48 protein-coding genes and 2 pseudogenes (1 of these 50 cut by a window edge) are annotated in these 57,671 nt (G+C 64.3%); 34 read left to right on the forward strand and 16 right to left on the reverse strand.

Going from position 1 to position 57,671, the window contains the following annotated elements; all coding sequences use genetic code 11:
- Positions 1–153, reverse strand: partial view of a DUF417 family protein gene (locus ACVWY5_RS11905; protein ID WP_028331445.1) — the start only. The gene continues 354 nt to the left of window position 1, outside the view; 153 of the gene's 507 nt are visible here — the first part of the coding sequence; its start codon is at positions 151–153; the stop codon falls past the left edge of the window.
- A 36-nt stretch (positions 154–189) separates the two neighbouring features.
- The gene (locus ACVWY5_RS11910; protein WP_028331444.1) at positions 190–726 is read right to left on the reverse strand and encodes a carboxymuconolactone decarboxylase family protein; all 537 of its coding nucleotides are present in this window, start codon (positions 724–726) and stop codon (positions 190–192) included.
- Positions 727–857: 131 nt separating this feature from the next.
- Here ACVWY5_RS11910 and ACVWY5_RS11915 point away from each other — a divergent pair, with 131 nt between their 5' ends.
- A complete protein-coding gene (locus ACVWY5_RS11915) occupies positions 858–1,853 on the forward strand; it encodes an AraC family transcriptional regulator (protein ID WP_028331443.1) in 996 nt (331 codons plus the stop codon).
- A 54-nt stretch (positions 1,854–1,907) separates the two neighbouring features.
- On the opposite strand, the gene ACVWY5_RS11920 is transcribed toward ACVWY5_RS11915, so the two are convergent.
- The 4 genes from ACVWY5_RS11920 to ACVWY5_RS11935 all read right to left on the reverse strand — a co-directional run bounded on the left by ACVWY5_RS11920 (position 1,908) and on the right by ACVWY5_RS11935 (position 8,005).
- Positions 1,908–2,579 (reverse strand): peroxiredoxin-like family protein, encoded by a 672-nt coding sequence (locus tag ACVWY5_RS11920; protein ID WP_028331442.1) that lies wholly within the window; start codon positions 2,577–2,579, stop codon positions 1,908–1,910.
- A gap of 164 nt (positions 2,580–2,743) precedes the next feature.
- Positions 2,744–3,622 (reverse strand): LysR family transcriptional regulator, encoded by an 879-nt coding sequence (locus ACVWY5_RS11925; protein ID WP_028331441.1) that lies wholly within the window; start codon positions 3,620–3,622, stop codon positions 2,744–2,746.
- Positions 3,623–3,720: 98 nt separating this feature from the next.
- A complete protein-coding gene (locus tag ACVWY5_RS11930) occupies positions 3,721–4,647 on the reverse strand; it encodes a response regulator transcription factor (protein ID WP_028331440.1) in 927 nt (308 codons plus the stop codon).
- On the reverse strand, positions 4,637–8,005 hold the full coding sequence (locus tag ACVWY5_RS11935) for a hybrid sensor histidine kinase/response regulator (protein ID WP_028331439.1): 3,369 nt from the start codon (positions 8,003–8,005) through the stop codon (positions 4,637–4,639). Before ACVWY5_RS11935 ends, ACVWY5_RS11930 begins: the two co-directional genes overlap by 11 nt.
- 168 nt (positions 8,006–8,173) lie before the next feature.
- Between ACVWY5_RS11935 and urtA the strand changes: the two genes are divergently transcribed.
- From urtA to ACVWY5_RS11970, 7 genes are all read left to right on the forward strand, one after another.
- Positions 8,174–9,436 (forward strand): urea ABC transporter substrate-binding protein, encoded by a 1,263-nt coding sequence (urtA, locus tag ACVWY5_RS11940; RefSeq protein WP_028331438.1) that lies wholly within the window; start codon positions 8,174–8,176, stop codon positions 9,434–9,436.
- Positions 9,437–9,607: 171 nt separating this feature from the next.
- Positions 9,608–10,534 (forward strand): urea ABC transporter permease subunit UrtB, encoded by a 927-nt coding sequence (urtB, locus tag ACVWY5_RS11945; protein WP_028331437.1) that lies wholly within the window; start codon positions 9,608–9,610, stop codon positions 10,532–10,534.
- Between the two features lie 17 nt (positions 10,535–10,551).
- Complete coding sequence (gene urtC / locus ACVWY5_RS11950; RefSeq protein ID WP_028331436.1) at positions 10,552–11,688, forward strand: urea ABC transporter permease subunit UrtC; 1,137 nt, start codon at positions 10,552–10,554, stop codon at positions 11,686–11,688.
- Between the two features lie 12 nt (positions 11,689–11,700).
- On the forward strand, positions 11,701–12,456 hold the full coding sequence (urtD, locus tag ACVWY5_RS11955; protein ID WP_028331435.1) for an urea ABC transporter ATP-binding protein UrtD: 756 nt from the start codon (positions 11,701–11,703) through the stop codon (positions 12,454–12,456).
- 12 nt (positions 12,457–12,468) lie between these two features.
- Positions 12,469–13,158, forward strand: coding sequence for an urea ABC transporter ATP-binding subunit UrtE (gene urtE / locus ACVWY5_RS11960; RefSeq protein ID WP_028331434.1), 690 nt, complete (start codon positions 12,469–12,471; stop codon positions 13,156–13,158).
- A 28-nt stretch (positions 13,159–13,186) separates the two neighbouring features.
- Complete coding sequence (fmdA, locus tag ACVWY5_RS11965; protein ID WP_028331433.1) at positions 13,187–14,416, forward strand: formamidase; 1,230 nt, start codon at positions 13,187–13,189, stop codon at positions 14,414–14,416.
- A gap of 101 nt (positions 14,417–14,517) precedes the next feature.
- On the forward strand, positions 14,518–14,865 hold the full coding sequence (locus ACVWY5_RS11970; RefSeq protein ID WP_028331432.1) for an FmdB family zinc ribbon protein: 348 nt from the start codon (positions 14,518–14,520) through the stop codon (positions 14,863–14,865).
- A 182-nt stretch (positions 14,866–15,047) separates the two neighbouring features.
- Here ACVWY5_RS11970 and ACVWY5_RS11975 read toward each other — a convergent pair whose 3' ends face one another.
- The 5 genes from ACVWY5_RS11975 to ACVWY5_RS11995 all read right to left on the reverse strand — a co-directional run bounded on the left by ACVWY5_RS11975 (position 15,048) and on the right by ACVWY5_RS11995 (position 19,858).
- The gene (locus ACVWY5_RS11975; protein ID WP_028331431.1) at positions 15,048–15,833 is read right to left on the reverse strand and encodes an ABC transporter ATP-binding protein; all 786 of its coding nucleotides are present in this window, start codon (positions 15,831–15,833) and stop codon (positions 15,048–15,050) included.
- Positions 15,830–16,603 carry an ABC transporter permease gene (locus tag ACVWY5_RS11980; RefSeq protein WP_018270830.1) on the reverse strand — a complete coding sequence of 258 codons (774 nt, stop codon included), beginning with the start codon at positions 16,601–16,603 and terminating at the stop codon, positions 15,830–15,832. The genes ACVWY5_RS11975 and ACVWY5_RS11980 overlap by 4 nt, the downstream gene beginning before the upstream one ends.
- Before the next feature lie 79 nt (positions 16,604–16,682).
- The gene (locus ACVWY5_RS11985) at positions 16,683–17,627 is read right to left on the reverse strand and encodes an ABC transporter substrate-binding protein (RefSeq protein WP_028331430.1); all 945 of its coding nucleotides are present in this window, start codon (positions 17,625–17,627) and stop codon (positions 16,683–16,685) included.
- Between the two features lie 132 nt (positions 17,628–17,759).
- Positions 17,760–18,503: a histidine utilization repressor gene (gene hutC, locus ACVWY5_RS11990; RefSeq protein WP_028331429.1), complete on the reverse strand. Its 744-nt coding sequence runs from the start codon at positions 18,501–18,503 to the stop codon at positions 17,760–17,762.
- Positions 18,500–19,858 carry a formimidoylglutamate deiminase gene (locus ACVWY5_RS11995; RefSeq protein ID WP_028331428.1) on the reverse strand — a complete coding sequence of 453 codons (1,359 nt, stop codon included), beginning with the start codon at positions 19,856–19,858 and terminating at the stop codon, positions 18,500–18,502. The genes hutC and ACVWY5_RS11995 overlap by 4 nt, the downstream gene beginning before the upstream one ends.
- 85 nt (positions 19,859–19,943) lie before the next feature.
- Between ACVWY5_RS11995 and hutI the strand changes: the two genes are divergently transcribed.
- From hutI to ACVWY5_RS12070, 15 genes and pseudogenes are all read left to right on the forward strand, one after another.
- Complete coding sequence (gene hutI, locus ACVWY5_RS12000) at positions 19,944–21,158, forward strand: imidazolonepropionase (RefSeq protein WP_028331427.1); 1,215 nt, start codon at positions 19,944–19,946, stop codon at positions 21,156–21,158.
- The gene (gene hutH / locus ACVWY5_RS12005; RefSeq protein ID WP_028331426.1) at positions 21,155–22,714 is read left to right on the forward strand and encodes a histidine ammonia-lyase; all 1,560 of its coding nucleotides are present in this window, start codon (positions 21,155–21,157) and stop codon (positions 22,712–22,714) included. Before hutI ends, hutH begins: the two co-directional genes overlap by 4 nt.
- An 18-nt stretch (positions 22,715–22,732) precedes the next feature.
- Positions 22,733–24,401: pseudogene (hutU, locus tag ACVWY5_RS12010) on the forward strand (urocanate hydratase).
- 375 nt (positions 24,402–24,776) lie between these two features.
- On the forward strand, positions 24,777–25,931 hold the full coding sequence (locus tag ACVWY5_RS12015) for a transporter substrate-binding domain-containing protein (protein ID WP_028331424.1): 1,155 nt from the start codon (positions 24,777–24,779) through the stop codon (positions 25,929–25,931).
- Positions 25,928–26,569, forward strand: coding sequence for an ANTAR domain-containing response regulator (locus tag ACVWY5_RS12020; protein ID WP_016845707.1), 642 nt, complete (start codon positions 25,928–25,930; stop codon positions 26,567–26,569). Before ACVWY5_RS12015 ends, ACVWY5_RS12020 begins: the two co-directional genes overlap by 4 nt.
- A 127-nt stretch (positions 26,570–26,696) precedes the next feature.
- Entirely contained in the window at positions 26,697–27,947 is a 1,251-nt protein-coding gene (locus tag ACVWY5_RS12025; RefSeq protein WP_038377077.1) for a transporter substrate-binding domain-containing protein, read from the forward strand.
- A gap of 129 nt (positions 27,948–28,076) precedes the next feature.
- Complete coding sequence (gene urtB / locus ACVWY5_RS12030) at positions 28,077–28,946, forward strand: urea ABC transporter permease subunit UrtB (protein WP_028331422.1); 870 nt, start codon at positions 28,077–28,079, stop codon at positions 28,944–28,946.
- A gap of 16 nt (positions 28,947–28,962) precedes the next feature.
- Positions 28,963–30,102 (forward strand): urea ABC transporter permease subunit UrtC, encoded by a 1,140-nt coding sequence (gene urtC, locus ACVWY5_RS12035; RefSeq protein ID WP_028331421.1) that lies wholly within the window; start codon positions 28,963–28,965, stop codon positions 30,100–30,102.
- The gene (gene urtD / locus ACVWY5_RS12040; protein ID WP_028331420.1) at positions 30,099–30,851 is read left to right on the forward strand and encodes an urea ABC transporter ATP-binding protein UrtD; all 753 of its coding nucleotides are present in this window, start codon (positions 30,099–30,101) and stop codon (positions 30,849–30,851) included. The genes urtC (ACVWY5_RS12035) and urtD (ACVWY5_RS12040) overlap by 4 nt, the downstream gene beginning before the upstream one ends.
- Positions 30,844–31,536 carry an urea ABC transporter ATP-binding subunit UrtE gene (gene urtE, locus ACVWY5_RS12045; RefSeq protein ID WP_028331419.1) on the forward strand — a complete coding sequence of 231 codons (693 nt, stop codon included), beginning with the start codon at positions 30,844–30,846 and terminating at the stop codon, positions 31,534–31,536. The genes urtD (ACVWY5_RS12040) and urtE (ACVWY5_RS12045) overlap by 8 nt, the downstream gene beginning before the upstream one ends.
- A 33-nt stretch (positions 31,537–31,569) precedes the next feature.
- Positions 31,570–32,607 (forward strand): aliphatic amidase, encoded by a 1,038-nt coding sequence (locus tag ACVWY5_RS12050; RefSeq protein ID WP_028331418.1) that lies wholly within the window; start codon positions 31,570–31,572, stop codon positions 32,605–32,607.
- 94 nt (positions 32,608–32,701) lie between these two features.
- A complete protein-coding gene (locus ACVWY5_RS12055) occupies positions 32,702–34,036 on the forward strand; it encodes a cytosine permease (RefSeq protein ID WP_028331417.1) in 1,335 nt (444 codons plus the stop codon).
- A 34-nt stretch (positions 34,037–34,070) separates the two neighbouring features.
- The gene (locus ACVWY5_RS12060; protein ID WP_028331416.1) at positions 34,071–35,090 is read left to right on the forward strand and encodes an alpha/beta fold hydrolase; all 1,020 of its coding nucleotides are present in this window, start codon (positions 34,071–34,073) and stop codon (positions 35,088–35,090) included.
- A 34-nt stretch (positions 35,091–35,124) separates the two neighbouring features.
- A complete protein-coding gene (locus ACVWY5_RS12065) occupies positions 35,125–35,952 on the forward strand; it encodes a CbbQ/NirQ/NorQ/GpvN family protein (RefSeq protein ID WP_051002629.1) in 828 nt (275 codons plus the stop codon).
- Positions 35,953–35,966: 14 nt separating this feature from the next.
- Entirely contained in the window at positions 35,967–38,255 is a 2,289-nt protein-coding gene (locus ACVWY5_RS12070) for a VWA domain-containing protein (protein ID WP_051375968.1), read from the forward strand.
- 9 nt (positions 38,256–38,264) lie between these two features.
- Here the strand turns inward: ACVWY5_RS12070 and ACVWY5_RS12075 are convergent, their stop codons facing one another.
- Together ACVWY5_RS12075 and ACVWY5_RS12080 are read right to left on the reverse strand one after the other, a co-directional pair.
- Positions 38,265–38,852 (reverse strand): ANTAR domain-containing response regulator, encoded by a 588-nt coding sequence (locus tag ACVWY5_RS12075; RefSeq protein ID WP_028331414.1) that lies wholly within the window; start codon positions 38,850–38,852, stop codon positions 38,265–38,267.
- Positions 38,849–40,012, reverse strand: coding sequence for a transporter substrate-binding domain-containing protein (locus ACVWY5_RS12080; RefSeq protein ID WP_028331413.1), 1,164 nt, complete (start codon positions 40,010–40,012; stop codon positions 38,849–38,851). Before ACVWY5_RS12080 ends, ACVWY5_RS12075 begins: the two co-directional genes overlap by 4 nt.
- 423 nt (positions 40,013–40,435) lie before the next feature.
- Here ACVWY5_RS12080 and ACVWY5_RS12085 point away from each other — a divergent pair, with 423 nt between their 5' ends.
- The 9 genes and pseudogenes from ACVWY5_RS12085 to ACVWY5_RS12125 all read left to right on the forward strand — a co-directional run bounded on the left by ACVWY5_RS12085 (position 40,436) and on the right by ACVWY5_RS12125 (position 49,908).
- Entirely contained in the window at positions 40,436–41,836 is a 1,401-nt protein-coding gene (locus tag ACVWY5_RS12085; protein WP_028331412.1) for an amidase, read from the forward strand.
- A 17-nt stretch (positions 41,837–41,853) separates the two neighbouring features.
- Positions 41,854–42,850: pseudogene (locus ACVWY5_RS12090) on the forward strand (acetamidase/formamidase family protein).
- A gap of 58 nt (positions 42,851–42,908) precedes the next feature.
- Positions 42,909–44,123 (forward strand): urea ABC transporter substrate-binding protein, encoded by a 1,215-nt coding sequence (locus ACVWY5_RS12095; RefSeq protein ID WP_141339913.1) that lies wholly within the window; start codon positions 42,909–42,911, stop codon positions 44,121–44,123.
- Between the two features lie 93 nt (positions 44,124–44,216).
- A complete protein-coding gene (locus ACVWY5_RS12100) occupies positions 44,217–45,083 on the forward strand; it encodes an ABC transporter permease subunit (protein WP_016845722.1) in 867 nt (288 codons plus the stop codon).
- A 13-nt stretch (positions 45,084–45,096) separates the two neighbouring features.
- Positions 45,097–46,170 carry a branched-chain amino acid ABC transporter permease gene (locus ACVWY5_RS12105; protein ID WP_028331409.1) on the forward strand — a complete coding sequence of 358 codons (1,074 nt, stop codon included), beginning with the start codon at positions 45,097–45,099 and terminating at the stop codon, positions 46,168–46,170.
- A gap of 3 nt (positions 46,171–46,173) precedes the next feature.
- Positions 46,174–46,893, forward strand: coding sequence for an ATP-binding cassette domain-containing protein (locus ACVWY5_RS12110; RefSeq protein ID WP_028331408.1), 720 nt, complete (start codon positions 46,174–46,176; stop codon positions 46,891–46,893).
- The gene (locus tag ACVWY5_RS12115; protein ID WP_050386935.1) at positions 46,883–47,593 is read left to right on the forward strand and encodes an ABC transporter ATP-binding protein; all 711 of its coding nucleotides are present in this window, start codon (positions 46,883–46,885) and stop codon (positions 47,591–47,593) included. Before ACVWY5_RS12110 ends, ACVWY5_RS12115 begins: the two co-directional genes overlap by 11 nt.
- 63 nt (positions 47,594–47,656) lie before the next feature.
- A complete protein-coding gene (locus tag ACVWY5_RS12120) occupies positions 47,657–48,418 on the forward strand; it encodes an SDR family oxidoreductase (protein ID WP_028331406.1) in 762 nt (253 codons plus the stop codon).
- 86 nt (positions 48,419–48,504) lie between these two features.
- Positions 48,505–49,908: an amidase gene (locus tag ACVWY5_RS12125; protein WP_028331405.1), complete on the forward strand. Its 1,404-nt coding sequence runs from the start codon at positions 48,505–48,507 to the stop codon at positions 49,906–49,908.
- Positions 49,909–49,914: 6 nt separating this feature from the next.
- Here ACVWY5_RS12125 and ACVWY5_RS12130 read toward each other — a convergent pair whose 3' ends face one another.
- Together ACVWY5_RS12130 and ACVWY5_RS12135 are read right to left on the reverse strand one after the other, a co-directional pair.
- On the reverse strand, positions 49,915–51,504 hold the full coding sequence (locus tag ACVWY5_RS12130) for an ABC transporter substrate-binding protein (RefSeq protein WP_028331404.1): 1,590 nt from the start codon (positions 51,502–51,504) through the stop codon (positions 49,915–49,917).
- Positions 51,505–51,526: 22 nt separating this feature from the next.
- A complete protein-coding gene (locus tag ACVWY5_RS12135) occupies positions 51,527–52,729 on the reverse strand; it encodes a serine hydrolase domain-containing protein (protein ID WP_028331403.1) in 1,203 nt (400 codons plus the stop codon).
- Positions 52,730–52,963: 234 nt separating this feature from the next.
- Between ACVWY5_RS12135 and ACVWY5_RS12140 the strand changes: the two genes are divergently transcribed.
- Complete coding sequence (locus ACVWY5_RS12140; RefSeq protein WP_028331402.1) at positions 52,964–53,638, forward strand: helix-turn-helix transcriptional regulator; 675 nt, start codon at positions 52,964–52,966, stop codon at positions 53,636–53,638.
- Positions 53,639–54,340: 702 nt separating this feature from the next.
- Here the strand turns inward: ACVWY5_RS12140 and ACVWY5_RS12145 are convergent.
- Entirely contained in the window at positions 54,341–55,267 is a 927-nt protein-coding gene (locus tag ACVWY5_RS12145) for a D-alanyl-D-alanine carboxypeptidase family protein (protein ID WP_321176771.1), read from the reverse strand.
- Positions 55,268–55,771: 504 nt separating this feature from the next.
- Between ACVWY5_RS12145 and ACVWY5_RS12150 the strand changes: the two genes are divergently transcribed.
- A complete protein-coding gene (locus tag ACVWY5_RS12150) occupies positions 55,772–57,349 on the forward strand; it encodes a gamma-glutamyltransferase family protein (RefSeq protein ID WP_028331401.1) in 1,578 nt (525 codons plus the stop codon).
- Positions 57,350–57,671: the final 322 nt, after the last annotated feature.

Below are 57,671 nucleotides of genomic sequence, written 5' to 3' on the forward strand. Positions count from 1 at the left end.
TTCGTACGGAAACCACTTCTGGTAACCGAAGAACAGGAACATGATCACCATCGCGGCCCGGACGACGTGATAGTCGAGATCCTCCGCCAGCAGGCCGGACCTGTCGAGCGCGCGGACAAGCGGATTTTGTGTGGTGTTGGCAAGCGTGGTCATGGTCGTGATCCTTTTGCGTGACATCGCCCGGTCGCTTCAGGCGACCGCCGGGAAATCGATGTCGGTGTCGTTGATGCGGTTGAAGACGTTGGTGAAGATCGTGGTCGCAAACGCCAGGCTGATCTCGACCAGCTGCGCGTCGCTGTATCCGGCGGACTTGATCGCGGCGAAATCCTCGTCGCTGACGGTGCCGCTCGACTGCGCGAGGTTGCGCACGAAATGCACGAGCGCATCGCGCCTGGCGTCACTGGTCGGCGCGCCGTCGCGGATCTGCTTGAGCACATCGGCATTCACGCCGGCGAGCCTGGCGAGATGCGAGTGCGCGGCGACACAATAATCGCAGCCGCCGGCAGCGCTGATCACGAGCTTGACGACCTCCAGGTCGCGCCGGGGCAGGCTGCCGCCAGTCAGCACGGCATCGGCCGCGAGGATCGACTTGAGCGCGGCCGGACCGTGGGCGGCAATCGCCGCGTAGGTGTTCGGGACGCCGCCGATCGCCTTCTTGATCTGGGCATAGATCTGGCCGGACGGGCCGGTATCGGTTTCGAGATTGGGGGTTGAGAGACGCGACATGGTGGCACTCCTTGTTGCGGGTGGTGAACGATTGCGGAGTGACAATAGGATCGAGCTTTGAGACATTGAATGTTCATATTGCTCGTTTATATGCTCAATCGTCTCACATGCTGCTTCAGGGGGATTTGGCTATGGATTGGCTGAGCCGGTTGTTCGAGATGATGCCGGTGCGCGGGCGGCTCGATCTTCGCTGCAGCTACAGCGTCCCCTGGCGTATCGAGCAGGGCCCGGGTTTAACCAACGAGATCCCCTATCATGCGGTGCTTGCTGGCTCGGCGATCCTGGACGCCGCCGCGGGCGGACGGCCGTTGCTGCTGAAGGCCGGCGACATCCTTCTGCTTCCCGGCAACCCGCGACACGTGATGCACGACGGAAGCGGGGCGACACCGCTGCCGGCGCGCAACCGGGCGGCGGAGAATTTCACGATCAGCGAAAACCTCGGATCGGACGAACGGCTTGACCTGTTGTGCGGGCACTTCGCGATTACACCGCCCCACGACCGTCTGTTGCGCGGCTATCTTCCGCCGCGTCTTGTCGTGCATGCCGGCGCGCGTGCGGGAAAGGGGACGGCTGCGCAGCTCGCCGGGCTCGTGTCGCTGATGCGCAGCGAAACGGCCGACGATCATCTGGGCGGCCGCGCCATGCTGAATGCATTGTCCACGGCAATGTTCGCGCTTGTGCTGCGGCTTGCGAGCGAGACCGATGCAACGTCACGGGGACTTCTCGCCCTGGTCGGTGATCCCAGGCTCGCGCCGGCCGTGGCCGCCATGTTCAAGGAGCCCGCGCGAGCGTGGTCGCTGCCGGAGCTCGCACGGCTTTGCAACATGTCGCGCGCCACGCTGGCGCGGCAGTTCCAGGACAAGCTCGGGCGATCGGCCAGCGATCTGCTCACCGATATCAGGATGACGCTTGCGGCGAACGAGTTGAAGGGATCGCCGCTTTCGACCGGCGCGGTGGCGGAGATGGTCGGGTATCAATCGGAAGCCGCCTTTCAGCGCGCCTTCAAGAGCCACATGGGCGTGACGCCGGCGCAGTGGCGAAAGACGCAGCACTTCGGGGAGGATGTGTTGGCCGGCGCCGGCGCGCCGGCCGATCCGGAGGGGAGTACGCCGGCCGCACATACCTAGCCTGCGAGAGGAAAGCGCCCGATGGTCACTCGCCACCGGCCAGTCTGCGCGCTGTCATGCTTTCACGATCGCCTGCTGGAGGACAGCGATCATGTCCTCGGGCTCGGGTCGGCGGGTATAGTCGGGGTTGACTTCGGAGTAGAGGATCACGCCGTCTCGTCCGATGACGTAGCGGGCCGGCATCGGCAGCGTCCAGCTCGGATCGTCGTTGAACGTCGGCAGATCGTTCTTCAGCTGCTTGTAGAGCTCGACCAGATAGTCGGGCAGGTGGAAGCGCAGTCCGAAGGCCTCGCCGACCTGACCGTTCACGTCGGACAGGATCGGGAAGGAGAGCTTGTTCTGGCGCACCGACTTGCGGCTGTTCGGCGCGGTCTGCGGCGAGATCGCCACCAGCGCGGCGCCGTATCTGTCGAATTCCGGCTTGGCCGCCTCGAGCGCCTGCAACTCCATGTTGCAATACGGGCACCAGACGCCGCGGTAGAAGCTGAGCACCAGCGGGCCGCGCTTCAACAGATCGGTCGAGTTGACGATGTTGCCCTCGGGATCGCGGAGCGAGAAGGCGGGGGCGACATCGCCCGCCTTCCTGGCGCGCTGGGCGGCACCGGATGCGATCAGCTCCGCGGTGGCGCGGTGCATGATATCGATGACTGGTCGCGGAACGTTGTAGGGCGGCTTTCCGGCTTCGAAATCGGCCTTGAAAGCGTTGAGCCTGGCTTGCAGCGACATGACGGTTCTCCTCGGTCTCTGCGTGGTGGACGGCGGCGCCGTCCGGTTTGTTGAACTCACACGCTGCAAGCTAAAGGAGGTGGCCACGCCGGGTAGCGCTGCCGTCGGACTAGCGCTTATTCCTGTCGGGAATAAGCATCGACCGTTTCAAGCGGCCGATGACGTCATGCATTGAAGCTGCGCTCGAAGAAGCTCACGAATGCGCGTGCCTTGGCGGTCGCTGCACGTCCGGTCGGAAGCACGGTCCAGAGATCGAGGGCTGGGAGGTTCCATTCCGGCAGGACCGCGCGCACGGCGCCCGATTTGAGCTCCGGGGTGAACATCCATTCCGATGCGATCGTGAGCCCGGCATCGGCGAGCACCGCAGCACGGACGCCTTCGGCTGCGGTCACCCGCAACCGGCTCCGCACGGTGACGGCCAGTTCGGTACTGTCACGTTGAAACGACCACACGCTGCCCTCGCGAAGATAGACGACGGCTTGGTGCCGGCTCAATTCGCTCGGTGTCGACGGCGTGCCGGCGCGGTCGAAATAGGCAGGCGTGCCCAGCACGAAGCGCTGGCATCGCGCGATACGGCGCACGGTCAGCGTCGAATCCGTCATCTTACCCATCCGCAGCGCGACATCGATGCCCTCCTGGACGAGGTCGATCTGACGGTCATCGAGCACGACCTCGAGCTCCAGCTCGGGATGCTGCGCGAGAAACCTCGGCAGCATCGGAATGAGATGGATGCGTGCGAAGGTGACGGCCGCACAGACCCGCAATCGGCCCTTGAGGCCGGCCCCGGCGCCACGCGCCGCCAGTTCGGCTTCCGCAGCCTCTTCCAGCGCGCGCCGGGCACGCTCGAGATAGCCAAGCCCCGCTTCCGTCGGCGTGAGGCCATGGGTCGAGCGAATCAGCAGCTTGACCCCGAGAAATTCCTCGAGCTGCGCGACCGATTTCGAGACCGCCGGCTGGCCCACGCGAAGCTGCCGCGCTGCGCCGGAGAACGAGCCGGTCTCGACCACCCGCACGAATGTCTCCATCGCCGCCAGACGATCCATGCCTATTCTCCGCCGGAATGAACGTGTCAGCCCATCCTGTCACGGTCTGGGGCGATTGGCCATGTCAGGACGCGTCCCCGGGGAGTGGAGGCAGCAGGTTAGGACTTGCGGTGCCTGGCGTTGACCGCGATCGCGGCGGCGGCGGTGCGGTTCTCGACGCCGAGCTTGGCGTAGATCTGCTCAAGGTGCTTGTCGACGGTGCGCGGGCTGAGGCCGAGGATCTGCGCGATGTCGCGGTTGGTCTTGCCCTTGGAGAGCCAGGACAGCACTTCGCCTTCACGCGTGGTCAGGCCGAGCTCGCTGGAGAACTCGGCCGGCATATCGCCGCTGGTGTCCTTGGCGAGACGCAGCAGGAATTCGTTCGGGCCGAGCTTGCCCGTATATTGCAGCCGCAGCTGCTCGTTGCCGGGGAAAGGTGCCACGGTCGCAGTCTTCTTTCCCGCAGCGCCTTTCTGCGCCTGCTCGAGCCATTGCGGCATCGGATCCGGCAGCGCGAAATTGTCGGCGGCGTCGGCGAGCGTGTCCGACAGCAGTCGCTGTGCCTGCGGCGTCGCCCACAGCAGCGCGCCGGCGCTGTTCACCGCGAGCAGATAGCGGCCGGAGACGTCGAGCGCGGCGCGGGCGCTTTGCGTCATCCGCGCATTGGCGAGATGGACCCGGATGCGCGCCAGCATCTCCTCGACCACGATCGGCTTCGTCACATAGTCGACGCCGCCGGCCTCCAGCCCGCGCACGATATGCTCGGTTTCGGCAAGACCCGTCATGAAGATGATCGGCACGCCGTCGAGCCCGGCATCGCGCTTCAGTCGCCGGCAGGTCTCGAAACCGTCCATGCCGGGCATCACGGCATCCAGCAGCACGATATCGGGCGTGATCTGGTCGACGATGCGCATCGCCGAGGCGCCGTCGAGCGCCACCATCACGGTCATGCCGGCGCCGTCGAGTGCATCGGTCAGCAGGCGCAACGTCTCGGGCGAGTCGTCGACGACGAGCGCAACGTCGCGCTTCTTTTGTTCAATGGTCATAACTGTGCAATATCTTCAACGTCGCCATATATTGATCGAGATCGAACCGGTCGATCAGCGTGCGCATCTGGCCGACGAAGTCGGCATGTTCGGGACACTCATTGCCGATCTCGTCGAGCTTGAGCTGGATCGCCCTGACATAGCCGAGCTGGCCGAGGCTGATCAGCTCTTCGACATATTTCACCGGCGGCCGCGAACCACTCTCGGGCTTCCACTGTGGAGGCGGGGCCGGCTCGGCCTCATACTGCCACTCGATCTTGAGCAACTGGCGGATGGTCTCGAGCAGCCGCGGGATGTCGATCGGCTTCATCAGGTAGCCGTCATGGAATGGTTGCGCCAGCGGCGCGCCATGGGCCTCCAGCGCGCTGGCCGAGATCATCAGGATCCGCGCCTGGTGATGGCCTTCGGAGCGCAGGGTTTCGGCGACGGTCCAGCCGTCCATGCCTGCCATCGAGATGTCGAGCAGGAACAGGTCCGGCCGGCAATGCTGCGCGAGGGCAAGACAGCCCGGCCCATCCGGCGCGCTGAGCAGGATGAAGCCGAGCGGCGTCAGGATCTCGCGCAACAGGTCGCGGTGGGTCGGGTCGTCGTCGGTGATCAGGATCGTCTTGCGCGGACCGTGATAGCCGTACACGGGAGCATCGACCGGCGCATCGCGCCGCGGATTGGTGACCTCCGACAGCAGCAGCTTGACGCGGAACGTGCTGCCGGTGCCGACCGTGCTCAACACCTTGATGTCGCCGCCCATCACACCCGCGAGCAGGCGGCTGATGGTGAGCCCGAGCCCGGTGCCGGTCTGTGGCTGGGTGACGCCAAGCGCGCCGCGCTCGAACGGGGCGAAGATCCGCTCGAGATCGTCGGGCTGGATGCCGGGCCCGGTATCGATCACCTCGAACTCTGCGACCGGGCTGCGGTAATGCACCACGAACTGCACCTGGCCGGATTGCGTGAACTTGATCGCATTCGACAGCAGGTTGATCAGGATCTGCCGCAGCCGCTTCTCGTCGGCATAGACCACGACGGGCAGCACGGCCGGCCGTTTGAACACGAAGTCGATGCCTTTTGCTGCGGCTTGCAGGCGGAACATGCCGACCAGCTGCTCGAGGAAGTCATTCAAACGCACTTCATCGCGCGACAGGTAGAGCCGGCCGGCCTCGATCTTGGAGATATCGAGGATGCCGTCGATCAGCCCCGACAGATGATCGGCGCTGCGGCGGACCACGCGCACTTGCTCGCGCGGCCGCACCTGCAGGCTGTCGTCCTGCTCCAGCAATTGCGCGTAGCCGGAGATCGCATTCAGCGGCGAGCGAAGCTCGTGGCTGAGGCCCACGACGTACCGGCTCTTGGCGAGATTGGCTGACTCGGCAACTTCTTTGGCGCGCTGCAGTTCGGCGTCGGTCCGCTTGTGGGCGTCGATCTCCTGGATCAGCAGCGTGGTCTGCCGGCGTGTTTCCGCTTCCGCGGCGCGCCGGCTCTGTTGTGCCAGCACGAACAGCCAAGCGACGACGCCGATGATGAGGGTCAGCGCAAAGAACACCTTCCAGAGCACGTCGGCCAGCAATTCGTTGGCATGCACGGCCGCGGTGGTCTGCAGGTAGATCAGGCCGAGCACCAGCGCCACGAGGCCGGCCGAGACGGCGAACACGCCGAGATAATGCCCAAGCTGCGAGTTGATGCGGGCGTAGATCGGCTGCGGCATCACCTTGCCCAGCGCGTCCGAGACCTGTGCGCCGATCCGGCCATGCGGCTTGCAGAGGTCATGGCAGCGTGCGTCGAGCGAGCAGCACAGCGAGCAGATCGGGCCGGCATAGGCGGGGCAGGAAGCCATGTCCTCGGGCTCGAATGCATGCTCGCAGATGCAGCACTGGATCGATTCAATGTTCTGCCAGCTCCGCTTCGGCTTGCGGGCGATGTAGTACTTGCCATCGGTGGCCCAGGCGATCAGGGGAGCCGTGACGAACGCGACCGCAAGCGCGACGAAGGCCGACAGCGCCTTCGCGGTCGGGCCGAACAGGCCGTAGAACGCGCTGATCGAGACCACGGTGGCGATCGTCATCGCGCCGACGCCGACCGGATTGATATCGCAGAGATGGGCGCGCTTGAACTCGATGTGCTGCGGCCGCAGGCCGAGCGGCTTGTTGACGACGAGATCGGCTACCAGCGCGCCGACCCAGGCGATCGCGACGTTCGAGTAGAGCGCGAGCGTCTGCTCCAGCGCCTTGTAGACGCCGATCTCCATCAGCAGCAGCGCGACGACGACATTGAACACCAGCCACACCACGCGGCCGGGATGCGAGTGGGTGAGGCGGGAGAAGAAATTCGACCAGGCGATCGAGCCGGCATAGGCATTGGTGACGTTGATCTTGACCTGCGACAGGATCACGAATGTCCCCGTCAGCGCCATTGCCAGATCCGGCTGCGACAGCACGTAACGGAACGCCTCGAGATACATGTTGGCCGGCTCGGCCGCGTGCTCGGCCGAGACGCCGTGGCTCAGCGCGAAGAAGGCCAGGAACGAGCCGGCCAGCAGCTTGAGCGCGCCGAGCACGATCCAGCCGGGACCGGCGCTCAGCAGCGCGATCCACCAGGCCTTGCGCGAGGTGCGGCGGTCACGCGGCAGAAAGCGCAGGAAGTCGACCTGCTCGCCGATCTGCGCCACCAGCGCAAACACGACGGAGGCCGCGGTGCCGAACAGCAGCAGGTCGAGATTCCCTGCGGGATCGCCATGATCGCCGGCGAATTTGCGCCACTCGGTGAAGGAATGCGGATTGGCCCAGGCGATCGCCGCGAACGGCATGATGTGGAGGACGATCCACAGCGGCTGGGTCCAGAGCTGGAAGCGGCTGATCAGCGTGATGCCGTAGATCACCAGCGGAATGATCACGACTGCGCTGATCAAATAGCCGATCGGCCGCGGGATGCCGAAGCACATGTCGAGCGCGCTGGCCAGGATCACCGCCTCGATCGCGAAGAAGATGAAGGTGAAGGAGGCGTAGATCAGCGAGGTGATGGTCGAGCCGATATAGCCGAAGCCGGCGCCGCGGGTCAGCAGGTCGATGTCGATGCCGCTCTTCGCGGCATGGTAGGCGATCGGCAGCCCGCAGAGGAAGATGATGACGCTGACGACCAGGATCGCGGCGGAGGCATTCATCGCACCGTAGTTCAGCGTGATAGTGCCGCCGATCGCCTCCAGCGCGAGGAAGGAGATCGCGCCGAGCGCGGTGTTGGCGACGCGGGCGGCGGACCAGCGCCGCGCGCTCTTGGCGGTGAAGCGCAGCGCGTAGTCTTCCAGCGTCTGGTTGGCGACCCATTGATTGTACTGGCGCCTGACGCGGTCTATCCGCTGCCGCCCTGCCACTCGTTTGAACTCCTGGTCCACGATGCGCTGATCGCGGGCAAATCCCGTACCAAAACCTACGTCGCTATTTTGCGGTGCAGTATACGCGATCTCGCGTATCAGTGCGCTGCACAAAAGTGAGCAATCCTCGCCTGATCAATAAGCGTTCTCGAACCAGATGGGGTGCTCATGTCAGACGAAACAAAACCAGGCCTGAAGTCTCCGCTCCGGCGCAAGCTCTTGATGGGAATGGCCGCTTTGCCGGCCGTCTCGATGCTGGGCCGTCCGGCATTTGCCGACGTCCCTGCAACCTCTGCGGTCAACACCACGGGGCTTGCAGTCACCGATAGCGAAGTCACGGTCGGCATCCTGCATTCTGTCACCGGCACGATGGCGATCTCCGAGACCGGGTCGGTCGAAGCCGAGAAGCTCGCGATCGAGCAGATCAATGCCGCCGGCGGCGTGCTCGGCCGCAAGATCAAGTTCATCCAGGAAGACGGCGCCAGCGACTGGCCGACCTTCGCCGAAAAGGCCAAGAAGCTGCTGGTCAACGACAAATGCGCGGCCGTGATGGGCTGCTGGACCTCGGCCTCCCGCAAGGCGGTGCTGCCGGTGTTCGAGCAGTACAACGGCATGCTGTACTACCCGACCTTCTATGAAGGCCTCGAGCAGTCCAAGAACGTGATCTACACCGGGCAGGAGGCGACCCAGCAGATCATCGCCGGCCTCGACTGGGTCAACAAGACCAAGGGCGCCAAGAGCTTCTACCTGCTTGGCTCGGACTACATCTGGCCGCGCACCTCGAACAAGATCGCGCGCAAGCACATCGAGAACCATCTGCAGGGCTGCAAGGTGGTCGGCGAGGAATACTTCCCGCTCGGCTCGACCCAGTTCAACTCGGTCATCAACAAGATCAAGCTGACCAAGCCCGACGTGATCTACGCGATCATCGTAGGCGGCTCGAACGTCGCATTCTACAAGCAGCTCAAGGCGGCCGGAATCGACCTGTCCAAGCAGACGCTGCTCACGATCTCAGTCACCGAGGACGAGATCGACGGCATCGGCGGCGAGAACATCGCCGGCGCCTATGCTTGCATGAAGTACTTCCAGTCGCTCGACAATCCGAACAACAAGGCCTTCGTGCCCGCCTTCAAGAAGATGTGGGGCGAGAAGACGGTGATCGGCGACGTCACCCAGGCTGCCTATCTCGGTCCGTGGCTGTGGAAGTTGACGGTGGAGAAGGCGCAGAGCTTCGACATCGACAAAATCGCGGCGGCTTCCCCTGGCGTCGAGTTCAAGGGCGCGCCGGAAGGTTACGTCCGGATCCACGAGAACCATCATCTCTGGTCGAAGACCCGCGTCGGACGCGCCAAGGCCGATGGCCAGTATGAGCTGATCTACGAGACCGCCGATCTCGTCGAGCCGGATCCGTTCCCCAAGGGCTACCAGTGAGCCAGTAGCCCGCATGAGCGGAGCGATATGCGGGACCGTCCCGGGTATCGCGACCGCCCGCTCGGGCTACGAAGCTCCACAACGCATCGTGGCCTGGACGTCAGCGCCCACGCCACGGAACGAGCGTCGCTTGACCGGCGGCGCGTGCCCCTTGGAATGACGGAGGACCAGATGTTCGGCGACTATTCGATCAGCGATCTCGGCGCCATCCTTGCGATGCAGGGATTTGCCGGGCTCATCCTGTTCTCCGTCTATGTGCTGATGGCGCTGGGACTTGCCATCATCTTCGGCCAGATGGGCGTCATCAACATGGCCCATGGCGAGTTCATGATCCTAGGGGCGTACGTCACCTGGATGACGTCGAACGCCGTGCAGCACGTCGCGCCCTGGCTGTTCCCCGGTTACTTCTTCATCGCAATGATCCTCGCGTTCATTGCTTCGGGCGCGCTCGGCATGCTGGTCGAGTGGGCGCTGATACACCATCTCTACAAACGCCCGCTCGACACGCTGCTGGCGACCTGGGGCCTTAGCCTGATCCTGCAGCAGGCCTATCGTTCGATCTTCGGCGCGCGCGAGGTCGGCGTCGAACTGCCGGAATGGATGATGGGCTCCTGGCAGGCGACCGACTCGATCCAGATCCCGATCAACGGCATGTTCGTGATGGCGCTGACCATCCTGATCACGATCGCGGTCGCCTATGTGCTGTTCTGGTCAAGCTGGGGCAAGCAGGTACGCGCTGTGGTGCAGAACCGCGTGATGGCGGGCGCCGTCGGCATCAATACCGAGAAGGTCGATCGTTACACCTTCGGCCTCGGCTGCGGCATCGCCGGCATCGCCGGCTCGGCCTTCACCATGATCGGCTCGACCGGGCCGACCGCCGGCCAGCTTTACATCGTCGACACCTTCCTGGTGGTCGTGTTCGGCGGCGCCGCCTCGCTGTTCGGCACCATCGCCTCCGCCTTCTCGATCTCGCAGACCCAATCGACGCTGGAATTCTTCCTGTCGGGATCGATGGCCAAGGTGATCACGCTGCTGACGATCGTCGCGATCCTGATGGTGCGTCCGCAGGGGCTCTTCGCGCTCAAGGTCCGCAAATAAGAACAAGCAGGCTGGTCATGATCATCAACTCGCGCTTTTTCAATCGCTCCGAACTGCTCGGCTTCCTTGCGCTCGCGGTGCTGTTGTTTCTCGTCCTGCCGCTGTCGCTGGATATCTTCCGCCTCAACCTCGTTGCCAAATATCTGACCTACGCCTTCGTCGGGATCGGCCTCGTGCTGTGCTGGGGCTATGGCGGCATCCTGAGCCTGGGGCAGGGCGTGTTCTTCGGTCTCGGCGGCTACTGCATGGCGATGTACCTGAAGCTCGAGGCGTCCTCGGTCGCGAACACCAAGATCCAGTCGACGCCGGGCATTCCCGATTTCATGGATTGGAACCAGCTCACCTCGCTGCCTTTCCTCTGGAAGCCGTTCCACAGCTTCCCGGTCACGCTGCTGGCGATTTTGCTGGTTCCCGCGGTCTTCGCGCTGATCATCGGTGCCGCGATGTTCAAGCGTCGGGTCGGCGGCGTGTACTTTGCCATCATCACGCAAGCGATCGCCGCGATCCTCACTATTCTGATTGTCGGGCAGCAAGGCTACACCGGCGGCATCAACGGCATTACCGACTTACGCACGCTGCACGGCTGGGACATCCGCACCGATCACGCCAAGTACATCCTGTATTTCGTGGAGGTGGCATTGTTGTTCGGCTGCATCTGCGCCGCGCAGTTCATCCGCCTGACAAAACTCGGGCGCATCCTGGTGGCAATGCGGGAGCAGGAGGATCGCGTGCGCTTCTCCGGTTACAGCGTCGCCAACTTCAAGATCTTCGCGTTCTGCGCCGCGGCGGTGTTCGCTGCGATCGGCGGCGCCATGTTCACGCTCGAGGTCGGCTTCATGTCGCCGTCCTTTGTCGGCATCGTGCCGTCGATCGAGATGGTGATCTACACAGCGGTCGGCGGCCGGATGTCGATCTTCGGCGCAGTCTGGGGCGCACTGCTGGTCAATTTCGCCAAGACCAGCCTCTCGGAGTCCTTCCCGCAGCTCTGGCTGTTCGGCCTCGGCGCGCTGTTCATCGCCGTCGTGCTCGCCTTCCCGAACGGGCTCTCCGGCATCTGGGCGGACCACGTCCAGCCGCGCATTGATGGCCTGCTGGCATCACGCAAATCGAAATCGGCGGCCGGCCTGATCGCCGACGGCGCACCGGCCGAGTGAGGAGGGATCATCATGCTTGTCGGCCATCAGCCCAAGGACTTCCTGCTTGCGGTCTCCGGTCTCACTGTGTCCTTCGACGGCTTCAAGGCGGTGAACGATCTCTCCTTCTATGTCGAGGAGAACGAGATCCGCGTCATCATCGGCCCAAACGGTGCCGGCAAGACCACGGTGCTCGACTTGATCTGCGGCAAGACCAGGGCCACGTCCGGCTCGATCCAGTTCCGCGGCCAGGAGCTGACGAGGTTGCGCGAGAACGAGATCGTGCAGGCCGGGGTGGGGCGCAAGTTCCAGACGCCGTCGGTGTTCGAGGATCTCACCGTGTTCGAGAACCTTGAGATTTCCTTCCCGCGCGGCCGCACCGTGTTCGGCTCGCTGACCTTCCAGCGCGACGACACCGTCAGGCAGCGGGTCGAGGAGGTCGCCGAGATGATCTTCCTGAAGGACAAGCTCAACACCTATGCCGACCAGCTCAGCCACGGCCAGAAGCAGTGGCTCGAGATCGGCATGCTGCTGATCCAGGACCCGGACCTCCTGATGCTCGACGAGCCGGTCGCCGGCATGAGCGTGTCCGAGCGCGCCAAGACGGCCGAGCTGCTCAACCGCATCATCAAGGACCGTTCGGTCCTGGTGATCGAGCACGACATGAAGTTCGTGGAGGACATCGCGCACAAGGTCACGGTGCTGCACCAGGGACAGATCCTGTCCGAGGGGACGATGGAGCACATCAAGAACGATCCGAAAGTCATCGAAGTGTATTTGGGCCACTGAGGAACCGGGACGATGCTGGCAATCAATGATCTTCACGTCGCCTATGGCCAGAGCGAGGTGCTGCACCGCCTCAACGTCTCGGTCGCGCCCAACGAGATCGTCGCGATCATGGGCCGCAACGGCATGGGCAAGACCACCCTGATGAAATCGCTGATGGGCGTCCTGCCGGCCAAGAGCGGCAAGGTGACCATGGACGGCACCGAGCTCGGCGCGTTGAAGAGCTACGAGCGGGTGGCGAAGGGGCTCGCCTACGTGCCGCAGGGCCGCATGATCTTCTCCACCATGACCGTCAAGGAGAACATCGAGACCGGGCTCGTAGTGTCAGGCGGCTCCGAGGTGCCGGGCGATATCTACGAACTGTTTCCGGTGCTGCTCGAGATGAAGGGGCGCCGCGGCGGCAATCTCTCGGGCGGTCAACAGCAGCAGCTCGCGATCGCCCGCGCGCTGGCGACCAAGCCCAAGGTGCTGCTGCTCGACGAGCCGACCGAAGGCATCCAGCCGTCGATCATCAAGGACATGGCGCGCACCCTGAAGCGGATCCGCGATGAGCGGGGACTGTCGATCGTCGTCTCCGAGCAGGTCCTGAGCTTCGCGCTCGACATCGCCGACCGCGTGCTCGTCATCGAGAACGGCGAGATCGTTCGCGACGATCCACGCGCCAGCGTCGATGCCGCGCAGATTTCTAAGTACCTGTCCGTCTAACTATCAGTAACCCAAGGGGAGCATCGCGATGCCAGATACACTGATCAAGGTCGATCTCAGCAAGTCGGCCTATGAAAACGACAAGATCCATAACCGCTGGCATCCGGAGGTTCCGATCGTCGAGTGGGTCAGCCCCGGCGACGACTTCATCATCGAGACCGTCGACTGGACCGGCGGCTTCATCAAGAACAACGATTCCGCCGACGACGTGCGCGACATCGACCTCTCGATCGTGCACTTCCTGTCCGGCCCGATCGGCGTCAAGGGCGCCGAGCCCGGCGATCTCCTCGTCGTCGACCTGCTCGACGTTGGTCCGTTGAAGGAGAGCCTGTGGGGCTTCAACGGTTTCTTCTCCAAGCAGAACGGCGGCGGCTTTCTCACCGACCATTTCCCGCTGGCGCAGAAGTCGATCTGGGACATCAAGGGCCTCTACACCTCGTCGCGTCACGTGCCCGGCGTCAACTTCGCCGGCCTGATCCATCCCGGCCTCATCGGCTGTCTGCCCGATGCCAAGATGCTGGCGGCCTGGAACAAGCGCGAGGCCGAGCTGATCGCGACCAACCCGACCCGGGTGCCGGGCCTCGCCAACCCGCCGTTCGCGCCGACCGCGCATGCCGGCCAGGCCAGGGGTGACGTCAAGGCCAAGATCGGCCTCGAGGGCGCCCGTACCGTGCCGCCGCGCGAGCATGGCGGCAATTGCGACATCAAGGATCTGTCGCGCGGCTCGAAGATCTACTTCCCGGTCTATGTGCCGGGCGGCGGCCTCTCGATGGGCGATCTGCATTTCAGCCAGGGTGACGGCGAGATCACCTTCTGCGGCGCCATCGAGATGGCCGGCTGGCTGCACATCAAGGTCGACGTCATCAAGGACGGCGTATCTAAGTACGGCATCAAGAACCCCGTGTTCAAGCCGTCGCCGATCACGCCGAACTACAAGGACTATCTGATCTTCGAGGGCATCTCGGTCGACGAGGCCGGCAAGCAGCACTATCTCGACGTCCACATCGCCTATCGCCAGGCCTGCCTGAACGCGATCGAGTATCTGAAGAAGTTCGGCTACTCCGGCGCCCAGGCCTATTCGATCCTCGGCACCGCGCCGTGCCAGGGTCACATCTCCGGCGTCGTCGACGTGCCGAATGCCTGCGCCACGCTGTGGCTGCCGACGGAGATCTTCGACTTCGACGTCATGCCGTCGTCGGCGGGACCGATCAAGCACATCAAGGGCGACGTGCAGATGCCGATCTCGCCGAACAAGTGATCCTTTAGGTGATCCCTGCGCGAAGGGTGCGGGACGGCTGCGTTCCGGCCGCCCCGCATCCATCGCCGGATGTCACGCACGACTGCGCAAGGATTAAGGAAATGCCGATCTACGAATATCTCTGCAACGACTGCGGTTCCTTCACCGACATGCGGCCGATGGCGGAATGCGACCTGCCGCAGGATTGCCCGCAATGCGAGGCGACGTCGCCGCGTGTGATCCTGACTGCGCCGGCGTTCTTCTGCATGCCCTCGGACAAGCGCAAGGCGCACGCTACCAACGAGCAGAGCCGGCACGCGCCGAAGACGCTCGATCAGTACAAGGCCGCGCATGGGCCAGGCTGCGGCTGCTGCTCCACCGGAAAGAAGAAGCCGGCGCGACTGATGACCAAGACCAAGAGCGGCGCCAAGGGCTTTCCGACCGCGCGGCCCTGGATGATCAGCCACTGACGGCGTGGTTGACCGTCTGCTCTCCTCAAACTGGCGCTGCTTCGTCATGGCCGGGCTTGTCCCGGCCATCCACGTCTTTCTTGCCCGATCGGAGCAAAGACGTGGATGCCCGGCACAAGGCCGGGCATGACGGAGCTAGTTAAGAAATCTCGATGTCATTGATCGCATTTCGAAACAGGCTCTCAGGCCTGCTCGGCGACTTTCAGCGCCTCGGTGCGGATTTCCTCGACCAGCCGCTCCTTCAGGGCAACGAATTCGGGTGTGGTCTTGATCTTGTAGGACCGGGGATGCGGCAGGTCGACCGCGATCTCGGCCTTGATGCGGCCGGGGCGCGCGCTCATGACGATGACGCGGCTGCCGAGGAAGATCGCCTCCTCGATGTCGTGGGTGACGAACAGCACCGTCTTCTGGTCGCGCTCCCAGATCCCCAGCAGCATCTCCTGCATCAGCGCGCGCGTCTGGTTGTCCAGCGCGCCGAACGGCTCGTCGAGCAGCAGGATCTTCGGATCGTTGGCCAGCGCGCGAGCGATCGCGGTGCGCTGCTGCATGCCGCCCGACAGCTGCTTGGGCCAGTGATTTTCGAAACCCGACAGCCCGACCCGGCGAATGAAGGCGTCGGCGATGTCATGGCGCTCGGCTTGCGCAACGCCGCGCTCGCCCAGGCCGAAGGCGATATTCTCCCGCACCGTCAGCCACGGAAACAATGTGTAGGACTGAAACACCATGCCGCGATCGGCGCCGGGGCCGGTGACCTCGCGCCCGTCGAGCGTGACCCGTCCGCTGGTCGGCCGGTCAAGCCCGGCGATGATCCGGAGCAAAGTGGACTTTCCACATCCGGAGGGGCCGAGGATGGTGACGAAGTCATTGTCGCCGACGTCGAGCGTGGTCGGCTCGAGCGCTCTCGTCGGCGCGTTGCCGGCGCGGGCGGGGAAGGTTCGCGAGACCTGATCGATCCTGAGCGCGGTCATGCGAGCTTCCACGGGAACAGCCAGGCATTGAAGGCCTTGAACAGGAAATCGGAGATCAGGCCGATCAGCCCGATCACGATGATGCCGAAGATGATCTGGCCAGTGTTGAGCAGCGCCTGGCTGTCGGTGATCATGTGCCCGATGCCCGAGGATGAGCCGATCAATTCGGCGACGATGACGTAGGTCCAGGCCCAGCCCAGCACCAGCCTGAGGATTTCAGCGATCTCGGGCGCGGCGGAGGGCAGCAGCACGCGGCGGATGATGCCGCGATCGCGGGCGCCGAGCGTGTAGGCGGCCTCCACCAGGTCGCGCCTTGTGGCGCCGACGGTGACGGCGACCATCAGGATGATCTGAAACACCGCGCCGATGAAGATCACCAGCAGCTTCTGCAACTCGCCGATGCCCGCCCACAGGATCAGCAGCGGGATGAAGGCGGATGCCGGCAGATAGCGCGCAAAGGACACAAACGGCTCGAGAAAGGCCTCGATCGGCTTGTAGGCTCCCATCAAAACGCCGAGCGGCACCGCGATGACCGCAGCAAGCACAAACCCGCCGATCACGCGCCAGATCGTCATCCCGATGTCGAACAGAAAGCCCTGCTTGGCGAGCAGCTCATAGCCCTCCTGTACCATGGTCAGCGGGTTGGCGAGGAAGGTCTTGGACACGTGGCCGCCGAACGTCGCCCAGGACCAGAGGGCGACGAACAGCACGAAGAAGGCGAGGCCATAGGCCACGCGCTGCTTCGATGTCGTGGGCTCGAGAGGACGCATCAAAATGATCCGGGCGTATCTTATGCGGCGGTCCCGCCCGCTGTGTAGCGAGGCGGGACCGGCCGAAATGGTTGCTGCGTTACTTGATGAAGCTGGCGTCGTAGATGTCCTCGACCTTCGGTGCGGCCTTGATGATGCCGACCTCGAGCAGCAGCTCGGCAGCGTCCTTGTTGAAGGTGAGGAAGTCGCCGGCGAAGAATTTCTGGTTGGCGGCCTTGTCCTGCCAGCGCAGATACTTTGCCGAGTTGCCGAACTGCTCGCCGCTCTGCTTCACGTCAGCGCCCATGATCTCGTAGGACTTGGCCTGGTCCTTCGCGATCATGTCGAGCGCTTCGAAATAGCTGTTGGCAAGCGCCTGTGCCGCTTTCGGATTGTCGGTCAGGAATTTCGGCGTGCAGCCGAAGGTATCCATCACGATCGGGTAGTCGAGCGTGGTCGCGATGATCTTGCCCTTGTCGGGAGCGGCGCGCACCGTCGACAGATAAGGCTCGTACGTCATCGCGGCATCGTTCTGGCCGGAGACGAAGGCCTGCGCCGCGGCGGCGGGCTCCAGATTCACCACGGTGACGTCCTTCACCGTGAGGCCGTTCTTCTTCAGCATCCAGGCCAGCGCGAAATAGGGCGAGGTACCCGGCGCCGATGCCGCGACGGTCTTGCCCTTCAGGTCCTTGATCGCGGCGATGTCGTTGCGCACGGCCATGCCGTCGGCGCCGTAGCTCTTGTCGAGCTGGAAGATCTGCTTGGTCGCGACGCCATTGGCGTTCCAGGAGATCCAGGTCTCGACCGTCGTCGCCGCACACTGGATGTCGCCCGACGCAATCGCGAGATGCCGGTCCTTCTGCGGGATCTTCTTCAGGGTCACGTCGAGGCCGTTCTTCTTGAAGATGCCGGCCTCCTTGGCGAGCGTCAGCGGCGCGAATCCGGTCCATCCGGAGATGCCGACGCCGATCTTGACGTCATCCGCGAACGCGCCCGTGGACGCGAGCAACACTGCGATTGCGGGCAATAGCTTGAAGGAACGCATGATTGTCGACCCCTTGAACGATGGATTGAACCCAGTTGATGTCTTCACGTCAGTCGCGGCGGTGCCGCATGAAGCATGTCGGCGGACGATGGCCCATGATGCATTGCATGAAATATGCCGCGCAAGGCGTCCTCAGCCTCCCTTGAAGCGAGCCACCAGGCGGTGCGTCTCGCCTGGATAATGCAGCCGCACCGCCGTCACCGTGCGCGCGCTGCGCCAGGTGTAGCGGTCGATCACGAGGCAGGGCGCGCCGACCGCGATGTCGAGCGCCTTTGCCGTGCGGTCGTCGGCGACGACGGCGCTGATGGTATGCTCGGCTTCGGTCCACGGCACGTGATGCAGCAGCCATGATCCCGGCGGTTCGCGGGCGAAGTCCGCGTCGGCAGCCTCGGGGACCGTGGAGAGATCGATCAGCCTGTCCTCGACGGCGAACGGCACGTTGTCGGCGCTGTGCCGGCAGGCGATCGCGACCACCTTGCCGGCCGTGCTGACGCCGAGCCGGGCGCGATCGGCCGATGTCGCGGTACGGCGCCGGCATTCGATCAGCTGATAGCCGTAGCTGCGGCCGAGCGCGGTGATCTCGGCGCGGATGTCGGCGATCTTGAGCACCGCCGACAGATGCTGCGGACGGCGCACGAAGGTGCCGGCACGGCGCCGCCGCTCGATCAAATCGGCCTGCGCCAATTCCGACAGCGCCTTGTTCACCGTCATGCGCGAGCAGCGATAGCGCGCCATCAGCTGGTGCTCGAACGGGATGCGATGCCCGGGGGGCCATTCGCCGGTCAGGATCCGCGTCTCGATGTCGAGCCGGATCCGCTTGTAGAGCGTCGGCTTGCCGGCTGCATTCGATTTGGGCTGGTCGGAGGCGAGACTCATGCGACGAGCCTCCGCACGCTGGCATTGAACTGCTCGCGCGCCTTGTCGCTCAGCCGGTGCCGGCCGCCTGCGACCACCTTGTCGCCGCCGGCCCAGACGCAGTCGATCGCGTCGCTGCCGGTTGCAAACAGCCAGCCATCGAGAACCGCATCGCCCGACCGTCCCGCGAGGGACGGATGCGCGGTGTCGAGGCTGACGATGTCGGCGCGCGCGCCGGGCGCGAGCCCGGCCTTGGTCTGTGCCAGAGCTTGCGCGCCGCCAGCCAGCGCCTGGTCGAACAGGGCACGGCCGGTGGATCTGCCCGGACGCCCCGAGAGCACATTGCGCTCGCGGTGTTTCAGCCGCTGACCGTATTCGAGCTGGCGCAGCTCGTCGGCGACGCCGACCAGCACATTGGAATCGGTTCCGATGCCGAACCGGCCGCCCGCGGCGAGGAATTCGCGCGCCGAAAAGATGCCATCGCCGAGGCTTGCTTCGGTGACGGGGCAAAGGCCGGCAACCGCGCCGCTGCGGGCGAGCGCTGTGACTTCCTGCTCCGTCATGTGAGTCGCGTGAATCAGGCACCAGCGCTGATCGACGGGCGCATGGTCGAGCAGCCATTGCACCGGCCGCCGCCCCGACCAGGCGGAGCAATCCTCGACCTCGCGCACCTGTTCGGCGGCGTGGATGTGGATCGGATCCGCCCCGGCCAGCGGGATGATCGCCGCCAGCTCATCCGGCGCCACGGCGCGCAGGCTATGCGGAGCGATGCCGATGTTGGCGCCGGGTAGATCTCGGATTGCCTCGCGCGAGGCGGCCATCAGCGCGGCGAACTGATCGACCGGGCAGATGAAGCGGCGCTGCCCGGCATGTGGTGCGGCGCCGCCGAACGTGCTGTGGGCATAGAAGCTCGGCAGCAGCGTGAGCCCGATGCCGGAGGCGCTGGCGGCCTCAGCAATGCGCACGGCCATCTCGGCGAGATTGGCGTAAGGCGCGCCGTCCCGATCGTGATGCAGATAGTGAAACTCGCCGACACGGGTAAAACCCCTCTCGAGCATCTCGACATAGAGCAGGGTGGCGACGGCGGCGACGTCGTCCGGCGTCATGGTCAGCGCGAAGCGATACATCGTCTCGCGCCAGGTCCAGAACGTATCGGTCGTGTCGCCGCGCAGTTCGGCAAGACCGGCCATGCCGCGCTGAAATGCGTGGCTGTGCAGGCTCGCCAATCCTGGAACCGCCATTTGGTGACGTTCGTCGCCGGCGCTAGGCGCAACGCCCGCCGTCACCGAAGCGATCGCGCCATCGACAACGACGACCTGCACGTCATTGGCCCAGCCCGAAGGCAGCAGCGCGAATGCGAAATGCAGTCGTGTCATTTTTCCACGCCGGCTGGACAGAACCCGGACACGATTATATGTCTAGACATATAAGTCAAGCATCCCACATCGAGGGGACGATCGCATGGCAGAGCGCTTCGACCGTATCTGGCACAACGCCCGGCTCGCCACGATGCGCAGCGACCGCACTGATCTCGGCGAGATCGAGCGGGGCCTGATCGCGGCGCGCGACGGCCGCATCGTCTATGCCGGCGTGCAGTCGGATTTTCCCGCGGATGCGGACGCTGTTGAACGGACCGATTGCGGCGGCCGCTGGATCACGCCCGGACTGGTCGATTGCCACACCCATCTCGTCTTCGGCGGCAATCGCGCGCACGAGTTCGAGCTGCGCCTGAAAGGCGCTAGCTATGAGGAGATCGCGCGCGCCGGCGGCGGCATCGTCTCGACCGTCGCGGCGACGCGCAAGGCGACCGAGGCGGAGCTCGTCGCCGGTGCGCTGCCGCGGCTCGATGCGCTGATCGGCGAGGGTGCAACCACCGTCGAGATCAAGTCCGGCTATGGCCTCAATGCCGAGACCGAGATGCGGCAGCTGGCGGCGGCACGCAGCCTCACCCGCCTGCGGCAGGTTGCGATCCGCACGTCGTTTCTCGGTGCGCACGCGCTACCGCCAGAGGCCAATGGCGACAAGGACGGTTACATCGATCTGGTCTGCAACGAGATGCTGCCGGCCGTGGCCAAGGCCGGCCTTGCCGACGCCGTCGACGGCTTCATGGAGGGGATCGCGTTTTCCGGAGAGCAGACGGCGCGAGTGTTCGAGGCGGCGCGTGCGCTCGGACTGCCCGTCAAGCTGCATGCGGATCAGCTGTCCAATCTCGGCGGCGCAGCGCTGGCAGCAAAATTCTCGGCGCTCTCAGCCGATCATCTCGAGCACACCGACGAAGCTGGCGCCGTGGCGATGGCGAAGGCCGGCACCGTGGCGGTCCTGCTGCCCGGCGCGTTCTATTTCATTCGTGAGACGCACAAGCCGTCGGTCGAGCTGTTTCGTAGCCACGGTGTGAACATGGCGCTTGCGACCGATTGCAATCCGGGCAGCTCGCCGCTCACCTCGCTGCTGCTGGCGATGAACATGGGTGCAACGTTGTTCCGGATGACGGTCGCCGAATGCCTCACAGGGGTGACTCGGGAAGGGGCGCGCGCGCTCGGCATGCTTGCCGAGACCGGTACGTTAGAGGTCGGCAAGTGGTGCGATCTGGCGATCTGGGACATCGAGCGTCCGGCCGAGCTGGTTTACCGCATCGGCTTCAACCCGCTGCACAGCCGGGTGTGGAGGGGACAATGAGCGATCGGGATGCGCCTGTCGTCGTGACGCCCGGAACCGTCGGCCTCGACGTCCTGGCGCGCGTGCTTGACGGTGCGTCCATCGTGCTCGATCCGTCGTGCTGGCCGCGCGTCGAGGCTGCCGCGCAAATCGTGGCGAAGGCGGCGCAGATCGACGTTCCCGTCTACGGCATCAATACTGGTTTCGGGAAGCTGGCATCGACGCGCATCGCGCCTGATCAAACCGCGCTGCTTCAGCGCAACCTCATCCTATCGCATTGCTGCGGAGTCGGTCCGAACACGCTCGAGCCGATCGTGCGTTTGATGATGGCGTTGAAAGTGATTTCGCTCGGTCGCGGCGCGTCCGGCGTGCGCCGCGAGGTGATCGAGCAGTTGCAGGGTATGCTGGCGCGCGGTGTCTATCCGCTGGTGCCGCAGCAGGGCTCGGTCGGTGCCTCCGGCGACCTGGCGCCGCTCGCCCACATGACCGCGGTCATGATCGGGGAGGGGCAGGCAATCCTTGATGGCAGGCTTGTGCCGGGGCGCGAAGCGCTTGCCGCTGCCGGCCTCGCGCCGCTGACGCTCGGCCCCAAGGAGGGGCTCGCGCTGATCAACGGCACGCAGTTTTCCACCGCCTACGCCATCTCCGGCCTGCTGCGTGCGCATCGCCTGGCGTGCGCCGCGCTGGTGACCGGTGCGCTGTCGGTCGATGCGGCGATGGCCTCAACGGTGCCGTTTCGTCCCGAGATCCAATCCTTGCGCGGCTATGATGGGCAGATCGCTGCGGCCGCGGCCCTGACCGCGCTGCTCGACGGCAGCGACATCAGACAATCGCATCTCGAAGGTGACGAGCGCGTGCAGGATCCTTATTGCTTGCGCTGCCAGCCGCAGGTCGCGGGCGCCGTGCTCGACCTGCTCGCGCAAGCCGCGCGCGGACTGACCGTCGAGGCCAATGCCGTGACCGACAATCCGCTGGTCCTGGTCGAGACCGGCGAGATCGTCTCGGGCGGCAATTTCCACGCCGAGCCGGTGGCGTTCGCTGCCGATCAGATCGCACTGGCGCTCTCGGAGATCGGTGCGACCAGCGAGCGCCGGATCGCGACCCTTGTCGACCCGGCGCTGAACTTCGGGTTGCCGCCGTTCCTGACGCCGGAGCCCGGCATCAATTCCGGCTTCATGATCGCCGAGGTGACGGCCGCGGCGCTCTATGCCGAGAACAAGCAGCGCGCGATGCCGTGCTCGATCGATTCCACGCCGACCAGCGCCAATCAGGAAGACCACGTCTCGATGGCCGCGCATGCCGCGCGCAGGTTGTCGGACATGGCCGACAATCTCGCGGCCATCCTCGGCATCGAGCTTTTGGTCGCGGCGCAGGGCATCACGCTGCGCGCACCGCATGCGACCAGCGCGCCGCTCGCCGCGGTCATCGCCGCGCTGCGCGCGCATGTTCCGGCACTCGCCGCCGACCGCTACATGGCCGACGATCTTGCGCGGGCCGCATCGCTGGTCGAAGCCGACGCGCTGCCTGCCGCAGCGATCGCGGTTCTCTCATCCGACCCGTTTCCAAAACTTGCTTAGCCGACAGGGGCATCCGTCATGAACCGCCGACTGGATAATGAACGCATCATCCGTGCTCCCCGCGGCACCGACATCAGTGCCAAGAGCTGGCTGACCGAAGCACCGCTGCGCATGCTGATGAACAATCTGGACCCTGATGTCGCCGAGCGCCCGAGCGAGCTCGTGGTCTATGGCGGCATCGGCCGTGCGGCGCGCGACTGGGAGAGCTTTGACCGGATTGCCGCGTCCTTGCGCAAGCTCGAGGGTGACCAGACGCTGCTGGTGCAGTCCGGCAAGCCGGTCGGCATTTTCCGCACCCATGCCGACGCGCCGCGCGTGCTGATCGCGAACTCCAACCTGGTGCCGCATTGGGCAACGCTCGATCATTTCAACGAGCTCGACCGGCAGGGCCTGATGATGTTCGGCCAGATGACGGCAGGCTCCTGGATCTATATCGGCAGCCAGGGCATCGTGCAGGGGACTTATGAGACGTTCGTCGAGGTCGGCCGCCGGCATTATGGCGGCAGTCTCGGCGGCAAATGGATCCTGACGGCGGGTCTCGGCGGCATGGGCGGTGCGCAGCCGCTGGCCGCGACGATGGCCGGCGCCTCGATGCTCGCGGTCGAATGTCAGCCGAGCCGCATCGAGATGCGGCTGCGCACGGGCTATCTTGACCGCCAGGCGACGACGCTCGATGACGCGCTGGCGATCATTGCTGAAGCGGTCAAAAGCCAGAAGCCGGTGTCGGTCGGCCTGCTCGGCAACGCGGCCGAGATCTTTCCGGAGCTGGTGCGCCGCGGCGTGCGCCCGGACATCGTCACCGACCAGACCAGCGCACATGATCCGATCAACGGCTATTTGCCGAAGGGATGGACACTCGCCGATTGGGAAGCCAAACGCGCGGCCGACCCGAAGGCTGTTGAGACGGCGGCCAAGACCTCGATGGTCGATCACGTCCAGGCCATGCTGGATTTCCACGCGCAGGGAATCCCGACGCTCGATTACGGCAACAACATCCGTCAGATGGCCAAGGACATGGGCCTGAAGCAGGCGTTCGATTTTCCGGGATTCGTTCCGGCCTATATCCGCCCGCTGTTCTGCCGCGGCGTCGGACCGTTCCGCTGGGCCGCGCTGTCGGGCGATCCCGAGGACATCTTCAAGACCGATGCCAAGGTCAAGGAGCTGATGCCCAACGACAGCCACCTGCACAACTGGCTCGACATGGCCAAGGCGCGCATCAAGTTTCAGGGACTGCCGGCACGGATTTGCTGGGTCGGGCTCGGCGACCGCCATCGGCTTGGCCTGGCCTTCAACGAGATGGTGGCGCGCGGCGAGCTCAAGGCCGCCGATCGTGATCGGCCGCGATCATCTCGACAGCGGCTCGGTGGCGAGTCCGAACCGCGAGACCGAGGCGATGCGCGACGGCTCCGACGCGGTGTCCGACTGGCCGCTACTCAATGCACTGCTCAACTGCGCGAGCGGCGCCACCTGGGTGTCGCTGCATCACGGCGGCGGCGTCGGCATCGGCTATTCGCAGCACGCCGGCATGGTGATCGTCGCTGACGGCACGCCGGAGGCGGCGCGCCGGCTCGAGCGTGTGCTATGGAACGACCCGGCGACAGGCGTCATGCGCCACGCCGACGCCGGCTATGACACGGCGATCGAATGCGCAAGCGCCAACGGGCTCGATCTGCCCAGCCTGCGCTGATGGGATCCCCCTGATCGGGAGTTGTTCGTGGTTCAGCGGCATCTCCCGATCGGGATGCAGGTTAACGAGCAATCTCGTCGCAGCTCTCTCAACCTTCCGGTTGATGGACGCGCGGTGACCGGCCGGACATGCCTTGATACGGGAAATCGGCGGTGCAGCTACCGGAGATAGGTGGTCCGTGGAGCGCTGCGCCTGTGATCCGTCGCGGGTGACACAAGTCTGCCTGCTTTCGCGTCAGCTTCGCTGACAGGATGAGCGGCCAGGGTCCTTGTCTCGCGGCAGATGGCATGCAATCTTCCGCAGCCGGCAATGCTGTTCGAGAGCAACAAGAACAATAATCCCTCTCGTCCCTCCAATTCTGTCGAGGGCCTGATCATGTCGAACCTTACCCAAACGACATCCGCTCCGTGGCGGATAGGAGTGCTGTTCTCGCGAACCGGCTTCATGTCGGTCATCGAGGAGACCCAGTATCAGGGCACGCAACTCGCGATCGAAGAGGTGAATGAAGCGGGCGGCGTGTGCGGCCGCGAGCTGGTTCCCGTTGCCTATGACCCCGGATCGGACTCGGCCGCCTATGGCCATTACGCCAAGCGGCTGATGATCGAGGATCAGGTCAGCACGATCTTCGGCTGCTACACCTCGTCGAGCCGCAAGGCGGTGCTGCCGGTGGTCGAGCGGCTGAACGGTCTGCTCTGGTATCCGACGCTTTACGAAGGGTTCGAGGCGTCGCCCAACGTCATCTACACCGGCGCCTCGCCGAACCAGAACAGCCTCGCGCTGTGCCGCTATTTGATGGATACGTTCGGAACGCGGTTCTATTTCGTGGGGTCGGACTACATCTATCCGCGCGAGTCCAACCGGGTGATGCGGGAGCTGCTCAAGAGCAATGGCGGCTCGGTCGTTGGCGAGCGCTATGTCAATGTCTATGCGCGCTGGCAGGATTTTGTGCCGATCATCCAGGATATCAAGCGTGTCAGGCCCGACGTGATCTTCTCGACCGTCGTCGGGGAGGGCACGGTGTTCCTCTATCAGGCTTATGCCAATGTCGGGCTCGATCCAAAGCAGGTGCCGATCGCCAGCTTGACCACGACGGAAGCGGAAATCGCCGCCATGGGCTTCGACGTCGGCGAGGGACACGTCACGGCGGCATCGTACTTCCAGGGCGTCGAGGGCAGCGCCAACAATGCGTTTGTGCAGCGCTTCAAGAAGCGGTTCGGCGCCGATATCTCGACCAATATGTGCGCCGAGGCGTCGTACTTCCAGCTGCATCTGTTCGCCAAGGCGCTCGAGCAGGTCAATTCACTCGACACCGAAGTGCTCCGCTCGATGGTGTTCGGCACCAGCTTTGATGCACCGCAAGGTGCAGTCACCGTCAACCCGATGTCGGGTCATACCGACCTCTGGACCCGCATCGGGCGCGCCAACCGCCAGGGACAGTTCGATGTCGTCAGCCAGTCGAAGGAGCCGGTGCATGCGGATCCGTTCCTGATCGGATATGGTCGTGCAACGCAAACAGGAAGCGTCCAATGAACGAAATGTCGCGTAAGCCGTCGCTGAGCCGAGACGTCGGCGGACGCAAGACCATGGTTCAGGAACTTGCCGATTTGTCGGCGGTGGTGGTCGCGCCGGTCGACGATCAGGTCGGCATGTTGCTGCGCGAGTTGCAGCGGTTCCGGATGCGGGTGCGGCAGGTCTGGCCGATGCCCGAGAGCGTGCCGGCCGATGCCGACGTGGTGTACTGCGAATATTCTCCTGACCTGGCGCGGCGCCTGCCGTGGATTCCCGGCGACGCGCGCTCGGCGCTGGTTGTGATCCTGCCGGCGACGGAAACCGTTCACGCCGATGCGCTATGTCATGCGACGCCGAACGCCGTGCTGCCGCGGCCGTTCACGCAAAATGCCGTGTTGTCGAGCCTCGTGCTGGCGCGTAGTCAATTTGGTTATGAACGGCGGCTTCGCAGCAAGATCGAGAAGCTCGATGACAATCTGCGCTCGATGCGCACGGTGGAGCGCGCCAAGGCGATCCTGATGGCGACGCGGCAGATGCCGGAAACCGAAGCCTATGGCTTCATCAGACGACAGGCGATGGATCGTCGCGTGTCGGCAAGTGCAGTCGCCGCGGCGATTGTTGACTCGTTCGAACTGCTTGGCTACGATCATCAACAGTAAGCCCCAATAGCGGGGCCGGCGGCGACAGCGCCGCCTTCGACACAACCGGCAACAAAGCCCTCCCAATGCTCGCGTAAGCGCGCATCGGGAGGGCTTTTTGTTTTTTCAGTCCTGAAGGGAGCGAGGGATGAGCATTTCACGGCGGACTTTGCTGAGGAATACCGCGGCGCTTGGCGCGTTTGCCGGCGCCGGACTGCCGCACATCTGGATCAAGAACGCCGACCTCGCTTTTGCCGCCGGCGGCGAGATCAAGGTCGGCGTGCTGTTCTCGCTGACGGGAACGACCGCAATCATCGAGGAATCGCTCAACAAGGCGACTCTGCTCGCCATCGAGGAGATCAACGCCGCAGGCGGCATCAAGGGCAGCAAGATCGTGCCGATCGTCGAGGACCCCGCGTCCGATCCGGCGACCTTCTCGGAGAAGGCTCGCAAGCTCGTCGTCGGCGACAAATGCGTCAGCGTGTTCGGCTCCTACACCTCGGCGAGCCGCAAGGCGGTGCTGCCGGTGTTCGAGCGGCAGAACAATCTCTATTGGTATCCGACGCTCTATGAAGGCCGCGAGTGCTCGAAGAACGTCATCTACACTGGCGCGGTGCCGAACCAGCAGCAGGACGAGTTCGTGCCCTGGCTGGTCAAGAAGTTCGGCAAGAAGTTCTATCTGATCGGCTCCAACTACATCTATCCGAAGGAAGAGAACAACTACTGCAAGAAGCTGCTTGAGAAACTCGGCGGCGAGGTCGTGGCGGAAGAATATGTGCCGCTCGGCCATTCCGAATTCTCTTCCGTCATCAACAAGATCCGCTCGACGCAGCCGAACGTGATCTTTTCCACCGTGGTCGGCGATTCCGTGGTCGCGCTGCATCGTCAGTACAAGGCGGCCGGCCTCGATCCCGAGAAGATGCCGATGGCGAGTCTTACGACCTCCGAGAACGAAGTCGCTGCGATGGGCGGCGAGGCGGCCGCCGGTCATTTCACCTCGGCGCCTTACTTCATGGTGCACAAGTCGCCGGAGAACGAGAAGTTCGTCGAGGCCTACAAGAAGCGTTGGGGCGCCGACAAGGTGACGCATTTCGTGTCGGAGGCCTGCTACTTCCAGACCTACCTGTTCAAGCAGGCGGTTGAGAAGCTCGCGACCAGCGATCTCACGCCCCCGAACATACGCGACGCGGTCAAGGGCCAGGAAGTGATTGCACCGCAGGGCAAGGTCCGGATCGAGCCGGAGAACCTGCACACCTGGTTGTGGCCCAAGATCGCGCAGGCGAAGTCGAACGGACAGTTCGAGATTCTGGTCGAGGCCAAGGAGTGGCTGAAGCCGGTGCCTTACGCGGCCTATCCCGGACAGTCATGCACCGAGAAGGGCCTGGTCGAGAAGAGCTGACGACGGGGGCTGACGAAGGCCGTCGGCGTGCGGCGCCGGCGGCCAGCGTCCCGAAACGAATGCTGTCTCTCGCACGAACGGGCGCGAGGGGCAGGGCGCACAACGCGAACATCGAAAGCGGATCCCGACGTGGACCAATTCATCGAACAAATCGTCACCGGCCTCAGCATCGGATCGATCCTGCTGCTGGTCGCGCTAGGCCTGTCGATCATCTACGGCTCGATGGGCATCATCAATCTCGCCCATGGCGAGTTCGTGATGCTGGGCGCTTACGCGGCCTGGGTGTTCCATACCTATCTCGGGCTCGGCCTGCTCGCGAGCCTGGTGCCGATCTTCTTCGTGGTCGCCGTGTTCGGCTGGGTCATCGAGCGCTATGTCCTGAGCCTGCTCAACAACCGGCCGCTGGATACGATCCTTGCGACCTGGGGCGTCGGCATCATGCTGCAGCAGGCGGTGCGGCTGATGGTTGGCAGCGAACTGCGCTACGTGCAACTGCCGCCGGCGCTGTCCGACAGCATGGACGTGTTTGGCATCTCGGTATCGTCCTATCGGGTGTTCCTGTTCGTGGTGTCGATCGCACTGTTCGTGGCGACCTGGTTGCTGATGAATCGCACCACGGTCGGAATGAAGCTACGCGCGATCATCCAGGACCGTTCCGTCGCTGCCTCGTTCGGCATCAACGCCAAACGGGTCTATGCGCTGACTTTCGCCTATGGCGCCGGACTGGCGGGCCTGGCCGGCGCGCTGGTGTCGCCGCTGAAGAGCGTGTCGCCCGATATGGGCACCGGCTATGTGGTCGATGCCTTCATGGTGGTGGTGCTCGGCGGCGTGCAGAGCCTCGCCGGCACCGTGGCGAGCGCCTTCATCCTCGGCGAGCTCTCCGGCGGCATTGCCTTCCTGCAGAACGACACGGTGGCCAAGGCGATCGTGCTGCTCGCCATCGTCGTGCTCATCCGTTTCCGCCCCGAGGGGCTTTTCACCGCACGCGTGCGGGCCTGAGACAGATCGCTCATCTATGCCGTCGCATGTTCCCAACTCCAGCGGATTGCAGCGCCTGATCGCACAGCTTGCGCCTCTGCTGATCGTCTGCGCCGTGGTGTTCGCGCTGCCGGTGCTGCTCAACAACGACTTCCTGCTCAACAAGGTCGCGCGTTATCTGGTGCTGGGGATTCTCACGGTGTCGCTCGGGCTGTCCTGGGGATTCGGCGGCATCCTGAACCTCGGCCAGGCGATGAGCTTCGGGCTCGGCTCCTACGCCATGGCGATGGCGCTCAAGCTCAAGACCGTGCCGGTGCATACGGGAGCGAGTGGACTGCCGGACTTCATGGTCTGGAACAATGTCCAGCATTTGCCGTGGTTCTGGGAGCCCTTCCGGTCGCTGACCTTCGCGATCGCCGCGGGCCTGATCGTGCCGGCGCTGGTTGCGGCGGCGCTCGGCTGGTTCATGTTCCGGGGGCGCGTCACCGGCGTCTATGTCTCGATCATCACGCTCGCCACCATGGTGGTGATCAATCTCGTGATCATCGACCAGCAGAGCTACACCGGCGGCTTCAACGGCATCACCGATCTCGCCCAGCTCGAGATCTTCGGCGTCGCGTTCGATGCTTATGGCCGCGCAACCTACTATCTCGTGGCCAGTTGTGTCCTGCTCAGCCTGCTTGTCGCCTTTGCCTTCACAAGAACCAAGGCCGGCCTGATCGTGCAGGCGATCCGCGACCATGAGAGCCGGGTGCGCTACTTCGGCTACGACGTCGCGCTTTACCAGATCTTCGTGTTCGCGCTGTCGGCGGCGATCGCGGGCCTTGCCGGCATGCTCTACACGGTGGTGATGGAGTTTGCCTCGCCGACTTTCCTCGGCGTGCAGCTCTCGCTTTCGGTGGTGGTGTGGTGCGCGGTCGGCGGCCGGCAGAGCCTGGTCGGTGCGCTCCTTGGCGCGGTGCTGGTGGCGGGCATGCAGGGCGCGCTGTCGGAGTCCGCAGCATTCCTGGAGACCTGGACGCTGGTGATGGGCGCGCTGTTCGTGCTCGTGGTGCTGTTCCTGCCGAAGGGGCTCGCCGGCCTTGCGCAGGTCGTGCTGCGCTGGATCGCGCTGCGGCGGCACGCTGCCGCGGGCGGCGTGGCGCAAGGCGTCGGCCAGACGGAGGGCAGCACATGAGCTCCCATCTCGATCTACGCGACGTCTCGGTCAGCTTCAACGGCTTCAAGGCGCTCAACAGTCTCAATATGAGCGTGCGCAAGGGCGAGCTGCGCTGCTTGATCGGGCCGAACGGGGCCGGCAAGACCACGGCGCTGGACATCATCTGCGGCAAGGTCAAGCCGAGCGCCGGCACGGTGAGCTTCGATGGCACCGCGCTGCAGGATCTTGAGGAATACGAAATCGCCCGCGCCGGCGTCGGCCGCAAATTCCAGGTGCCGAGCGTGTTCCGCGAGCTCACGGTCAGCGAGAACCTTGAAGTGGCGCGAGCGCGTCGCACCTCCGTGCTTGGCAATTTGCGCTGGAATATCGGCAATTCAGGACGCGAGCATGTCGAGCGTCTGGCCGAGCTGGTCGGGCTCACCGAGCAGCTCGACCGGCCGGCCGCCTATCTGTCGCACGGTCAGACCCAGTGGCTGGAGATCGGCATGCTGGTCGCCCAAGACGCCGAGCTGATCCTGATGGACGAGCCCACCGCGGGCATGACGGCGCAGGAAACCCGCAAGACCGCCGAACTGTTCGCACGGCTGAAGGGCAAGCACACGCTGATCGTGGTCGAGCACGACATGGGCTTCGTCAAGGCGATCGGCGACATCATCTCCGTGATGCATATGGGCCAGATGCTGGCCGAGGGCACCGCGGCGGAAGTGGAAGCGCATCCGGAAGTGCGCCGCGCCTATCTCGGATCGGGAGGCATCAGCCATGCTTGAGCTGACCGACGTCGACGCCTTCTACGGCAACAGCCGCGCCCTGCAGGGCATCAACCTGATGGTTGGCAATGGCGAATTCCTCTCGGTGCTCGGCCGCAACGGCGTCGGCAAGACCACGCTGATGCGCAGCATCCTCGGCCTGATGGACCGGTGCACCGGACGGCTGTCGCTCGACGGCGCCGACATCTCGCCGCTGCGGACCTATCAGCGCGCCAAGGCCGGTATTGCCTACGTACCACAGGGCCGCGGGATTCTGCCGCGCTTCACCGTGCGGGAGAACCTGACGCTCGGAACCTTCGCGGCGAAATCGGCCAACGGCATCGAGGAATGGGTGCTCGAGCTGTTTCCGGTCCTCAAGGATTTTCTCAATCGCTATGGCGGCAATCTCTCCGGCGGCCAGCAGCAGCAGCTTGCGATCGCGCGTGCGCTGCTGGCCAAGCCCAAGGTCATCTTGCTGGACGAGCCGACCGAGGGCATCCAGCCAAACATCGTCGAGCAGATCGAGAACGTGATCGTCAGTCTCAATCGCGAGCGCGGCATCACGGTCGTGCTGGTCGAACAGAATGTCGCGTTCGCGCGGCGCGCATCTCACCGCTTCGCGCTGCTCGAAAAGGGACGCGTCGTCGCCAAGGGCGCGATCGGTGAGCTCACCGATGATCTCATCCAGCTGCACATGGCCGTGTAGCGGGACTTATCGTTCAGGAAAGGGAGTCGAGACATGTTGCATGGAGACATATCGAGCAGCAAGGACACGGTCGGCGTTGCCGTGGTGAACTACAAGATGCCGCGCCTGCACACCAAGGCCGAGGTGCTGGATAACGCGCGCAACATCGCCAAGATGGTCGAGGGCATGAAGCTTGGCCTGCCGGGCATGGACCTCGTGATCTTCCCGGAATACTCGACCCACGGCATCATGTACGACTCCAAGGAGATGTACGAGACCGCGTCGTCGGTGCCGGGCGAGGAGACCCGCATCTTCGCCGACGCCTGCCGCAAGGCCAAGGTCTGGGGCGTGTTCTCGCTGACCGGCGAGCGCCACGAGGAGCATCCCAACAAGGCGCCGTACAACACGCTGATCCTGATGAACGACAAGGGCGAGATCGTCCAGAAGTACCGCAAGATCATGCCGTGGGTGCCGATCGAGGGCTGGTATCCCGGCGATTGCACCTACGTCTCGGACGGGCCCAAGGGGCTGAAGATCAGCCTGATCATCTGCGACGACGGCAACTATCCGGAGATCTGGCGTGACTGCGCGATGCGCGGCGCCGAACTGATCGTTCGCTGTCAGGGCTACATGTATCCGGCCAAGGAGCAGCAGATCCAGATCTCGAAGTCGATGGCCTGGGCCAATAATTGCTACGTCGCGGTTGCCAACGCCTCCGGCTTTGACGGCGTCTATTCCTATTTCGGCCATTCCGCGCTCATCGGCTTCGACGGAAGGACGCTCGGCGAGTGCGGCACCGAGGAGAACGGCATCCAGTACGCGCAGCTTTCGGTGTCGCTCATCCGCGACGCCCGCCGCAACATGCAGTCGCAGAATCATCTCTTCAAGCTGATGCACCGCGGCTATACCGGCCTGATCAACTCCGGTGACGGCGATCGCGGCCACGCGGTCTGCCCCTACACCTTCTACAAGAACTGGATCACCGACCCCGAGGGGACACGGGAAATGGTCGAGGCCATGACCCGTCCGACCGTCGGAACCGACGAATGCCCGATCGAGGGCATTCCGAACCAGAAAGTCGCACATCGTTGAGTGACATCGATGATCGGCGCCGGCGCGATGTTTCGCGCCGGCGTGGTTCGATGCAACGGCGGACACTTCCTCGCGAAGGAAACAGGGGGACATCATGAGCGGCCAATCGAATAGCGGGCTGGTTCAGCAGACCGAAGGGCAGATCGACGATCTTCTCGGCCATGAATTCGAGCACGAGCCGGTGCCGATGAGCGCCCGGCGCAGCGCCTTCTCGGTCACGATGGTATGGCTGGGCTTTCCGATGATCATCACCGGCGCGATGACCGGATCGCTGCTGGTGCTGGGTATGGGATTCAAGAATGCGCTGGTGGCGATGATCATCGGCAATCTGATCATGTTCGCCTATGTCGGCGCGCTCGGCCTGATCGGCACGAGTCGAGGCATGAACTTCGCGCTGATCGCGAGCATCGTGTTCGGAAAGAAGGGCTATGTGCTGGCGTCGGGCCTGTTGTCGACGCTGCTGCTCGGCTGGTATGCGGTGCAGACCGGCATCACCGGCGCATTGATCTCCTCGACTTACGGCCTCAACTATGTGGCGATGACCATCGTCGCGGGTGTGCTCTATATCGGGATTACCTTCGTCGGCGTGAAGGGATTGCACTGGATCGGGCTGGCGTCAGTGCCGCTGTTTGTCGTGCTCGGCCTCTGGGTCGCGGCCGATGCCGCCTCGACCACGACGTCGGCGGCGATCTTCGGCTATATCGGGAATAATGGCGTTGCCAGCATGTCGATGGGCGTCGGGCTTACGGTGGTGCTCGCGCTGTTCATCGACGCAGGCACGGTGACGGCGGACTTCAATCGCTGGGCGCCGAGCACGCGGTCCTCGCTGTTCGCCACGTTCAGCGCGTTTCCGTTCGCCAATCTGGTGGCAATGCTGGTCGGCGGCGTGATGACGGCGGCGCTCGCCGTACCGAACGCCAACCCGTTCGGTGTCGACAACATGTTCGGCTATATGAACGGCAAGCAGCTGACCTGGCTGAGCATCCTCGCGTTCATCTTCCTCTATGCCAATCTCGGCTCGGTCTGCTCGCATTGCCTGTACAACGCAGCCACCGGCTGGTCGCGCATCCTCGGGACCAATATGCGGCTCATGGCGGTGGTGCTCGGAGCGCTTGGCATCCTGGTTGCTGCAGGCAATGTCTGGGCGTTCTTCATCCAGTGGCTGTCGCTGCTCGGCATCCTGGTGCCGCCGATCGGCGCGATCATCCTGGTCGATCAGTACCTGCTGCGGGCCGAGGTGCGCGCGGACGTCGACTGGCGTGCGAAGCCGTTCATCGCCTGGGGCATCGGGTCGCTGTGTGCCTTTGCGGTTGAAAACCTGATGCCGGGACTGTCCACTGCGATCTCCGCCGCGGTGGTCGCAGGCATCGTGTACGGGGCGATTGCACGGGTGGAGTCTTCCACGGAAAAGGTGGCGCGTCCGGCGTAAGCGATCAGCTCGATCAAGCAAGAAGGGTATATCAATGAGCGTCGACTATCAGATCCATGATCTCGGCAATTTGACCTTGCAGCGCGGCGCGACCATTCGCGATTGCAAGCTCGCGTACAAGACCTATGGCCAGCTCAGCGCGGCCAAGGACAACGTCATCGTCTATCCGACCTGGTACTCCGGCCAGCACTACGACAATGAATGGCTGATCGGACCGGGCAGGGCGCTCGATCCGGCAAAGTACTTCATCATCATTCCGAACATGCTCGGCAATGGGCTGTCGTCGTCGCCGAGCAACACGCCGGAACCGTATAATGGACCGCGTTTCCCGCAGGTGACGGCCTATGACAATGTGCGCGCCCAGCACCGGCTGGTGACCGAGAAATTCGGCATCAAGCACATCCGTCTCGTCGTCGGCTGGTCGATGGGCGCGTTGCAGACGTTCCATTGGGGCGCGCTCTATCCGGACATGATGGACCTCTTGGCGCCGTTCTGCGGCTCGGCCAAATGCTCGCGCCACAACTTCGTGTTCCTCGAAGGCGTCAAGGCGGCACTCACGGCGGATGCTGCGTGGAAGGAAGGCTGGTACACCGACAAGCCGGCCCGCGGCCTGCGTGCTGCCGCGCGTGTCTATGCCGGCTGGGGCTTTTCGCAGGCCTTCTATCGCGAGCAACTCGACATCAAGACGCTGGGCTATTCGTCGCTGGAGGATTTCCTGGTGGCGTTCTGGGAGGGCTTCTTCCTGCCGAAGGATCCCAACAACCTGCTAACCATGCTGTGGACCTGGCAGCACGGCGACATCAGCGACAACGAAATCTATAACGGCGACTTCAAGGCCGCGCTGCGGGCGATCAAGGCCAAGGCCTATGTCATGCCGGGTCAGACCGATCTCTATTTCCCGCCGGAGGACAGCAAGTTCGAGGTCGAGAACATGCCGAACGCCAAGTTCGTGGCGGTACCGTCGATCTGGGGCCACTTTGCCGGCGGGCCGGGGACCAATCCGGTCGATGTCGACTTCATCGACAGCAAGCTCAAGGAGCTGCTCGCATCGTGATATCGACCGGTTGCGAACGGCTGCCTGCGCGATCATGGGAGGCGTGAGCTTGTCCAATCCCGCTTTGCTGCTTGACCAGTACCGCATCCGGGAAGAACCGTATTACCGGCCGCTCAAGGATGAGGTCGAACTGTTCGGTGCAGCCTATGCCAACCGCATGCCGGTGATGCTGAAAGGCCCCACCGGCTGCGGCAAGACCCGCTTCATCGAATATATGGCGTGGCGGCTCGGCCGCCCGCTGATCACGGTCGCCTGCCACGAGGACATGACGGCGGCGGATCTGGTCGGGCGCTGGTTGCTCGATGCGGAGGGCACGGTGTGGAGCGATGGGCCGCTCACGACCGCCGTGCGTCTTGGCGCGATCTGTTACCTCGACGAGATCGTCGAGGCGCGCCAGGACACGACGGTCGTGATCCATCCCTTGACCGACGATCGTCGTGTGCTGCCGCTGGAAAAGCGTGGTGAATTGATCCACGCCCATTCCGACTTCCAACTCGTGATCTCCTACAATCCGGGCTACCAGAGCGCGATCAAGGACCTCAAGGAATCCACCAAGCAGCGCTTCGCGGCGCTGGATTTCGGCTATCCGGACCGGCCAGCCGAGACCGAGGTGGTGTCGCGCGAAGCCGGTATCGAGCCGAACCTCGCTGATCTCCTGGTGAAGATCGCCCAGCACAGCCGCAACCTGAAGGGTCAGGGGCTCGACGAAGGCGCCTCGACCCGGATGCTGGTCAATGCCGGCCGCCTGATCGGATGCGGCATCAGCCTCGAAAAGGCCTGCGAGACTACGATCGTCGTTCCCTTGACCGATGATGCGGATACCAGGAACACGTTGCGCGACGTGATCTCGGCCTGTGGGTAAGTGGAAGATTGCAGGTGGCGGTCGCGCAAATCAGTTCGCTCGATAGCTTCCGGTCCGGACGTCGGCTTGCGGCCCTCTTGCGCGGCCATGACGATGTAGCTGCGGCCGTGCAGGCGGCGCGGGCTGCCCTGCAGCGAACTGGTTGGTTCGATGATCTGGCGGTCTGGGACGAGGCCGTGCACGCCCTGTTCGAGGCCAATCTCGGTCAAGCCGTGGTGCAGGGCTTTCTGCGTCTATCGGAGCAATGGCCGGCGCAGCGATCGCCCGATGATCTGATCGCGATCGGCCGTGCGGTCAGAGACATCGGCTGCAGCGCCGGAAGCCGCGTCGCCCATGCGCTGCTGAGCGAATTGTCCAAGGTGCTGCCGCGGCTTGCAGGTGCAGGAGAACTCGCCGCGGTTCTTGCCGCGCTCGACCAACTCGCAGCTAGCGGTCCGGAGTCGGCGGGCCTCGCGATCGGCCGGCTGGGGCAGTTTCTGGCGCATGCCGGCGGCGAGGAGTTTGCGGCGTGGGTCTCCGCGGGCTTGCGCGCCAGTGGCGGTCGCGCATCGCGCCGCCGCGCCTATTTCGCGCTCGACGATCAGCTTTCGGCGCAGCTGTTCGCGGCCGGCCGGAGCGGGGATGATTTCGCGCGACTGGAGAAGCGCCTCGCTGCAACCACGATTGCGTTGTGGAACAGGAAGCCGCGTTTCCGCAAGCTTGCCGTTGCACCGACGCCGGTGCCGCGGCGGACCTCACTTGCCGCCGGCCTCGTCGGTCTTCCGCAGACCTTTCCCGGCTTCGAAGGCGAGGCAGCGAAGGCCGTCTATCTCGCGGCGGTCGCGCATGCCGGCGCGCATCTGGTGCACTCCACCGCCCGCTTTCCGGTGGGGCGACTGAAGGCGCTGCAGATCGCGCTGGTCTCGCTGATCGAGGATGCCCGGGTCGAGACGCTGGCGCTTCGCGAGATGCCCGGGCTGCGCCGGCTGTGGCTGCCATTTCACAGCGCGACGCCAGCCGGCCAGGCAACCGCAGCCGGACTGATGATGCGGCTGGCGCGGGCGCTGGTCGATCCCGATTATCAGGATCCGGATGCCTGGGTGACCAAGGGACGTCAGCTGTTTGCCGCCGCCGCCGGCCGCTGGACCGATCCCGCCATCAGCCGCGAGATCGGTGGCTTGCTCGGCAACGACATCGGGCAGATGCGGCTGCAGTTCAACGCCAAGAGCTACGTCGTCGAACCCGCCTATCGCGACGATAATCTGGCGCTGTGGGATTTCGGCGACCAGCCGGACAGTCCGGCCGAGACGATCGAGCTTGCCGTCGATTCCGTACGGATCGAGCGACGCGACGATGCGGGTGGCCAATCGGCCGACGACGACGCCAAGCCGGATGAGACGCTGCGCGCGAAGGCCGCCGCGGTCACGCTGCTGGACGGGTTTCCAGTCGCGACCTATCCGGAATGGGACTACGCGGCGCGTACCGAGCGGCCGGACTGGACCACGATTCTGGAAGCTGATGCCGCCGTTTCCGCGCAGCCCTTCGATTCCTCGACGGACGCCGAGGCGATGCGCTGGATCACGGAGTTGACACGCGACGCGTCGATCGGCCGCCGGATCAGATACAAGGGCCAGCGCGACGGCGACGCGCTCGACATTGACGCGGCGATCGCCCTGACGATCGAGCGGCGCACCGGCAACATCAGCGAGCCCAGGGTCTACCAGCGCGATGCGCCGGGACCGCGCGATCTCGCCATCCTGCTGCTGCTGGATCTGTCGCAATCGACCGCCGACCGTGACCGCCGCGGCCGGACGGTCCTCGACGTCGAACGCAAGGCGGCCGCGATCATGGCGGCGGCGGTCGAGGCCGCCAACGATTCGATCGCGGTGCACGGCTTCAGCTCCGACGGCCGCGAGCGCGTGCGCTACCTGCGCATCAAGGGCTTTGCGGAGCCGATGGACGCCGTGGTTCGCGCACGTCTTGCGGGCCTGGGCAGCAGCCATTCCACCCGGCTGGGTGCAGCATTGCGCCATGCCGGCGGCTACCTCGCGGAACGACGGGCGTTCCGGAAGGTGCTGCTGGTTCTGACCGACGGCGAGCCGTCCGACGTCGACGTGCCGGATGCGCAATATCTCGTCGAGGACGCGCGCCGGGCCGCCCAGCAGCTGCGGCGGCGCGGCACCGATATCTTTGCCTTTGGCATCGGTGAGCACAGGTTTCCCCAGCTCGATCGGATTTTCGGCGAGCGCTATGCGCTCCGCGTGCCGCGCATCGAGGCGTTGCCGCAACGGGTGATGCAGCTCTACGCGGAACTGAAGAAATAGTCGCAGGAGCTATCCGGTTGCCCGGGGCAGGGAGCCCTTTGCGGTGATCTCCGCCGAGAGTTCCTCGATCGTCTTGCGCTGCTCCATGGCGGCGCGGCGGATCAGCGCAAACGCAGCCGGCTCGGCCAGTGCATGGGTGTGCATGACCTGAAGGACCGCGGCAAGCACGACGCGGCGGGATCGCAGCCGCTGCTCCAGCTTGAGCACCTGCTGCTTCAGCTCGCTGGTGCGCTCGCTTCGCTCGAAGGCCAGGACGAGCGCGGCATAGATGCCGGCCGAGCGCAGCGGCTTCACCAGGAATGACGCCGGATCGAGGTCGAGCACGAGCTTCAGGCGGCTCGGCGTCTCGGTGCCGAGCAGGGCGATGACCGGGCTTCGTCCAAGCGACGCCCGCTGTGCCGGCGAGGTGAGCGGCAGGAACTCGTCATCGATCAGCGTCACGTCTGGGCGGCAGTCGATATTGGCGCCGGGCTCCCATGTGACGATCTCGATTCCGAGGCGCTCGAACTGGCGCCTGACGATCGAGGCATCGCGCTCATCCTTGATGGCGACGAGCGCCTTGCGCCCGCGCAGCGAAAATGACGACGGTTTGCTCATTTCACGACCCGCAAATGCGGCGCATTCGGCAACGTTCCATCCCTTGCCGGGCTGGCGGCGATGTCGAGCTGCGTCAGATAAGGATCCGGTCTAACCGGCGCTTCAGCTTCCCAGAAGATGTCAAACTGTCCTTCGGCGTTCGAGACGGCCAGCCGCGGCGTCAGGACGCAGTGGTTGTTGCTGCCGTCGATCCAGACCGGACCTTGCGGCGAATTGTAGCGATGGCCGGCGGCGGCGCGCCGCACCTCGCCGATATCGGATGTGCCGGCGCGCTGCAGCGCGCGGGCCAGCAGATAGACCGCGACATAGGCGGATTGCCCGTCGACGGACGGGCTGCTGTGCTCGCCGTAGCGCGCCTTCCAGCGCGCCACGAAGGCCCGGTTCTCGGGCAGGCGAATGCTTTCGAAATAGGCCGACGAGGTGATGCATCCGGCCGATGCGGGACCCGCGATCTTGAGCTCGGGCTCGCACAGGCTGCAGCTCAGCATCGGGATGTCGAGGCCGGCCGCGGCAGTCGCCGCATGAAAGGCGCGGATGAAGTCATAACTCGAACTGCCGACCAAGGTGTTGAAGACGACCGGCGGCCGGCGCCGCACGATCTCGTCCACGATGTGCGTGACCGCGCTCTCACCGAGTTCGAGCAGGCGTTCGGCGAGAATGCGTCCTTTGGCCGCCGTCACCAGCTCGCGGGTGACGCGATTGGTTTCCCAGGTCCAGACGTAGTTGGAGCCGACACAGAAGATCTCGCGCGACAGATTATCGAGCACGTAACGCACCAGTGGCAGCACGTTGTGATTGGGTGAGGCGCCGACATAGATGACGTTGTCGGAGCATTCGAACCCCTCGTAGCGCGCCGGATACCAGAGCAGGCGGTCGGTACGCTCGACGATCGGCAGCACCTGCTTGCGCGAGGCTGAGGTGTAGCAGCCGATGATGTGCTCAACGCCGACGTTGCGAATGAGGTCGTCGCAGACCGTGTGGTACTCCGAAATGATTCCGCGGGGATCGCGGACATGCGCAGATATCGCGAAGTCGAATTCGTCCTGATTGTTGATTTCGTCGACCGCCATCATGGCGCTCTTCAGGATCTCGCGTCCCATGGCCTGATAGGGCCCGTGCTGCGAGCAGATGATGCCAACTGGAATGGAGGGCTTGGCCATTGAGTACTTTCGGCGGCGCAACGCATCAAGGAAATCATCTTCGCAGAGGTCGGTGCAAGAGGTCATGCCGATTTGCTGCGCATGCACCTCGCGAAATTTGTGCAGCCAGCCTCGTTGACAACGCGCTGCACACCTCCTTAGAATTTTCTCCTACAGGGTTTCCTGTCGAACCTTGCGTGCGTCGATTTGGCCGATGACGTCCCGATCGCCGCGCAGAGTGCTCCGTTCGACTCCGGACCCATGCGATAGTTCATAGCCGCGGCATTTGGGCCATTCGTCACCTTCGTTTCGGAGGGGCGGGTGGCTTTTTGCTTTTGCCGCTAAACAAATTGGCGACACGTCCGTGCCGCCAAGCCGGAGGCGCATGCGCGGTGATGGGCAGTGCCTGCGCTTGCGTCATGTCAAGTGCGGGGATGAGAAACGATGCCGACGACGGATCTTCACTATCTCGGGCTCATTGAGATCGGGCAGCAAATCCAGGCCAAAAAGCTCTCGCCGGTCGAGGTGACCAAGGCGATGCTCGGGCGGATCGAGCAGCTCGACGGCAAGCTCAAGAGCTACGCCTATGTGATGGGTGAGGCGGCGCTGGCCGAAGCGGCTGCAGCCGAGAAGGACATCGCGTCCGGCAGGATCAAGGGACCGCTCCACGGCGTGCCGATCGCCGTCAAGGATTTGTGCTGGGCCAAGGGCGCGCCGGCCGCGCACGGCATGACCATTCACCGGGACTTCCGGCCGAGCGACGATGCCACGGTCGTCGCGCGGTTGAAGGATGCCGGCGCTGTCATCCTCGGCAAGCTGCAGCAGACCGAGGGCGCTTATGCCGACCATCATCCGAAGATCGACCCGCCGAAGAATCCGTGGAATGCGGATTTGTGGTCGGGCGCATCGTCGAGCGGTTCCGGCGTCGCCACCGCCGCGGGGCTTTGCTTCGGTTCGCTTGGCACCGATACGGGCGGCTCGATCCGCTTTCCCTCGGCCGCCAACGGCATCACCGGGCTGAAGCCGACCTGGGGACGGGTGAGCCGTTATGGTGCGTTCGAACTCGCGGCAACGCTCGATCACATCGGGCCGATGGCGCGCAGCGCGGCTGATTGCGGCGCGATCCTCACCGTGATCGCGGGCCAGGATCCCAAGGACACCACCTCCGTGCCGCTGCCCGTGCCGAACTATCTCGCCGGCCTGTCCGGCGATCTGCGCGGCGTGACGATCGGGGTCGATCGGCGCTGGACCAGCGAGGGAACCGACGAGGCTGCCGGCAAGGTGCTCAGCGAAGGGCTGCGCGTTGCCGCCGATCTGGGTGCGAAGATCAAGGACATCACCTTCCCCGATCCGAAGGCCGTGATCGAGGATTGGTTCCCGCTGTGCGGCATCGAAGTGGCCGTCGCGCATGAAGAGACCTATCCGGCCCGCAAGGACGAATACGGTCCAGCGCTCGCCGGCCTGCTCGATCTCGGCCGGGCGCAATCCGGCATGAACTATCAGAAGATCGTGCTGCGGCGCGAAGCATTCCGCGGCGCGGTGCGTCTGTTGTTCGAGACGGTCGATCTGATCGCCGTCCCGGCCCAGGCGTTCGCTGCGCCGACATTGGCCAAGATGGCGGCGCTGGGTGAGGACCCGTCGCTGATTACCGGGCTGCTGCGCTTCACCTGTCCGTTCGACATGACCGGCAGCCCGACCGTGACGCTTCCCGGCGGCTTCGCGCCGAACGGCGGGCCTGTCGCCTTCCAGTTCGTCGGCCGTCACTTCGACGAAGCAAGCCTCGTTCGCGCAGGCGATGCCTTCCAGCGCGTCACCGACTGGCACAAGCGCCATCCCGCGATCTGAATTGAGGAGCCGTTCGCATGACCGAAGACTGGTTGAAAAGTTCCATCATGGCCAAGCGCGCCCTTGCCAAGGGCGCAACCGGCACGACCCATAGCCTGACGATCGAGCAGCAGGGCGGCTTCCATTACGTCTATGGGCCCTATGCCAGGCCGACCCTGTCGATCGATCCGGGCGGGGTGGTCGTTGTCGAGACCGAAGACGCCTTCGGCGGCGTGCTCACCAGCGAAAGCGACAGCCCTACGGCGAAGCTGAACTTCCCCTATCTGAACCCGCAATGTGGGCCGATCGCGGTCAAGGGCGCCAGGAAGGGCGATTGCCTCGCCGTCTATATCCGCGACGTCGAGACCCGCGGCGCGCAGCCGGCCGGAACGACCTGCATCATTCCGGAGTTTGGCGGCCTGGTCGGGACCGCATCCACGGCGCTGCTCAATCCGCCGCTGCCGGAACGCGTCAGGAAGCTGCATGTCGACCGCAACGGCGTGCGCTGGAACGACAAGATCACGCTGCCCTATGAGCCGTTCATCGGCACGATCGGCGTCTCGCCAGAGATCGAGGCGATCTCCTCGCTGCAGCCCGATTATCACGGCGGCAACATGGACCTGCCCGACGTCGCGCCGGGCGCGATTATCTATCTGCCGGTGCATGCCGAAGGCGGGCTGCTCTATGTCGGCGACTGCCACGCCACGCAGGGCGACGGCGGAGCTCTCGGGCGTCGCGCTCGAGCAGCGCGCGACGGTGACGCTGCAGATCGATCTGATCAAGAACTGGAGCTTCGCCTGGCCGCGGCTGGAGACGCGCGACTTCATCATGACGATCGGCAGCGCACGCCCGCTCGAGGACGCTGCGCGTATCGCCTATCGCGAGCTCGTGCGCTGGATGAGCGCCGATTACGGCTTCGACGAGATCGACGCCTATATGCTGCTCAGCCAGGCCGGCCGTATGCGGCTCGGCAACATGGTCGATCCCAAATACACGATGGGGGCGTCGATCCTGAAGAATTACCTCAAGGCGTGACTTCAAACATCCTTCAACGACAGAGGACATCACGATGTATTCGGGGCGTATAGTCGGAATGGCTTTGCTTGGTGCAATGCTCGGGACGGCGGCAATAGGTGCCGCACAAGCGGCTGAACCGCCGCTGAAGGTCGGCTTGCTGGAGGACGTCTCCGGCGATCTCGCTTTCATGGGTATGCCGAAGCTGCACGGCTCGCAGCTGGCGGTCGAGGAGATCAACAAGAGCGGCGGCATTCTCGGCCGGCAGATCGAGTTGATTCACCTTGATCCCCAAGGTGACAATGCCCGCTATCAGGAGTTCGGCCGCCGGCTGCTCAATCGCGACAAGGTCGACGTGCTGATCGGCGGCATCACCTCTGCATCGCGCGAGGCATTGCGCCCGATCGTCGATCGCACCACCACGCCGTACTTCTATACGAACCAGTATGAAGGTGGTGTCTGCGACGCCAGCATGATCAGCATGGGCGCGGTGCCGGAGCAGCAGTTCTCGACCCTGATCCCCTGGATGGTCCAGAAATTCGGCAAGAAGGTCTATGTCATCGCAGCCGACTACAACTTCGGCCAGATCTCCGCGGAGTGGAACCGCAAGATCATGAAGGACCTCGGCGGCGAGGTCGTGGGCGAGGAATTCATCCCGCTCGGTGTGTCGCAATTCGCGCAGACAATCCAGAACATCCAGAAGGCGAAGCCGGACTGGCTGCTGACGATCAATGTCGGCGCGGCGCAGGACTCGTTCTTCGAGCAGGCGGCCGCGGCCAACCTCAACCTGCCGATGGGCTCTTCGATCAAGATCATGCTCGGCTTCGAGCACAAGCGGTTCAAGCCACCGGCGCTCAACAACATGCATGCGACCGCGAACTGGTTCGAGGAGATCGATACCCCCGAAGCCAACGACTTCAAGAAGCGCTGGCACGCAAAATTCCCCGATGAGCTTTACATCAACGACATGGGCTACAACGCCTACAACGCGCTCTACATGTACAAGGCGCTGGTCGAGAAGGCCAAGTCGACCAAGCTCGAGGACATGCGCAAGGTGATCGCAACGGGTGATGCCTGCATCGAGGCTCCCGAGGGCAAGGTCTGCATCGACCCGAAGAGCCAGCATACGTCGCACCGCATGCGCCTGATCTCGGTCGGGCCCAAGCATGAGGTGACGGTGGAGAAGGACTACGGCACGATCCAGCCTTACTGGCTTGGCGAGATCGGGTGCGACCTCACCAAGAAGAACGACAAGGACCAGTACACGCCGAGTCATCTTCCCAGCAAATCGTGATGCGCACGGGCACGAATCTTGCTCGTGTTTGCATCGCGGCTTTGAGGCGAGCCGGCGCCGCAATGATGCGGCGCCGCGATCAGGGAGACCGGAATGTCGGCTGAACTCTTCTCGGTATTTTATCAGTTCGCCGATGTCTTCGCGTTCCTGATCCTGTCGGCGGCGGGCCTGGCCATCGTGTTCGGCATGATGGGCGTCATCAACATGGCGCATGGCGAGTTCATCATGTGCGGCGCCTACGTCACCGTGGGGCTCGTGAATCTCGGCGTGCCGCTTCCGATCGCGCAGATCCTGGCCGCGCTGACCGCGGGGATCATCGGCATGATCGTCGAGTACCTCGTCGTGCGGCGCTTCTACAAGCGACCGCTCGACTCGCTGCTCGCGACCTGGGGCCTCAGTCTGATCGTGACGCAGTCGATGCTGCTGATCGTTGGCTCCGCGGTGCGGGGTATTGGCACGCCGGAAGGAAGCTTCGCGATCGGGGGCTACACGTTCTCGACCTACCGGCTGGTGCTGTTTGCCTGTGCGGTAGCGGTCCTTGCGGGCCTCTACATCATCTTCATGAAGACGCGCTTTGGCGTGATCGCGCGCGCCACGATGCAGAACGCGGCGATGGCCAAGGCGCTCGGCGCGCGCACCGGGCGGATCTATTCCATCAGCTTCGGCATCGGCACCGCGCTTGCGGGGCTCTGCGGCGCGCTCTACGCGCCGACCATGACGCTGATCCCGACCATGGGAGCGACCTTTGTGGTCGAGAGCTTCGTCACCGTGGTGATCGGCGGCGCCAACGTCCTGCTTGGAACTGCGCCGGCCGCGGTGTTCCTGGCGATGATCCGAATGGCATTGAATGCCAGCTACGGGCAGATCATCGGCCAGATCGGCATGCTGTTTGCTGTCATCCTGATCATACGTGTGCTGCCTGAGGGACTATCCAGCGTGCTGGTTCGTCGTGGGCGCTAGACGGGAATTTCTGATGTTGAAGCTGCTCGAGGGCCCGCAGACGCTCGGACGCGGGAAGATCTTCTGGTCCTGTTTCCTCGCCGTGTTGGCGGGCGCGCTGATCTATCCGCTGTTCGCCGATTCCTATGATGTCGGCAATTTCGCCTACTTCCTGATCTGGATATTCATGGCGCTCGGTCTCTGCCTGATGTGGGGATACGGCGGCATGCTGTCGTTCGGCCAGACTTTCTTCTTCGGCATCGCCGGCTACGGCTATGGCGTGCTCGCCATCAATATGGGCGGGGGAACGACCACGATCGCCGCGCTGGTTCTCTCCGTGGTCATCGCGATGATCGCGGCCGGGATCCTCGGCTACTTCATGATCTGGGGCGGCATCAGCGGGATTTTCTTCGGCATCGTGACGCTGTCGGCAACGCTGGTGCTTGCCTTCTTCCTCGGGCAGACCGCGGGACCCGAATGGCATATCGGTCCGGCCCGGCTGAACGGCTTCAACGGCATGAAGGGGATGGACCCGCTCACGGTCGGTGACTTCGACATCGAGGGCTCGGCGCTCTATTACGTCATGATCGCGCTGATCGTCATCGTCTACATCGCGCTGCGTATGCTGGTGAACTCGAGCATCGGCAACGTGATCGTGGCGACGCGGGAAAATCCGCAGCGCGCCGAGATGCTCGGCTATGACGTCCGCAAGTATCAGCTTTTGACCTTCGTGATCGGCAGCGGCCTCGCAGGGTTGAGCGGCGCGTTGTACACGTCGTGGGGGCAGTTCATCACGCCATCCAGTATCGGCCTGCCGGCGGCGGCGATGCCGATCGTGTGGGTTGCGTTCTCCGGACGCAACGATCTGACTGCGACCTTGGTCGGATCGTTCCTGCTGCTGTTCGGCTTTCAGACCATCACGGTCTACAGCCAGCAGGCGGCGCTGGTGCTGATGGGCGTGCTGCTGCTCGCCACCGTGATGCTGGCGCCGCAGGGCTTCGTGCTCGGCATCGGCAAGCTGGTCGTCGATTGGTGGACCAAGCGTCGGCGCCGCAACGAAGCGCCCGCGCTGGCCGATACCGCCCGCCTGCAATCGGATGAGACCTGAATTATGGCGCTGGTCGATGTGAAAGGTGTCTCCAAGCGTTTCGGTGGATTGACCGCCGTCTCCGACGTCGACCTGACGGTCAATGCCGGCGAGGTGCACTGCCTGATCGGGCCCAACGGGGCCGGGAAGAGCACGCTGTTCAAATTGATCGTCGGGCTCTATCCGCCGACCACGGGCAGCATCTTCTTCGACTCGATCGATATCACCGCCGAGCGGCCCTACGCGCGGGTGCAACGCGGCATGAGCATCAAGATGCAGGCGCCGAGCGTGTTCAAGGAGCTGCCGGTGCGGCAGAACATCCAGATCGCGCTGCAGGAACGCATTTTGGGCGCGGAATGCCGTGCTGAAGAGGAGCGGCTGCTCGCGTTGCTCAATCTGGCTGACGATAGCGGCAAGCTCGCCGGCGCGCTGTCGCACGGCCAGCAGCAATGGCTGGAGATCGGGATGGCGCTGGCGCTGCAGCCGCAGCTGCTGCTGCTGGACGAACCGACCGCCGGCATGTCGCCGGAAGAGACTTTCAAGACCGGCGAGCTGATCAAGTCGTTCAATGCCGAGGGCATGACCGTCCTGGTCGTCGAGCACGACATGGCGTTCGTGCGTCAGGTCGCCCAGCGCGTTACCGTTCTGCATCTTGGCAAGATCTTCGCGCGCGGCAGCTTGGAGGCGATTTTGGAAGACGAGAAGGTCGCGGAAATCTATCTGGGTAAGACCCATGCCCACTGATCGCATTCTGGAGGTGTCGGGGCTTTGGGCGGGTTACGGCGCGACGCCGATCCTGCAGGGCGTCAGCATGTCGGTCTCGCGCGGCGAGATTGTCGGCGTGATCGGCCGCAACGGCGTCGGCAAGTCGACCCTGATGCGGTGCCTGATCGGACTGCTGCAGACCTGGCGCGGCACCATCAGCTTCATGGATCAGGATGTCACGCAGCTCGAGGCCGATGCGCGAGCGCGCGCCGGCTTCGGTTACATCCCGCAGGGCCGCGACGTCTTTCCGCAAATGAGCGTCGAGGAGAATTTGCAGGTCGGCGAGTTGATCGGCGGGCCCGAAGGCAAGAAGCTGCCCGAGTTGGTCTACGAGTATTTTCCGCGCCTGAAGGAGCGCCGGCGCCAGATCGCGGGCACCATGTCCGGCGGCGAACAGCAGCAGCTTGCGATCGGCCGCGCGCTGATCGGCAATCCGGCGCTGATGATCCTCGACGAGCCGTCGGAGGGCATCCAGCCGTCGATCGTGCAGCATATTTGCGAGGCGCTGAAATCGTTCCGGGCGGAGCTCGGGACCACGATCGTGTTCGTCGAGCAGAACCTCGACACCATCCTGGAGATCGCGCAGCGCTGCTACATCATGGAGAAGGGCAAGATCACGCGATCGCTGGCCGGTGAGGAGGTCAACGCGGACAACGTTCGCGCGCAGCTGTTACTGTGATCGACCGCGCGATGCGGTGAAGATCAGTGCGTTGCATAATTGATAATAATGGAGGGAATGGACATGGATCTCGGACTCAAGGGAGCAAAGGTTCTCGTTACCGGCAGCACCAAGGGCATCGGCAGGGCGATCGCCGACACGTTCGCCGCCGAGGGCGCCAATGTCGGCATCTGTGCGCGCAACCAGGGCGACGTCGACGCTGCGGTCACAGCGCTCAAGGCCAAGGGCGTTGCGGCGTTCGGTAGTGCCGTCGACGTCTCGAACGGGCCGGCCCTGAAGGCCTGGGTCGCCGACATGGCGTCCAAGCTCGGCGGCATCGATGTCGTAGTCGCCAATGTCAGCGCACTGTCGATCGGGCAGGACGAGGAGAGCTGGGAGAAGGAATTCTCCACCGACATGATGGGGACGGTGCGCCTCGTCAACGCGGCGATGCCGTTTCTGGAGAAGAGCGGCGCCGCCGCGATCGTCACGATCTCGAGCGTGTCGGGACGCGAGGTCGACTTTGCCAGCGGTCCCTACGGGACGTTCAAGGCGGCGATCATCCACTACACGCAGGGCCTCGCCTACCAGCTCGCGGCCAAGGGCATCCGGGCCAATTCGGTGTCGCCGGGCAACACCTATTTCGAGGGCGGCGTCTGGAACATGATCAAGGACGGCAATCCCGAACTGTACAAGACCGCACTGGCGCTCAACCCGACCGGCCGCATGGGCACGCCGCAGGAGATGGCGAACGCCGCTGTGTTCCTGGCGAGCAAGGCGGCGAGTTTCATCACCGGGACCAACCTCGTGGTGGACGGCGCGTTGACGCGCGGCGTCCAGTTCTAGGCGGGGCGCGCCGTCAGCAACGTCGCGAGATCGCCGCCCGCGGCGGCGGTCCGAATAGGCATATTCCGACAACAGCAGGGCGTCAGATGTCAGCGGATTCATTGCACTACAAATCCATCACCGAGATCTCGGAGCTCATTCGCCGCAAGGAGGTGAAGCCCTCGGAGATCGCCGAGGCCATGCTGGGCCGGATTGCGAAGCTGGACGGACAGTTTCACGGCTATGCGCTGGTCCTTGCGGAGCGAGCGATGGCCCAGGCCAAGCAGTACGATGCGGAGATCGCCAAGGGCGTCTGGCGGGGCCCGCTGCATGGCGTTCCGATCGGGCTGAAGGACCTCTGCTACACCTCGTTTGCACCGACCGCGGGCGGCACCACGATCCACGCCAAATTCGTACCGTCCTTCAATGCCACGATCGTGGACCGGCTCGAAGTCGCCGGCGCGGTGACGCTCGGCAAGCTGAAGATGACGGAGGGAGCCTATACCAGCCACCATCCGGCCGTTCAGGCCCCGCTCAACCCGTGGAATGTGAACTACTGGGTTGGCTCCTCGTCGACCGGATCGGGCGTCGCGACCTCGGCGGGGCTCTGCTACGGCTCGATCGGCAGCGACACCGGCGGCTCGATCCGCTTTCCGTCGGCGACCTGCGGGTTGACCGGGATCAAGCCGACCTGGGGGCGGGTTAGCCGGCACGGCGTCTTCCCGCTGGCGGACTCGCTCGATCACGTCGGGCCGATGTGCCGGAGCGCTGCGGATTCCGCGGCGATGCTCGGCGTCATCGCGGGCGCTGATATCAACGACCCGACCGCCTTGCGGGCTCCGGTGCCGAACTATCTGGCTGGAGCGGGCGACGGCATCAGGGGCCTCAGGATCGGTGTTGACCGCAGGTACACCCAGGAGGGCATCGATCGGCAGGTCGTCGCCGCGCTGGTGCAAGCCGAGCGCACGCTCGCCGATCTCGGCGCCGACATCCGCGAGGTGCATTTCCCGCCCTACCAGAAGTTGGTCAGCCAGTGGATTGCGATGTGCTCGGTCGAGACCGCTGAGGCGCATCTGGACACCTACCCGTCACGGAAGTCGGAATACGGACCCGACCTCGCGCAGCTGATCGAGCAGGGCCGGGCGACGAGCGGCGTCGATATTGCGGCCATCCATCATGAACGGCTGAAGTTCAGCGGCAGCCTCGCCGCGATGTTCGAAGATATCGACCTGCTGCTGATCCCGACGATGCCGGTGCCGATCCCGACGCTCACCAAGATGAGCGAATACGGCGCCGACCCCAACGTCCTCCTGAGCATTCTGCGCTTCACGGCGGTGTTCGATTTCTCGGGCAGCCCGACCATCACGCTGCCGATGGGCATGGCCTCGGACCAGATGCCGCTCAGCATGCAATTGGTCGGCCCGCATCTTTCCGAGGACGTGCTGGTCCGCGCCGGCGCCGCGTTCCAGTCGGTGACGGACTGGCATACGCGGCGGCCGCCGATCGAATAGGTACCGCTAGCCTGTCTTGTCGACATTCCAGAACTGCGGCACCGGTGCGCGGACGATGTCCTTCAGCGCCTTACGCGTCGCGGCCGGTTGATTGTACTGCCCGGTCGGGACGTGGGTGACCACCTCGTAGGCGCGTGCCTGGATCTTGTCGGCCAGCGCCTTCTGGTCCGGCGGCGCCGTGGTGCGGGCAAAGCTGTCGCGCAGCCGCTCGAGCTCGGTGTCCTCGACCCAGCCGAAGAAGCCGCCGTTCTTGCCCTTGCCGTTGACGCAGGCGTTGCCGATCGGATTGACGAGGTCAGCGCTGGCCCAGGTCGAATGGTAGAGCGACCAGCCGCCCTCGGCCGGCATCGACTGCTTGGCGCGCCGCGCCACCACCGAACCCCAATCCATCGCGAGCAGGTTGACGTTCATGCCGATCGAACGCAGCGCCTCCGCGGTGACCGTGCCGAGCGCGGTGATGATCGGGGCGTCGGTCGCGTGCAGGATCGTGATCGGCTCGCCCTTGTAGCCGCCCTGCTTGAGCAGCTCCCTGGCTTTCGCGGTGTCCGCGTTGGTCGACCATCCGACCACGCTTTCGAACGGCGTGCCGGCGACGAAGATCGCCGGCGTGATCTTGTAGTAATCGGGATTGCCGATCTGGGTGTCGAGCCAGTCCTTCTGGTTCACCGCGTGCAGCACGGCCTGGCGGATCTCCGGCCGGTCGAACGGCGGCACCAGCCAGTTCATCCGGCACATGCCGGAGAAGCCCAGCGTGTTGTAATCGGTCAGCTCGACATTGGAGGCGCGCGCGAGCATCGGATGGTGGTCGTGCGGCGGCACCTCGAAATAGTCGATCTCGTCGTTCATCAGCGCGTTGGTCGCGATCTGGAAATCCGGCACGCTGATCCATTCGTAGCGGCCGATCTTGACCACCTTGCCGCCGCCGGTGCCGTCGGACGGCTCGTCGCGGGAAACGTAGTCCGGGTTCTTCTCATAAGCGGCCTTGACGCCGGGCTGGAATTCCGCCGTCACGAAGCGGAATGGTCCGGAGCCGAGGTGATCTGATATGGCCTGGTCGGCTGGCGTCGCGGCAATCCGCGCCGGCACGATGAAGGGCACGTTGGCGGTCGGCTTGCCGAGCGCCGCCAGCACGAAGCCGCACGGCTCCTTCAGCACCATGCGGAAGGTGCGCTCGTCGATCGCCTTCAGCTCGGCGACGAATTCGAACAGTTTCTGGCCCATCGTGTCGCGCCTCGCCCAGCGCTGCAGCGAGGGGATCACGTCGGCCGATGTCACCGCGCTGCCGTCATGGAATTTGAGGCCGGGCCGCAGGCGGAAGGTGTAGGTCAGGCCGTCGGAGGAGACCTCCCAGGCCTCGACCATCTGCGGCTTGATCTCGAATTTCGAATTGGTCGAGAACAGCGTGTCGTAGATCATGTAGCCGTGGTTGCGCGCGGTCCACGCCGTCGTCATGATCGGGTCGGTGGCGCGCAGCGGCGCGTGCATGACGGCCGTGATCGTCTTCGAACTGGCCCGCGCGATGCGCGGCATCGCAATGCCGAGGCTTGCTCCCGCACCGATCCGCAACAGACGGCGGCGGTTGATCGATGGTCCCATGATGTCCCCCTGTCGCAACCGGTCAGGCCTTGCCGGCAAGCCTGGCCGCGATCGCGCGATAGCCGCGCATCCACATGTGATCGAGATCCAGATCCATCGGCAGCGGCTGCGAGGAGACGCGCGCGATCACGGTCTCGTTGGTCGGATCGATGTAGATCCACTGGCCATGGATGCCGACCGCGGCAAACGGCATTTCGCGTCGATCGAGCGTGTACCACTTGTTGCGGTAATTGCCGTTTGGAAACACTTTCGTCAGGTCGCCGCGCGACCAGGCCTCGGCATTGCCGTTCTGCCTGATGTCGTCGATCCACCAGCCGGGGACGACCTGTCGTCCGTTGCTGATGCCGTGATTGCGCATCATCTCGCCGAAGCGGGCGAGATCGCGCAGTGTCGCGCAGATGCCGCCGGCGACGCGGCCTGCGCCGCGTGAATCGACGGTGATGTAGGCGTCGTGCTCGGCGCCCATCGGCTGCCACAGATAGTGCGAGAGGATCTTTGCGTAGGACAGGCCGCAGGCGCGCTCATAGACCCAGCCGAGCACATCGGTGTTGGTCGAGACGTAGTGGAAGGTCTCTCCATGCGGTGCGCCGTTCGGCCGCAGCGTGCGCAGATAGTCGCGCAGATTGCTCGGCGGAATCGCCGGATCGGGCAGCTCCCAGCCGGTTGAGCGCCGGTAGTTCATGACGTCGCCGTCGCGCGCCATATAATCCTCGTCGAAGCGGATGCCGACGCTCATGTCGAGCAGATGCCGCACCGTGCAGCTGCCGCCATAGACCGATCCTTCCATCTCTGGGATGTAGCGCGTCACCGGCGCGTCGGGCTCGAGCTTGCCGTGATCGGCAAGGATGCCGCCGAGCGTTCCGGCGACCGACTTGCTGACGGAGAAGATCAGGTGCGGGGTATCGGGCGTGAGGCCATGGGCATACCATTCGAACGCGACTTGTCCCCGATGCGACACCACGATGCCGTCGGTGTGGCTGGCGCGCAGCGCCTCGCCGACGCCGACTGTCTCGCTGCGCGGGTTGAAGAAACTGACGTCGTCGAGATAGCGCGGCGCAAAGGACAGCGGCGCCGGCGCTGCGGCGCGCGCGATGTTCGCGGTGGGCAGCAATTCGCGGACATTGCGGAATGCCCACTCGTTGAAGGGATGTTGGCGCCAGTTGGCGAGCGTGACCTGTTCGTCGGCCGCCGACGGGAAGGCGGCCATGATGCGACGCGAATTCATTTTTGATCCAGCAATGACATCGGATGATGTGCGAAAGTTCCGCATGGCTCGCGTCGCTCGCAATCAACCGGATGGTGGAGGGGGCCGTTGGGTTACTTCGGCGTAACCGTTTCCCCGGATGTGCGCTTCGTGCGTTTGGCCCGCAATTTGCTTGACTATGGCTTGCGCGTGCCCCAGCGTGACGGCTACGCGACGCGCAGACGTTCGCCATCGGGAAACATCGGGAGGTAGGTCATGATCGCGCTTCTGGGCCGACCGGATCCGGCAACCACGCAGGCCGTTCAATTCGCGCGCGGCATTCTCGAGGGGTCGGCGACCGCGTTCTACGAGGTCGACGGCAATTTGACCCTCAACCGCTTCGTGCTCTCTAGCAACGTGCCGCCGAGTTTCCACGACCAGTATCTTGCCGGCATGAACCGACTCGATCCGTTGCATCCGCGCTCCGCGAGCAACCGGCCGATTGCGCGGCTGAGCACAGCGCTCGACCAATGCGCGACCCAGGAGGCGGCGACCTACCGCGCCTTCGCCGGCCAATGCGGCGTCGCCGACATGATCGAGTTCTTCTTCCGCCGCAACGACCGCATCGTCGCCGGGATGAGCGTGCTGTGGGCGCCGGGCTGGGCGATCCCCGACGGCAGCATGCACATTGCGGAGAAGATCCACGACTATCTCGAGTTCAACCTCACCAGCCGCCTGTCGTCGAATGCCGACGAGCCGGCGCGTTTTGGCCTGACCTCGCGCGAGATGGAAGTCGTCGAGCTGTTGTGCTGCGGCCGAACCAACCGCGAGATCGGCGAGTGCCTGAATATCGGGCTCGCGACGGTGAAGACGCATCTGATCCATATCTTCGAAAAGCTCGGCGTCGAGACCCGCTCCGCCGTCGTGGCGATGATGTCGCGGCCGCATTGAGGCGCGGGCTGTCGATTAGAGTCCGCGGCTCTTCCAGCACGTCGTCCCTGCGAAAGCAGGGACCCATACGCCGCGGCGGATGTTGTAAACGGGACTCGTCGTTCGGGCATCGCTCAATAATGACTGCCTGTAGTTATGGATCCCTGCTTTCGCAGGGACGACGGTGAGGAAGGTTCTGGCGCGAGACGGCGCACCGCTATTGCGTACCCTTCTTCGGTGTCATCACCCGCGCATAGGGTGATCGAGCTTCGCTTCGGATAAAGCGAAATATCTTTCGCGCGAAGGATTGGACAGGATTTGCTGAGTTGCCCATCGGGTTAATTTTGTCGCATCCGGAATTGGGCGGGACCGTCGCTCCGTGGGCCGAAGCGGCGATCCCTGATCGCGCGAGGTGCATGGTCGGGTGTGGGCAAATGTCGGCCAATCCGCACGACTAGGGACATCATAAATCGACAAGCGCACGCGGCAATTGCCATTCTGGACTAGCCCCGAGTAACAGATTCAGCGGCAAGCAGGCTCCACAGCGCAGAAGTAGTAGCGCGGCGCAGCAATCGCGGTTCCTGGTAGATGAGAGTCCGAAGAGAGGCATAACGTCATGGGTGGAGACTGGCCGCTACGGCCTCCGAAGCCGCGGTCCAGCCCCGGCTCACCCCCTGAGCTGGGGCGCGCCGGAGCGCACGAAGCGCAGGAGGGGCAGGCCGATCAGAGGCGCGAGCTGAGTCTCGTCGTCGTGGCCCTCGACGCTGCCTTTGACTTTGCGCGCGTCGTTACGCCATGCCTGGAAGATGCTGCAATTCGGGTATGTCGCTTGCCGGCCAGCTTTGTGTGCCTTGATACCGTGCGATGAGCAGCATATTCCCGACCATCGACCGGTGCGAGATGCGCTGGGTCTCCATTCAAGTAGGGACGTCCAACTCCGAACTGCTTTTCGTGCTCGTCGATCCATTTCCATAATCGCTTGGTCTCGGTTGCACGCTCCTCCTTGCTCCCGCCATTCATGCTGACGACGTCTGCAGCGAGCCCGTGACCATAGCCACCACGCGAGCTGCCGCCGTGATAAGACTTGTCATTTGCGGCCTTCAGCCCGCTTGCAATCGATTGGCGGTAGTCATCGCGGAATCCGCTCGTGATCCCGGGTGCCAGTCCGGCCTGCTCCGCTGCATGGAGCATATAGAACAGCTTTTGCTTGAAGGCTCGATCCATCCCTCCGATCACGTAATCCATCAGAGGCATCCCGGCTTTATCCGCGGCTTTGGGGTCCTTCCATCCGAAGTCATTTTCGACCCGCTTCGGGATGCTGCGCGTGACGGTGATCAGTTTGCGCTTCCGTTTGATGATCACGTCCTTTTTTTCGTACACGACGATCCAGTCGGTCTTCGGCGCTCGCGTGTAGAGCGCGCCAAGGAACCGGTCGATGCATGCCTCTGCAACAAAGCATTCATCCAGGACCAGAACTGTATCAATATTGTCCGGGGCGACCTTGAGCGGGTCGAGAATGTTGGCCGTGGATACCTGCTCAGCTTGCTTCTCGCTGGGCGTCGTCGGCAGAGCGTCGGGCGACGCTCGGTCCGAATCTGGCAATACACTCCCGTTGGCATCGGATTGAGCCGACGGTTCGGATGCCGTCACCTGTCGGCTCGACTCCTCGTTGGGCGACGCCGCACGCACGTCGTGAACGACGGCGCAGCATGACAGTGAGACCAGCGACGAGGCAATGCGTAACCAACCAGCCCCGCAACCGAACCGACTTCGCCTGGCGCCATGAAACTCTTTGAGAGATGACATCGGCATTGGCAATCGACATGAGCTAAATTGATCATGGCAGCGTGCCATCGCGCTCCGGGCTTGGCAACCAGTTACCCACCACAGAATTGCCGCCGAGCACGCAACTATTCAGATAAGCCGAAAGAATTCCTCACGTGCAGGTTTGACAGGTTTTGCCGGGTTGCCCGCCGGATCAATCCGCCGCGTCCGAGAAGCGTCGGGCGGGACAACCCTCGTCCGTGGTTACCGATCCACCGTTAGGTGGATTGCTGCCTGCCCGGTGGCCAAACGAGAGTCCTCCGCGAGGACCGGTGTCGTTTTCGACAATGTTGGCGAGCGGCGGCCGCTCACAGCATTGAAGGAAACGACATGCGCGATTTCATGGCCATCGGCCGTTCGGTGGCGGTTGCGGAGCGTGGCATGGCCGCGACCTCGCACCCGCAGGCGACGCTGGCCGCGGTCGAGATGCTGAAGGCCGGCGGCAACGCCGTCGATGCCGCGGTGGCGGCGGTCGCTGTGCAGGGCGTGGTCGAGCCGCAGATGACCGGGATCGGCGGCGACTGCTTCGCGCTGTATTCACCTGACGCCGGCGAGCCGATTGCGCTGAACGGCTCGGGCCGCACGCCGGCTGCAACCGATGCCGAGAAATTTGCCGCAAGTAGCGCGCGCGACATTCCGCCGACCGCGCCCGAGGCCGTCACCGTGCCCGGCGCGGTCGATGCGTGGTGCCGGCTGATCGCCGATCACGGCAGCAGGTCGCTGGAGGAGATCTTCCGGCCGGCGATCGCGGCTGCCGAGCGGGGCTTTTGCGTGACGCCGCGCGTCGCGGAGGACTGGCGCCGCTTCCGGGCTCGGATCGAGATCGACGGCAATGCGGCGGCGCAGTTCCTGCCTGGTGGCAAGGCGCCTGAGGTCGGCGACATCCGTACGCAACCCGCGCTCGGCCGCACCCTTCGTCGGATCGCGCAGCGCGGGCGCGACGCTTTCTACGCGGGCGAGGCCGCCGACGAGATGGTGGCCATCTTGCGCGCCCTGGGCGGCGCCCACAGCAGCGACGATTTCGCCGCCCAGACCTCCGACTATGTGCGCCCGATCTCGGCGCTCTACCACGACCACGACGTGATCGAGTGTCCGCCGAACGGGCAGGGCCTGGCCGCGCTGATGATCCTGCGGACGCTTGCCGGCTTCGATGTCGGCAAGCTCGGAGAGGCCGATCGCATCCATCTGCTGGCCGAAGCCACCAAAGCGGCCTACCGCGCGCGCGATGCCTTCTTTTGCGATCCCGCCACCAGCAAGGTCGATCCGGCCGCATTCCTTGCCGAGGACTATATAGGGAGAATCCGCGACAAGATCGACATGGGCCGCGCGTCCGCGCCCGTGACCTGGGACGATATCGAGCATCGCGACACCGTCTATGTCACGGTGGTCGATCGCGATCTCAACGCCGTCTCGCTGATCAACTCGCTGTTCTATCCGTTCGGCAGCGGCATCTACGCGCCGAAATCGGGCATCCTGCTGCACAACCGCGGCTGGAGCTTTCGCGCCAAACCAGGACATCCCAATTCGCTCGGGCCGCGCAAGCGGCCGATGCATACGATCATTCCGGGCCTGCTGCGCAAGGACGGCAAGACCGTGATGTCGTTCGGCGTGATGGGCGGGCACTACCAGGCCGCGGGCCACGCCAATCTGCTGTCGAACATCTTCGACATGAAGATGGACATCCAGGCCGCGGCCGAGGCGCCGCGCTCCTTTGCCTTCGACGGCGCGCTGTCGCTGGAGACGACGATATCATCTGAAGTCCGTGACGACCTTCGCGCCCGCGGCCACGATGCGCGGTTTTCGGAAGAGCCGATAGGCGGCTGCCAGGCGATCCGCATCGACCATGCGAGGGGCGTTCTGTTCGGGGCCTCCGACCACCGCAAGGATGGCCTCGCGCTGGGCTTCTGAAGTGATACGGGATTGCGTCGAAGAGCGACCGCGAGGGCGGTGCCGCCCCTCGCTCTCCCGCTTGCGGGGGAGGGCCGGGGTGGGGGCTCTCTCCGCGAGTCACATTGCGGAGAGAGTCCCCACCCGCCGCGCTGCGCGCGCCGACTTCCCCCGCAAGCGGGAGAGGTGAAGCGGAGCCTGCTGCTCAATTCGAAAAAAGTGATGTCGCTCTATGCCGTGCCGCCGCCCGTATCGCCGCAGGCGGCGGAGCATCCACCGGACGGTGGATTGTTCCAAATGCCGACATGCCGAACGTTTGGCCATCATGCCGGCGTCGTGCGCG

The sequence above is a fragment of the Bradyrhizobium sp. USDA 3256 genome (assembly GCF_054058275.1).

What these genes read in the sequence shown, in the direction of transcription:
- ACVWY5_RS11920 (WP_028331442.1), bottom strand. Translation starts at nt 2,579, where the DNA reads ATGTCGCTGCAAGCCAGGCTCAACGCTTTCAAGGCCGATTTCGAAGCC.
- ACVWY5_RS12055 (WP_028331417.1), top strand. Translation starts at nt 32,702, where the DNA reads ATGAGCGGCCAATCGAATAGCGGGCTGGTTCAGCAGACCGAAGGGCAG.
- ACVWY5_RS11915 (WP_028331443.1), top strand. Translation starts at nt 858, where the DNA reads ATGGATTGGCTGAGCCGGTTGTTCGAGATGATGCCGGTGCGCGGGCGG.
- ACVWY5_RS12120 (WP_028331406.1), top strand. Translation starts at nt 47,657, where the DNA reads ATGGATCTCGGACTCAAGGGAGCAAAGGTTCTCGTTACCGGCAGCACC.
- ACVWY5_RS12015 (WP_028331424.1), top strand. Translation starts at nt 24,777, where the DNA reads ATGTCGAACCTTACCCAAACGACATCCGCTCCGTGGCGGATAGGAGTG.
- ACVWY5_RS11985 (WP_028331430.1), bottom strand. Translation starts at nt 17,627, where the DNA reads ATGCGTTCCTTCAAGCTATTGCCCGCAATCGCAGTGTTGCTCGCGTCC.
- urtA (WP_028331438.1), top strand. Translation starts at nt 8,174, where the DNA reads ATGTCAGACGAAACAAAACCAGGCCTGAAGTCTCCGCTCCGGCGCAAG.
- hutC (WP_028331429.1), bottom strand. Translation starts at nt 18,503, where the DNA reads ATGAGTCTCGCCTCCGACCAGCCCAAATCGAATGCAGCCGGCAAGCCG.
- ACVWY5_RS12110 (WP_028331408.1), top strand. Translation starts at nt 46,174, where the DNA reads ATGGCGCTGGTCGATGTGAAAGGTGTCTCCAAGCGTTTCGGTGGATTG.
- ACVWY5_RS11980 (WP_018270830.1), bottom strand. Translation starts at nt 16,603, where the DNA reads ATGCGTCCTCTCGAGCCCACGACATCGAAGCAGCGCGTGGCCTATGGC.
- ACVWY5_RS11995 (WP_028331428.1), bottom strand. Translation starts at nt 19,858, where the DNA reads ATGACACGACTGCATTTCGCATTCGCGCTGCTGCCTTCGGGCTGGGCC.
- ACVWY5_RS12100 (WP_016845722.1), top strand. Translation starts at nt 44,217, where the DNA reads ATGTCGGCTGAACTCTTCTCGGTATTTTATCAGTTCGCCGATGTCTTC.
- ACVWY5_RS12060 (WP_028331416.1), top strand. Translation starts at nt 34,071, where the DNA reads ATGAGCGTCGACTATCAGATCCATGATCTCGGCAATTTGACCTTGCAG.
- urtE (WP_028331434.1), top strand. Translation starts at nt 12,469, where the DNA reads ATGCTGGCAATCAATGATCTTCACGTCGCCTATGGCCAGAGCGAGGTG.
- urtE (WP_028331419.1), top strand. Translation starts at nt 30,844, where the DNA reads ATGCTTGAGCTGACCGACGTCGACGCCTTCTACGGCAACAGCCGCGCC.
- hutI (WP_028331427.1), top strand. Translation starts at nt 19,944, where the DNA reads ATGGCAGAGCGCTTCGACCGTATCTGGCACAACGCCCGGCTCGCCACG.
- ACVWY5_RS11910 (WP_028331444.1), bottom strand. Translation starts at nt 726, where the DNA reads ATGTCGCGTCTCTCAACCCCCAATCTCGAAACCGATACCGGCCCGTCC.
- ACVWY5_RS12140 (WP_028331402.1), top strand. Translation starts at nt 52,964, where the DNA reads ATGATCGCGCTTCTGGGCCGACCGGATCCGGCAACCACGCAGGCCGTT.
- urtC (WP_028331421.1), top strand. Translation starts at nt 28,963, where the DNA reads ATGCCGTCGCATGTTCCCAACTCCAGCGGATTGCAGCGCCTGATCGCA.
- urtD (WP_028331435.1), top strand. Translation starts at nt 11,701, where the DNA reads ATGCTTGTCGGCCATCAGCCCAAGGACTTCCTGCTTGCGGTCTCCGGT.
- ACVWY5_RS12105 (WP_028331409.1), top strand. Translation starts at nt 45,097, where the DNA reads ATGTTGAAGCTGCTCGAGGGCCCGCAGACGCTCGGACGCGGGAAGATC.
- ACVWY5_RS12065 (WP_051002629.1), top strand. Translation starts at nt 35,125, where the DNA reads ATGGGAGGCGTGAGCTTGTCCAATCCCGCTTTGCTGCTTGACCAGTAC.
- hutH (WP_028331426.1), top strand. Translation starts at nt 21,155, where the DNA reads ATGAGCGATCGGGATGCGCCTGTCGTCGTGACGCCCGGAACCGTCGGC.
- ACVWY5_RS12075 (WP_028331414.1), bottom strand. Translation starts at nt 38,852, where the DNA reads ATGAGCAAACCGTCGTCATTTTCGCTGCGCGGGCGCAAGGCGCTCGTC.
- ACVWY5_RS12115 (WP_050386935.1), top strand. Translation starts at nt 46,883, where the DNA reads ATGCCCACTGATCGCATTCTGGAGGTGTCGGGGCTTTGGGCGGGTTAC.
- urtC (WP_028331436.1), top strand. Translation starts at nt 10,552, where the DNA reads ATGATCATCAACTCGCGCTTTTTCAATCGCTCCGAACTGCTCGGCTTC.
- ACVWY5_RS12085 (WP_028331412.1), top strand. Translation starts at nt 40,436, where the DNA reads ATGCCGACGACGGATCTTCACTATCTCGGGCTCATTGAGATCGGGCAG.
- urtD (WP_028331420.1), top strand. Translation starts at nt 30,099, where the DNA reads ATGAGCTCCCATCTCGATCTACGCGACGTCTCGGTCAGCTTCAACGGC.
- fmdA (WP_028331433.1), top strand. Translation starts at nt 13,187, where the DNA reads ATGCCAGATACACTGATCAAGGTCGATCTCAGCAAGTCGGCCTATGAA.
- ACVWY5_RS12020 (WP_016845707.1), top strand. Translation starts at nt 25,928, where the DNA reads ATGAACGAAATGTCGCGTAAGCCGTCGCTGAGCCGAGACGTCGGCGGA.
- ACVWY5_RS12095 (WP_141339913.1), top strand. Translation starts at nt 42,909, where the DNA reads ATGGCTTTGCTTGGTGCAATGCTCGGGACGGCGGCAATAGGTGCCGCA.
- ACVWY5_RS12135 (WP_028331403.1), bottom strand. Translation starts at nt 52,729, where the DNA reads ATGAATTCGCGTCGCATCATGGCCGCCTTCCCGTCGGCGGCCGACGAA.
- ACVWY5_RS12150 (WP_028331401.1), top strand. Translation starts at nt 55,772, where the DNA reads ATGCGCGATTTCATGGCCATCGGCCGTTCGGTGGCGGTTGCGGAGCGT.
- ACVWY5_RS11970 (WP_028331432.1), top strand. Translation starts at nt 14,518, where the DNA reads ATGCCGATCTACGAATATCTCTGCAACGACTGCGGTTCCTTCACCGAC.
- ACVWY5_RS12025 (WP_038377077.1), top strand. Translation starts at nt 26,697, where the DNA reads ATGAGCATTTCACGGCGGACTTTGCTGAGGAATACCGCGGCGCTTGGC.
- ACVWY5_RS12130 (WP_028331404.1), bottom strand. Translation starts at nt 51,504, where the DNA reads ATGGGACCATCGATCAACCGCCGCCGTCTGTTGCGGATCGGTGCGGGA.
- ACVWY5_RS11975 (WP_028331431.1), bottom strand. Translation starts at nt 15,833, where the DNA reads ATGACCGCGCTCAGGATCGATCAGGTCTCGCGAACCTTCCCCGCCCGC.
- urtB (WP_028331437.1), top strand. Translation starts at nt 9,608, where the DNA reads ATGTTCGGCGACTATTCGATCAGCGATCTCGGCGCCATCCTTGCGATG.
- ACVWY5_RS12080 (WP_028331413.1), bottom strand. Translation starts at nt 40,012, where the DNA reads ATGGCCAAGCCCTCCATTCCAGTTGGCATCATCTGCTCGCAGCACGGG.
- ACVWY5_RS11930 (WP_028331440.1), bottom strand. Translation starts at nt 4,647, where the DNA reads ATGACCATTGAACAAAAGAAGCGCGACGTTGCGCTCGTCGTCGACGAC.
- ACVWY5_RS12125 (WP_028331405.1), top strand. Translation starts at nt 48,505, where the DNA reads ATGTCAGCGGATTCATTGCACTACAAATCCATCACCGAGATCTCGGAG.
- ACVWY5_RS11925 (WP_028331441.1), bottom strand. Translation starts at nt 3,622, where the DNA reads ATGGATCGTCTGGCGGCGATGGAGACATTCGTGCGGGTGGTCGAGACC.
- ACVWY5_RS12050 (WP_028331418.1), top strand. Translation starts at nt 31,570, where the DNA reads ATGTTGCATGGAGACATATCGAGCAGCAAGGACACGGTCGGCGTTGCC.